General features: G+C 59.1%; 56 protein-coding genes and 2 pseudogenes (2 of these 58 only partly in view). 30 read left to right on the forward strand and 28 right to left on the reverse strand.

Annotated features, from left to right (window positions below):
- The 6 genes from Q1M04_RS03965 to Q1M04_RS03990 form a co-directional block, all read left to right on the forward strand.
- A protein-coding gene (locus tag Q1M04_RS03965; RefSeq protein ID WP_300346029.1) for a hypothetical protein crosses the window boundary here: on the forward strand, nt 1-355 show its 3' portion. 302 nt of this gene lie to the left of the window's left edge; only the last 355 of its 657 coding nucleotides appear in the window; its start codon lies beyond the left edge, outside the window; it ends in the stop codon at nt 353-355.
- 54 nt (nt 356-409) lie between these two features.
- Nucleotides 410-799, forward strand: a complete 390-nt coding sequence (locus tag Q1M04_RS03970) for a hypothetical protein (protein WP_300346028.1) — start codon at nt 410-412, stop codon at nt 797-799.
- A 283-nt stretch (nt 800-1,082) separates the two neighbouring features.
- Nucleotides 1,083-1,982 (forward strand): hypothetical protein, encoded by a 900-nt coding sequence (locus Q1M04_RS03975; protein WP_300346026.1) that lies wholly within the window; start codon nt 1,083-1,085, stop codon nt 1,980-1,982.
- Between the two features lie 224 nt (nt 1,983-2,206).
- Complete coding sequence (locus tag Q1M04_RS03980) at nt 2,207-3,442, forward strand: hypothetical protein (protein WP_300346025.1); 1,236 nt, start codon at nt 2,207-2,209, stop codon at nt 3,440-3,442.
- A 265-nt stretch (nt 3,443-3,707) separates the two neighbouring features.
- On the forward strand, nt 3,708-4,295 hold the full coding sequence (locus Q1M04_RS03985; protein WP_300346023.1) for a hypothetical protein: 588 nt from the start codon (nt 3,708-3,710) through the stop codon (nt 4,293-4,295).
- Nucleotides 4,267-6,354 carry a hypothetical protein gene (locus Q1M04_RS03990; protein ID WP_300346022.1) on the forward strand — a complete coding sequence of 696 codons (2,088 nt, stop codon included), beginning with the start codon at nt 4,267-4,269 and terminating at the stop codon, nt 6,352-6,354. Before Q1M04_RS03985 ends, Q1M04_RS03990 begins: the two co-directional genes overlap by 29 nt.
- Nucleotides 6,355-6,833: 479 nt before the next feature.
- Here Q1M04_RS03990 and Q1M04_RS03995 read toward each other — a convergent pair whose 3' ends face one another.
- The 5 genes from Q1M04_RS03995 to Q1M04_RS04015 all read right to left on the reverse strand — a co-directional run bounded on the left by Q1M04_RS03995 (nt 6,834) and on the right by Q1M04_RS04015 (nt 9,367).
- Nucleotides 6,834-7,058: a hypothetical protein gene (locus Q1M04_RS03995; RefSeq protein ID WP_300346021.1), complete on the reverse strand. Its 225-nt coding sequence runs from the start codon at nt 7,056-7,058 to the stop codon at nt 6,834-6,836.
- A 258-nt stretch (nt 7,059-7,316) separates the two neighbouring features.
- Nucleotides 7,317-7,502, reverse strand: coding sequence for a hypothetical protein (locus Q1M04_RS04000; protein WP_300346020.1), 186 nt, complete (start codon nt 7,500-7,502; stop codon nt 7,317-7,319).
- A 150-nt stretch (nt 7,503-7,652) separates the two neighbouring features.
- Nucleotides 7,653-8,489 carry a tyrosine-type recombinase/integrase gene (locus Q1M04_RS04005; protein WP_300346019.1) on the reverse strand — a complete coding sequence of 279 codons (837 nt, stop codon included), beginning with the start codon at nt 8,487-8,489 and terminating at the stop codon, nt 7,653-7,655.
- Nucleotides 8,490-8,684: 195 nt separating this feature from the next.
- On the reverse strand, nt 8,685-8,927 hold the full coding sequence (locus Q1M04_RS04010) for a helix-turn-helix domain-containing protein (protein ID WP_300346017.1): 243 nt from the start codon (nt 8,925-8,927) through the stop codon (nt 8,685-8,687).
- A 5-nt stretch (nt 8,928-8,932) separates the two neighbouring features.
- Nucleotides 8,933-9,367 carry a hypothetical protein gene (locus Q1M04_RS04015; RefSeq protein WP_300346015.1) on the reverse strand — a complete coding sequence of 145 codons (435 nt, stop codon included), beginning with the start codon at nt 9,365-9,367 and terminating at the stop codon, nt 8,933-8,935.
- Nucleotides 9,368-9,430: 63 nt separating this feature from the next.
- Between Q1M04_RS04015 and Q1M04_RS04020 the strand changes: the two genes are divergently transcribed.
- A complete protein-coding gene (locus Q1M04_RS04020) occupies nt 9,431-9,787 on the forward strand; it encodes a hypothetical protein (RefSeq protein ID WP_300346013.1) in 357 nt (118 codons plus the stop codon).
- A gap of 243 nt (nt 9,788-10,030) precedes the next feature.
- On the opposite strand, the gene Q1M04_RS04025 is transcribed toward Q1M04_RS04020, so the two are convergent.
- From Q1M04_RS04025 to Q1M04_RS04045, 5 genes are all read right to left on the reverse strand, one after another.
- Nucleotides 10,031-10,300: a hypothetical protein gene (locus Q1M04_RS04025; protein WP_300346011.1), complete on the reverse strand. Its 270-nt coding sequence runs from the start codon at nt 10,298-10,300 to the stop codon at nt 10,031-10,033.
- A 23-nt stretch (nt 10,301-10,323) separates the two neighbouring features.
- Nucleotides 10,324-10,860, reverse strand: coding sequence for a S9 family peptidase (locus Q1M04_RS04030; protein ID WP_300346009.1), 537 nt, complete (start codon nt 10,858-10,860; stop codon nt 10,324-10,326).
- 11 nt (nt 10,861-10,871) lie between these two features.
- Nucleotides 10,872-12,110 carry a dicarboxylate/amino acid:cation symporter gene (locus Q1M04_RS04035; protein ID WP_300346007.1) on the reverse strand — a complete coding sequence of 413 codons (1,239 nt, stop codon included), beginning with the start codon at nt 12,108-12,110 and terminating at the stop codon, nt 10,872-10,874.
- Between the two features lie 97 nt (nt 12,111-12,207).
- The gene (locus tag Q1M04_RS04040) at nt 12,208-13,407 is read right to left on the reverse strand and encodes a PLP-dependent aspartate aminotransferase family protein (protein WP_300346006.1); all 1,200 of its coding nucleotides are present in this window, start codon (nt 13,405-13,407) and stop codon (nt 12,208-12,210) included.
- A 42-nt stretch (nt 13,408-13,449) separates the two neighbouring features.
- Nucleotides 13,450-14,745, reverse strand: a complete 1,296-nt coding sequence (locus Q1M04_RS04045) for a branched-chain amino acid transport system II carrier protein (protein ID WP_300346005.1) — start codon at nt 14,743-14,745, stop codon at nt 13,450-13,452.
- A 301-nt stretch (nt 14,746-15,046) separates the two neighbouring features.
- Between Q1M04_RS04045 and Q1M04_RS04050 the strand changes: the two genes are divergently transcribed.
- The 6 genes from Q1M04_RS04050 (at nt 15,047) to Q1M04_RS04075 (ending at nt 20,338) form a co-directional block, all read left to right on the forward strand.
- A complete protein-coding gene (locus tag Q1M04_RS04050) occupies nt 15,047-15,961 on the forward strand; it encodes a LysR family transcriptional regulator (RefSeq protein ID WP_300346003.1) in 915 nt (304 codons plus the stop codon).
- A gap of 121 nt (nt 15,962-16,082) precedes the next feature.
- Entirely contained in the window at nt 16,083-17,294 is a 1,212-nt protein-coding gene (locus tag Q1M04_RS04055; protein ID WP_300346002.1) for a PLP-dependent aspartate aminotransferase family protein, read from the forward strand.
- Between the two features lie 15 nt (nt 17,295-17,309).
- The gene (locus Q1M04_RS04060) at nt 17,310-17,888 is read left to right on the forward strand and encodes a 2-oxoacid:acceptor oxidoreductase family protein (RefSeq protein WP_300346001.1); all 579 of its coding nucleotides are present in this window, start codon (nt 17,310-17,312) and stop codon (nt 17,886-17,888) included.
- Complete coding sequence (locus Q1M04_RS04065) at nt 17,885-18,193, forward strand: 4Fe-4S binding protein (protein ID WP_300446619.1); 309 nt, start codon at nt 17,885-17,887, stop codon at nt 18,191-18,193. The genes Q1M04_RS04060 and Q1M04_RS04065 overlap by 4 nt, the downstream gene beginning before the upstream one ends.
- Nucleotides 18,194-18,210: 17 nt before the next feature.
- On the forward strand, nt 18,211-19,389 hold the full coding sequence (gene porA / locus Q1M04_RS04070; protein WP_300346276.1) for a pyruvate ferredoxin oxidoreductase: 1,179 nt from the start codon (nt 18,211-18,213) through the stop codon (nt 19,387-19,389).
- Between the two features lie 16 nt (nt 19,390-19,405).
- Entirely contained in the window at nt 19,406-20,338 is a 933-nt protein-coding gene (locus tag Q1M04_RS04075) for a thiamine pyrophosphate-dependent enzyme (protein ID WP_300346274.1), read from the forward strand.
- A 230-nt stretch (nt 20,339-20,568) separates the two neighbouring features.
- Here Q1M04_RS04075 and Q1M04_RS04080 read toward each other — a convergent pair whose 3' ends face one another.
- Nucleotides 20,569-21,480 carry a CorA family divalent cation transporter gene (locus Q1M04_RS04080; RefSeq protein ID WP_300346273.1) on the reverse strand — a complete coding sequence of 304 codons (912 nt, stop codon included), beginning with the start codon at nt 21,478-21,480 and terminating at the stop codon, nt 20,569-20,571.
- Nucleotides 21,481-21,714: 234 nt separating this feature from the next.
- On the opposite strand from Q1M04_RS04080, the gene Q1M04_RS04085 reads away from it, so the two are divergent.
- Nucleotides 21,715-22,161: an Hsp20/alpha crystallin family protein gene (locus Q1M04_RS04085; RefSeq protein ID WP_300346271.1), complete on the forward strand. Its 447-nt coding sequence runs from the start codon at nt 21,715-21,717 to the stop codon at nt 22,159-22,161.
- A gap of 64 nt (nt 22,162-22,225) precedes the next feature.
- On the opposite strand, the gene asnB is transcribed toward Q1M04_RS04085, so the two are convergent.
- Together asnB and purF are read right to left on the reverse strand one after the other, a co-directional pair.
- Nucleotides 22,226-24,055, reverse strand: coding sequence for an asparagine synthase (glutamine-hydrolyzing) (gene asnB, locus Q1M04_RS04090; RefSeq protein WP_300346270.1), 1,830 nt, complete (start codon nt 24,053-24,055; stop codon nt 22,226-22,228).
- Between the two features lie 105 nt (nt 24,056-24,160).
- Complete coding sequence (gene purF / locus Q1M04_RS04095; protein WP_300346269.1) at nt 24,161-25,588, reverse strand: amidophosphoribosyltransferase; 1,428 nt, start codon at nt 25,586-25,588, stop codon at nt 24,161-24,163.
- A gap of 367 nt (nt 25,589-25,955) precedes the next feature.
- Between purF and Q1M04_RS04100 the strand changes: the two genes are divergently transcribed.
- The 11 genes from Q1M04_RS04100 (at nt 25,956) to Q1M04_RS04150 (ending at nt 37,393) form a co-directional block, all read left to right on the forward strand.
- Nucleotides 25,956-27,200 carry an ABC transporter substrate-binding protein gene (locus tag Q1M04_RS04100; protein WP_300346268.1) on the forward strand — a complete coding sequence of 415 codons (1,245 nt, stop codon included), beginning with the start codon at nt 25,956-25,958 and terminating at the stop codon, nt 27,198-27,200.
- Between the two features lie 58 nt (nt 27,201-27,258).
- A complete protein-coding gene (locus Q1M04_RS04105) occupies nt 27,259-28,152 on the forward strand; it encodes a branched-chain amino acid ABC transporter permease (RefSeq protein ID WP_300346267.1) in 894 nt (297 codons plus the stop codon).
- Nucleotides 28,149-29,297, forward strand: coding sequence for a branched-chain amino acid ABC transporter permease (locus Q1M04_RS04110; RefSeq protein WP_300346266.1), 1,149 nt, complete (start codon nt 28,149-28,151; stop codon nt 29,295-29,297). Before Q1M04_RS04105 ends, Q1M04_RS04110 begins: the two co-directional genes overlap by 4 nt.
- Nucleotides 29,290-30,063, forward strand: coding sequence for an ABC transporter ATP-binding protein (locus tag Q1M04_RS04115; protein ID WP_300346265.1), 774 nt, complete (start codon nt 29,290-29,292; stop codon nt 30,061-30,063). The genes Q1M04_RS04110 and Q1M04_RS04115 overlap by 8 nt, the downstream gene beginning before the upstream one ends.
- A 13-nt stretch (nt 30,064-30,076) precedes the next feature.
- The gene (locus tag Q1M04_RS04120; RefSeq protein ID WP_300346264.1) at nt 30,077-30,781 is read left to right on the forward strand and encodes an ABC transporter ATP-binding protein; all 705 of its coding nucleotides are present in this window, start codon (nt 30,077-30,079) and stop codon (nt 30,779-30,781) included.
- Between the two features lie 13 nt (nt 30,782-30,794).
- Entirely contained in the window at nt 30,795-31,418 is a 624-nt protein-coding gene (locus Q1M04_RS04125) for an AAA family ATPase (protein WP_300346262.1), read from the forward strand.
- Nucleotides 31,419-31,434: 16 nt separating this feature from the next.
- A complete protein-coding gene (locus tag Q1M04_RS04130; protein WP_300346261.1) occupies nt 31,435-32,610 on the forward strand; it encodes a PLP-dependent aminotransferase family protein in 1,176 nt (391 codons plus the stop codon).
- Between the two features lie 11 nt (nt 32,611-32,621).
- On the forward strand, nt 32,622-33,509 hold the full coding sequence (locus Q1M04_RS04135; protein ID WP_300346260.1) for a S9 family peptidase: 888 nt from the start codon (nt 32,622-32,624) through the stop codon (nt 33,507-33,509).
- A 122-nt stretch (nt 33,510-33,631) separates the two neighbouring features.
- The gene (glnA, locus tag Q1M04_RS04140; protein WP_300346259.1) at nt 33,632-34,951 is read left to right on the forward strand and encodes a type I glutamate--ammonia ligase; all 1,320 of its coding nucleotides are present in this window, start codon (nt 33,632-33,634) and stop codon (nt 34,949-34,951) included.
- Complete coding sequence (locus tag Q1M04_RS04145) at nt 34,951-35,481, forward strand: ANTAR domain-containing response regulator (protein WP_300346258.1); 531 nt, start codon at nt 34,951-34,953, stop codon at nt 35,479-35,481. Before glnA ends, Q1M04_RS04145 begins: the two co-directional genes overlap by 1 nt.
- A gap of 196 nt (nt 35,482-35,677) precedes the next feature.
- A complete protein-coding gene (locus Q1M04_RS04150; protein WP_300346257.1) occupies nt 35,678-37,393 on the forward strand; it encodes an ammonium transporter in 1,716 nt (571 codons plus the stop codon).
- 65 nt (nt 37,394-37,458) lie between these two features.
- Here the strand turns inward: Q1M04_RS04150 and Q1M04_RS04155 are convergent, their stop codons facing one another.
- The gene (locus tag Q1M04_RS04155; protein WP_300346255.1) at nt 37,459-37,995 is read right to left on the reverse strand and encodes an SLOG family protein; all 537 of its coding nucleotides are present in this window, start codon (nt 37,993-37,995) and stop codon (nt 37,459-37,461) included.
- A gap of 116 nt (nt 37,996-38,111) precedes the next feature.
- Here Q1M04_RS04155 and Q1M04_RS04160 point away from each other — a divergent pair, with 116 nt between their 5' ends.
- Nucleotides 38,112-38,459 carry a helix-turn-helix domain-containing protein gene (locus tag Q1M04_RS04160; RefSeq protein WP_300346254.1) on the forward strand — a complete coding sequence of 116 codons (348 nt, stop codon included), beginning with the start codon at nt 38,112-38,114 and terminating at the stop codon, nt 38,457-38,459.
- A 106-nt stretch (nt 38,460-38,565) separates the two neighbouring features.
- On the opposite strand, the pseudogene Q1M04_RS04165 reads toward Q1M04_RS04160, so the two are convergent.
- From Q1M04_RS04165 to cysK, 9 genes and pseudogenes are all read right to left on the reverse strand, one after another.
- Nucleotides 38,566-39,177: pseudogene (locus tag Q1M04_RS04165) on the reverse strand (peptidase dimerization domain-containing protein); the annotation flags it as partial.
- Nucleotides 39,150-39,641, reverse strand: a pseudogene (locus Q1M04_RS16105) (M20/M25/M40 family metallo-hydrolase); the annotation flags it as partial. The pseudogenes Q1M04_RS04165 and Q1M04_RS16105, both read right to left, overlap by 28 nt.
- A gap of 74 nt (nt 39,642-39,715) precedes the next feature.
- Complete coding sequence (locus Q1M04_RS04170) at nt 39,716-40,897, reverse strand: pyridoxal phosphate-dependent aminotransferase (RefSeq protein WP_300346253.1); 1,182 nt, start codon at nt 40,895-40,897, stop codon at nt 39,716-39,718.
- On the reverse strand, nt 40,881-42,281 hold the full coding sequence (locus tag Q1M04_RS04175; RefSeq protein ID WP_300346252.1) for an FAD-binding oxidoreductase: 1,401 nt from the start codon (nt 42,279-42,281) through the stop codon (nt 40,881-40,883). The genes Q1M04_RS04170 and Q1M04_RS04175 overlap by 17 nt, the downstream gene beginning before the upstream one ends.
- 63 nt (nt 42,282-42,344) lie before the next feature.
- Nucleotides 42,345-43,208, reverse strand: coding sequence for a MetQ/NlpA family ABC transporter substrate-binding protein (locus Q1M04_RS04180; protein WP_300346251.1), 864 nt, complete (start codon nt 43,206-43,208; stop codon nt 42,345-42,347).
- 38 nt (nt 43,209-43,246) lie between these two features.
- Nucleotides 43,247-44,206, reverse strand: coding sequence for an L-lactate dehydrogenase (locus tag Q1M04_RS04185; RefSeq protein WP_300346250.1), 960 nt, complete (start codon nt 44,204-44,206; stop codon nt 43,247-43,249).
- Between the two features lie 12 nt (nt 44,207-44,218).
- Entirely contained in the window at nt 44,219-44,899 is a 681-nt protein-coding gene (locus tag Q1M04_RS04190; RefSeq protein ID WP_300346248.1) for a methionine ABC transporter permease, read from the reverse strand.
- Nucleotides 44,880-45,926 carry a methionine ABC transporter ATP-binding protein gene (locus tag Q1M04_RS04195; protein ID WP_300346247.1) on the reverse strand — a complete coding sequence of 349 codons (1,047 nt, stop codon included), beginning with the start codon at nt 45,924-45,926 and terminating at the stop codon, nt 44,880-44,882. The genes Q1M04_RS04190 and Q1M04_RS04195 overlap by 20 nt, the downstream gene beginning before the upstream one ends.
- 348 nt (nt 45,927-46,274) lie before the next feature.
- Nucleotides 46,275-47,207: a cysteine synthase A gene (gene cysK / locus Q1M04_RS04200; protein WP_300346246.1), complete on the reverse strand. Its 933-nt coding sequence runs from the start codon at nt 47,205-47,207 to the stop codon at nt 46,275-46,277.
- A 227-nt stretch (nt 47,208-47,434) separates the two neighbouring features.
- On the opposite strand from cysK, the gene Q1M04_RS04205 reads away from it, so the two are divergent.
- Entirely contained in the window at nt 47,435-47,866 is a 432-nt protein-coding gene (locus Q1M04_RS04205; RefSeq protein WP_300346245.1) for an Rrf2 family transcriptional regulator, read from the forward strand.
- A 46-nt stretch (nt 47,867-47,912) separates the two neighbouring features.
- On the opposite strand, the gene Q1M04_RS04210 is transcribed toward Q1M04_RS04205, so the two are convergent.
- From Q1M04_RS04210 to trpB, 5 genes are all read right to left on the reverse strand, one after another.
- On the reverse strand, nt 47,913-48,752 hold the full coding sequence (locus Q1M04_RS04210; protein WP_300346243.1) for a S9 family peptidase: 840 nt from the start codon (nt 48,750-48,752) through the stop codon (nt 47,913-47,915).
- 27 nt (nt 48,753-48,779) lie between these two features.
- Nucleotides 48,780-50,039, reverse strand: coding sequence for a dicarboxylate/amino acid:cation symporter (locus Q1M04_RS04215; protein WP_300346242.1), 1,260 nt, complete (start codon nt 50,037-50,039; stop codon nt 48,780-48,782).
- A 30-nt stretch (nt 50,040-50,069) separates the two neighbouring features.
- Nucleotides 50,070-50,684 (reverse strand): peptidase C39, encoded by a 615-nt coding sequence (locus Q1M04_RS04220; RefSeq protein WP_300346241.1) that lies wholly within the window; start codon nt 50,682-50,684, stop codon nt 50,070-50,072.
- 228 nt (nt 50,685-50,912) lie between these two features.
- Entirely contained in the window at nt 50,913-51,683 is a 771-nt protein-coding gene (trpA, locus tag Q1M04_RS04225) for a tryptophan synthase subunit alpha (protein WP_300346240.1), read from the reverse strand.
- Nucleotides 51,676-52,866 (reverse strand): tryptophan synthase subunit beta, encoded by a 1,191-nt coding sequence (gene trpB, locus Q1M04_RS04230; protein ID WP_300346238.1) that lies wholly within the window; start codon nt 52,864-52,866, stop codon nt 51,676-51,678. The genes trpA and trpB overlap by 8 nt, the downstream gene beginning before the upstream one ends.
- A 456-nt stretch (nt 52,867-53,322) precedes the next feature.
- On the opposite strand from trpB, the gene nifS reads away from it, so the two are divergent.
- The 3 genes in view from nifS to mnmA are tightly spaced (at most 14 nt apart) and all read left to right on the forward strand, a layout consistent with a single transcriptional unit that may run on beyond the window.
- Nucleotides 53,323-54,510 carry a cysteine desulfurase NifS gene (gene nifS, locus Q1M04_RS04235; RefSeq protein WP_300346236.1) on the forward strand — a complete coding sequence of 396 codons (1,188 nt, stop codon included), beginning with the start codon at nt 53,323-53,325 and terminating at the stop codon, nt 54,508-54,510.
- A 14-nt stretch (nt 54,511-54,524) separates the two neighbouring features.
- Nucleotides 54,525-54,956, forward strand: a complete 432-nt coding sequence (gene nifU, locus Q1M04_RS04240; protein ID WP_300346234.1) for a Fe-S cluster assembly scaffold protein NifU — start codon at nt 54,525-54,527, stop codon at nt 54,954-54,956.
- Nucleotides 54,946-56,018 carry the 5' portion of a tRNA 2-thiouridine(34) synthase MnmA gene (gene mnmA / locus Q1M04_RS04245; RefSeq protein ID WP_300446642.1) on the forward strand. 4 nt of this gene lie beyond the right edge of the window, so the window shows 1,073 of its 1,077 coding nt (coding positions 1-1,073); the start codon lies at nt 54,946-54,948; its stop codon lies off the right edge, out of view. Before nifU ends, mnmA begins: the two co-directional genes overlap by 11 nt.

The following is a 56,018-nucleotide window of genomic DNA, read 5'->3' on the forward strand; positions in this document are numbered from 1 at the left end:
AGAGGCCAAATTGCCCATCGACTATATGACCTTGGCCGGCCTGATGGCGGAGCATTTCACTGGCCGCCGGATGAACATATGCAGGGCGGAACGACTCGCTGATTCCATAGTGAAGGGGCAGGATACTCCGAATCCGTTTTGCATCAGCCGGCCCTTTGCCGGCCAAAGCGTGACAATCCCCCTGACCAGCGCCGAGGTTGACGCCATATACTCGGCCAGAGCCAGTCAGATCCAGATGGATGAGCTGTGTGATGAGATCCGTGACCTCGATAAGGATGATCCCTGCTTTGAAGGGCACGCTCAGGAGGAACTGCTCAACAACAGCCGCTTTATCGACGCTGTACAGGCCCGATAGGACCGGTATAACGGGAACGGCGGAGATGAAGCGGAAAATCTGCGGGAGGCCATTATGGTTACTATCCATGAGCTTTTCCAGAATGATGGCCAAAAGAGCAGAATTGGTACAACATACAATAAGATTTTATATGTGCCTGAGTCCGTGCTGCAGACGATTAGAGAATACCTTGACGCGCAGTCGGAATCCGAGTATCAGGGCGAGGACAACACCATTATTTACACAGCTAAATTTCCAGATGGGAGAGAGATGGATATCAAATGTTGTGGGTGTCAAGAGGAGTCCTCTTGGACTGAAGCTGTTCTCTTCGACGAAAAGGGTTATCAGTTGACCTATACTGATGTCGGAGAGAAGTTTGAAGGTCTTTGGGAATTAGAATATGATGGCATACATTACTGTGTCGATGTAAAGCCAGAACGGAATAATTCCAAAATGGAAGACTAATCATATTTGCCAACTAAAATAGGTGCAGAGAGTCTTTACCTAGTGTTTAGTGAAAAAGGAACGTACCAATGTGTGAAATCCTGTTTGACATCACCCAAATTGTGCCAGCAATGATACGGAATGGCAGGGGTGAGGCAGAGGATTCCAGAGAGCTGTTCGGGACCTGTCTGACGCTTGCCCGGCAATTTGAGACGGAGCAGTTGAAGATTGAGGGCAATTGTATGCCCGCAATAGAGGGCTTTGCTGCTGGGAGACGGACCGAACACTATGGGAGGGCCAGCTAATGAACGAAAAAAACTACTCCATCCCCTGGGAACAGTACGCCGGCGAGGCGGAGCACTACAGCTATGTCCGCTGCTTGGATTTGGGGCAAATCTATGAAGTGGTTCGCGTTACCCATGAAAAACATGGGCTGCGAGCGGAATTTGTCCATCAGGTTATCTTCATGGATGAGTATGATGAACAGGCCTTGACAGAAATCCTGGGCGGATTTGGATACAAGAGTCTGGACGCCTTCGTCTGCGAGGCAAACCACGCTGACGTGGACCCCGCTGGATTTGTCACCCGCCAGGACGGCAGTATCGACCGCGAGGCAAGTCCGTCATGGTGGATCGACTATATGCTGCTGTCCAGCCTGATGGCAGAACATTTCGATGGTCTGGATCTGCCTGTTCGGACTGCGGACGCTCTTGCGGATTCCATTGTGTGCAAAGCGCCAGATACCGTCATAGGCCCTTACCGTATCAGGCGCACGATTGCGGATCAGCGGACAACAATCCCTCCGACGGAGGAAGAGGCCCGCGAAACCTACGTTGTAACCGTGATCCGCCAGCGGTTTGAAGGGCAGAATATGGAGCTGTACCGCTCTTCCTATCGGATTGATCGGGACCGGCTTTCGAACCCAAGCGAAGAGGCCTGCGAAACGTATCTGCGGAAAATTGTCTCTGACTTCCTCCGGACTGAGGACGGAAAACGGGCCTACGAGTCCACTTGCCGGGACTTCAACTGGGGCGATGTGGAAACGGAGATTCCAAGCAGCTTCTTTTCCGCTTACGGCGTGGCCCCTTTCGACGGCAGACCTAATGACAGCAAGTTCCTTTGCTGCGGAGGGTTTGCCATCCTTGTGAACCAGGATGAGCTTTTGGGACAAGGCGTCTATGATGACGGAGAGGCGGAGCCATGAGGTTTTCCAGTATTATTATGAAGCTCCGTCAGGTCGGATTCGACAGCTTCTACCAAGCGGGATTCAGAAGCAGGTTCCATCCTATGAATATTGTGGCGGAGAATTGCCCGTGCCGTGCAGGAAAACGGAGAACCCACGGAGGGCCGACTCCAAAGGAAGAGGAAGATAAAGTTCCGCATCACTAAAGTACATCTTAACCTGTTAGAAAAGCGAGGAGACTGTAGATGAAAGAGATCAAAAGCAACCAGCTGCGATACTATTGCAACAGCACAGGTGAAATCCACGAGTATGGGAAGCGTATGCTGGACAATGTGGACGAATTGCCGCCTCCGCTTCGGAGGCCCTATCGGGAGCTTTGGACGGACGAGTGGAACCTCTGCTGCTATATCGTGTTTTTGGACCGGCAGCCTGGCATCCTCCTGTGTGCTGAGTATGACGCCGACTACTGCCGGCGGCGGGGCATCCCCATGGAATATGACGCACAATATGCCGTGCTGTTCAGCTACGGTGAGCGGCTGGAAAAGCTGGCCCGCGAAATCAATCCGCATGTTACGGTTGGGCTGAGCTATGACGGCGCCGTCGATCCGCTGATCATGCTGTTCATCCCGACGGAGCATGTTTCGTATCAGGATACCCTCAAGCTGTACTATCTGATGGATCAATACGGCTTTCAGAGAGCGCCGGGCCATGTGCGCTGGCGCGTGCAGGAGCTGGCCGAGTTTGCCAAGCGGCTGCGCCTCACCCCTGAGATTGAGCGGAAGATGTTGACCGGCCTGGAGAAGGATGTGGAGTTAAGTGTGACTGCCGGTCACGCAGATTACGTCCTTCAATACATGGGCATGGAAATTGAGCAGAACAAGCTGTACGGCATGGATGAACTGCTGGATACGCTGGGCAGATACGGAGGTGTTGATTCGACCTTGGACAAGGTGCGCAGCGCCTATACTGAGCGGTTTGGGAATTCGCTAATCTGGAAATATCCCTTTTCTGACAGTATGCAGGGCGGCGGCACAATCGTCCCCGTGCGTGAGGGGTTCCTGTTCCTCCCGTACAGCAGCGTGTTTGAGCATGGAGGCGCGCGATACCAACTGAGCGGAGCCGGGCTTTTGAGCACCGAGGATATCTATGCGCTCCAAAAGGAGTGCAGTGCCTATATGGAAGGGCTGCTGAACGCGCTGGGCGATATGGAACATGCGATGCGGGCCTACCCTATCAAGCGGTATACAGATGCACAGGGTAATCTTTACTTCGTACGGGCCGGACTGGGCGACGTTTACAAGGGCTTCCGGCGGTATGCCGAACCGAAGCCCGGGCAGCGGCGTGAGTCCGGCATCCGGTCTTTGAACTATGTGAAAGATTTTGGACGGGCTCAGTTGGATCTGGACCAGTATGCAAAAAAGCACGGCCTGAAGCAAGTGGAGGACAGAAAAGTGAAACAGGAGCGTGAGCGGGATGATTGACTACACGAGATATTTGATACCCATTTCCAGTGGAGGCTATAGTTGTAACGGCTGCGGGCAGCCCTTGGAAGAAGGGGATTTGTTCTGCGCCTGCCCGGATTGCGGTGCGATCTATTGTGAGGAATGCGTAAAAAACGGAACATTTGAAGCGCATTCCTGCAATAACGAATAACATCTGTGCGCCGGGGTACCGGCAAATAACCATCGGGGGAGACTGGGCTATGTGCCTGGCCTTCCCCGATAATCTTTTTAGAGGAGTGAAATCATGGCATCTACAATGGAAATGAAGGCGTTTGAAGAGCAGATCAATTTGTCACTGCTGAGCGATATCATCGCCTTTGTAGTGGATACTATAAAGGCAGATTACACACAGAAGGAGAATCTGCGCCGGCGGTGTATCCTATTGAATTACGATGTCAAAAGCGAAGATTTTCAGAAAAAGTATGGGTTTCTGTATCTGGGCGAGCTGTTGGAGCGCTATGAAGAACGGTTCGGTATGTCTGTACAGGACCGGCGCGCCATTGCGCTGGCGTTGGGGTATACCAGGGACGTTACAACGAAAGAAATGTTTGTAGGCAATCAGCGAAACGCCTTTTTGCAGGAAGTACGGCGGCACGCGGATCACAGTACGGATGAGGAGCGTTCCCTTACATATCAGGTCGTGTATGAGAAGCTGCCGCAACTGCTCGCAGAAAAACAGTTCATATTGGAGCGTGGCGAAGCGGACCATTTGCTGTATATCTGCGCGGAGCTGGCCAGCAAGAAAATAATGCGTTTTACCGAGGCGCAAGCGCATATTTCAAAAATTAAGGAGGTAGCCGCATATGACGCGGGAAATGACACAAGCAAATGACCTGATTGCGAAAATGCTGGAACGCACGGCTGTTCTTATACGGATGAAGTCGCTGAATCTTGATTTCCAGTGGCTCCAGGAGTTTGACCTTCAGCAGATCATGGACAGCTGCGGCAGAATCTCTGCCTGCCTTGCCGGCAGTTCCATCACCATGACAAACTTTCAGCGGGAAGCGATTCAAAACCCGGCGTTCGCCGCCTATTATGCGGCGCTGCTCCCCATGTTTCCGGAGGAGCCGTCCGAGGATCCGAAGCCAACGCCGTCCCATATTGGCAGGTATGGATATGTAAATTATCATCATCCTGTACCTGCGCGCCCGAAGGCGCCCAGCCACAGGTCTGTGTTGATGGACAGGCTTTCTAAGCTGCTGGAATTATACTGGGATAATGGGCTGGATATTACGGCCAGTCCCAGGGACGATCTCATGGAAGTTCTTGGGCGGGACCAGCTAGATGCCAGAGCGCGTCTGGTCTATCTGCTGAATTTCGCAGTTGCCGAACAGTCCGAGGAGGAAAAGCAAGCTGCGATTCTCGGGTTGGAGTCCTGTGTTGATCCACCAATCAGGTTGGACGAATGGCAGAAGGAACTGCTGAAAAAGCCCTTCACGGCTACCCGAAGTCTGTTTCAAACTGCTGAATTTGAGGAGGTCTGCACATTGCTCCGGTCATGCCCAGAGCTGGTGGACATCATCAAGCTGCTGCACAAGAAGGAGATTACCGAAAACCTGTCTCTGAACGATTACCTCTCTTTTGCAGGAGACGCCGCAGAATGCTGTGCGCTTTTGAGCGCCGTGGCTGGCCAGCTGGGTTCTGAAGATACTGCTGAGTTCATCTCCTTCTGGAAAAAAAACAAGTGTGCTATGGATGAGCTTCGGCGTATGGAGCACCGGATCGCAGCGTACCCGACTCAGGATTGGGATTCTGTATTCTCCACATACAGCGGCTATGTCAATTTGCTTTATGGAACCCGTTTCAAGACGATTGATTTGTCTAGTGTTCGGAACTATCAAGAGGACATCCTGACCTATGCGATCATCCACAATAAGAAGCAATTTATCAAGCTGGTGGATGAACACGCTGAGCAATTCCTCAGCCTGCCGCGTGACTCACTCTTGCTGCAAGAGGAGTTGTATAGGAATCGTTTCAATCTGAACGAATTGACAGAAGCGGACCTGGGCGCCTGTATGTGGATGCGCAGCTCCGGCCTCGACGTGGAGAAACTCACGCAGGGGCGAAACTATACTTTCCCGGAACTGTCAGCGCTGTACGAAGCCTCCGCCCTCTACATTACCCTCTATCAGCTGCTGCAATCAGGGAGCCAGGACTACCGGCTCCGCGTTCTCAGGCAGCTGCGTAAACGCGATGTGCTCAAGCCCTATATGGAGCCGGAGCTGCCTCAGTTGGCGGAGAAACTGGATATCAAACCTTTATATTCGTGGAAAGAGCAGGAGTTTGGGCATATCACGGGACTTACCGCGGAGGATGCGGCACAGATGCTGATTCACTTCGATTCTATCAGCCGCCTGCTGCCCGGTATGCGGTGCAGGACCGATGCCATACTGGTGCTGAAGAACCTGGCCGCGCTGGAGCAGGTTGACTCTCTTGATGCCCTGAAGGAAAATATTATCTGCTTTGATGCGGAGTGGCACGCCCTCTCGGAAGAAATGGGGCTGAGCGAAGAGTTTCTGACCCTGCACAGGGATACCATCATCGCCTTTTTGTGTAAGAATGGCGCCTATATTACCCGGACCTATCGGGAATGTCTTGACAAGACCCAACGTGAGTCGTTCTACCGCGTGGTGAAAGCGGAGCTGATGGGTCAACTCCGCGCCCTGAAATATTTTGAGGGTGATCTCCAGCGTGAACTGGATGCACCTTTGACGGAACGGGTAAAGGAAGGCTGGAGTAAAAATATCTCGATTGCGAAGTCGGATATGGAGGTGCGGGAGTGTGATGACTTCTTTTCAACCATGCTGTTGGGCGTACAGCCCCAGGAGGAGAGAAGCTATAAAGCCAACCGTTTCCTGGTCAGGGAATATATCCCCTTACGCGCCAAGTAACGGCAGCGGTCGGTATTCGCGTGAGGGGAAGTCCCGTTGTTTGTCGGCTGAGTGCAAGACCGTCATCCAGGCACTCAAATTCAGACCTGAAAACGACGCCCCGTGTTGCGCTGTTGCCAAACGGTATCAGATCCATTTTGATATTGATGACTAATGCGTTTATGCAGGGCAGCGCGGAACTTCCGCCAGGTTCCCGGCAACAATTAAGGTCAGGGCGTACAAAAGCCGGGTATGAAGTTTTGAGATTTATATCCGGTTTCCATGCAGGCCTTATTGAGCTAAAAATAAACAATAGCCCCTGGATAGAGTTGCAAAGGCAATTCCATCCAGGGGCTTTCGTGATATTATTTGGGCCTGTTCCGCAACAGGGCCCGGTTCTATTATTCAGGCAGAAATCAATTCAGCGTCTGCGGACATATCCCCCGATACCGGAAAGAGGCTCATAAAGCAGACTGTCGGCGATCCAGGTCAGCCCAGTCTCAGCCCTCCGGTTTCCTAGCCTCGCGCTCACTATAGCGCCCCCGCTTCATCGCCTGGCCCACAATGGTTCTGCTGCCATCGCCATGTTCCATGTAAACCTCTCCGGTCTTCACGTTAAATCTGGCAATTGGCTGCCGCATTGCACGTTTTTTCTGCAACTCTATTTTGACCGCAAGTTTTGCGTTTTGAGCAACAATACTGTCAGATGGAATCCTGTCTGCCATATCGCAGCTCCCTTCTTGTAAAACAACCCACAACAAGAATACTTTATCATATTCAGTATACCCATAATACGCCCTTCTGTCCAGCAAAAATTATCCGCCGTCGGCAGAACCGTCAATTCGTCCTTCGGTTTAGAATCTTTTACTATTCTCGGCTTCACTACAGAGTTCCTCATAAAATGCCATAGAACAGATGCTACTAGGAGTAACGCGGGCGCCGTTTGCGGTTTTGGGGGAATAGGGAGCTTGGGCAGAAGAAAATCATTCCCTCACTGGGCGATACCCTTTACGCCTGCATTCTGCTTCACATTCCTCTCTTGTTCTCCCACTTGCTATAAAGTTTTCAAAAGTATCTGTTGCTATCCAAACTTTAGCCCTTTCAAACATAAAATATCCATTATAATATTGCTTCAGGTACGCTTTTGGCTTTCTGTGATGCTTTCCCATGATGAAACCTCCTCGTCGTGGATATCGCAGATTGTTGGGCGTAGGCCAATTACCTTTCTGACGCAGCTTCCAATCATGTTCTGCGTGAGCAGTTCATGCGGCAGGTGCTCTTATCGAACTGCCGCACAAATAGCATGCCTTAATGGATCATCATAGCAAGTTCGCCTTTTCCTTCATCTTTTCCCGAGTCGGGTTTGTATAGAGCAGCGTAGTATGGATATTGGAGTGGCCGGCCTGGTTGGCTACCTCGCTGATGCTGAATCCGGCCTCAATGGCGGAGGAGCAGTAAAAGTGCCGGAGGGCGTGAGGCGTGATGATATCGGAGTAGTCGTTGCAGATTCGGTTGACCTGCTCGCGGCTCAGCGGCCCTCCCCGCCGGCTGACAAACAGATAGGGCCTGCCATCATTAGGGCATTCCGTCAGATACTCCTTTACCGCGTTCACCACTTTGTCTCCAATGAACACGACCCGCGTCTTTCCTCCCTTCCCGCTGCGGACGGTGATCTCTCTCGCGGGCAGGGACACATCCTCCGGACTGAGGGCCAGGCACTCGCTGATCCGCAGGCCCGCGTAGGCCATGACCGTGACGATGGCATAGTTCCGCTTCCCGCTCCCCTCCAGCACACGCTGGCGGAAAGCCTCCACCTGATCACGGTTTATGGTGCTGGGGCTGGCGTAGGAGGTCTGAACCTTCAGGTAGTCCTGCTTTGACAGAACCTTCTCCGTCTGGGCGCCGCTCTCGATCAAATAGTCATTCAAATTCTGGAGCGCGGCCAGCTTTGTGTTCACCGAGCGGTTGACCAGCTTCCGCACGGTCCGCAGGTAGGAGATGTAGTCCAGAACGTTGGCGCGATACAGCCTTTGAAGCGGTTCCCCAAATGTCTCCTGATACCACTCCATATATCCCTCCACCGCTTGGCCATAGGTTTCAATGGTCCTCTCGGCGCAGCCCTTCGCCGCAAGGTAATCGCGGAATCTCTCTTTCAAAATGAATTCCTCCTTGTAAATTATGTTGCATTGGAAAATGGGCAAAGACGAATAAGTTATGTTGCGTTCACCGCCCTTATTACACGGTTCAAGGGGAGGTTTTACAACATAAATTACCTTATGTTGAGTGGGGGAGGCGTGCCCGGGAAAACCCGGACACACCCTCCCTTTGTGCGGTCCCCTGCCGTTGGGCGGTCAGATCTTAAACTTCAGAATGATCTGGGCCATCAGGCGGCATTCGATGCGCTGCTTCAGGTCGTAGTCGACGCAGCGGTGGGATTGGCCGAACTCGTCATAGAAAATGCGGGTGGACATCTGGGTGATGTCCTTCTCAAAATGCTTCAGGACGCTGGCCAGGGCCTCGGGATCGCCTTGGGTCGCCGACCGAATGACCTCGAAGGGCACCAGGCTTTCCTCCGGCTGTTTGCTATAGCGCATATGCTTCACTCCTTCATCTTTTCCCGAAGCGCCGAGAGCAGCTTCGATTTCATGCGCCAGACCCGGGACCGGGAGAGCTTCAGCAGCTCGCCCACGGCTCTGTCGCTCAGCTTGATGGAATAGGACAAGAGCAGGATGCCGCGCTCCATGTCATCGAACTCCAGGAGCGCGGAAGCCAGGCGGTCATCCTGGATGGGGATGGAGTAGCCGCATACATTAAATATGTATGGACACTCCACGTTGCTCTCTACCCGGTCAACGCTGTTGAGGCAGCCCTCGGGCAGAGCGGAGAAGTTCGTCTCATATTCCATGTGGCGCAGCATCCGGCGGAGGTAATCGCAGCGCTCGCTGTGGATCACCTTCCGGCAAAAGGATTCAAATTGGTAGCGGACCTGCCGCTGGTACTCGGGAGAGTACGTTTCCTCGTGTTTCGCTTCCACGAGATTGTTCCTCCATTTCGGCTGAATTTGGTGAGATTCAGACGATGGAGGCGGATCGCGGCAGTGAAAGGGGCACTTAAAAAAGAAAAGGCAGCAGATTTTGTGATAGGATACAAAATCTGCTGCTTGCTTTGGTACATTGAGCGGCGTGTTGGGGTTCTGCTGGGTACGAAGAGGCTCGCTTTTTTGAAAAGGGATCTTGAACCTCTGGTGGATAAGGTACAATCCTGCGGAATCCCGCGGCTGAAAGGCCGTGTGTTGCCGGGTCAAGGCGCACTTGACCAGCTCAATGCCACGGATTTTGAAGTCCATAACATTGCTCCCAGCCCGCAATCATACGGGCGGCACACAAGGCAGCAAGAGCTACATTTCAATATCATTGTGAAAACAGCGGTTTGTTGCCTTTGCCATAAATATTGATTTGTAATTCTGGGTCGGTCGATTTTTGCCGTAAACCTACGGTTTATCCACCACGACATCCTCATCAAGCGGAACGGGGACATCCACGGGGACTGGGCCGCCAGCCCCTGGGCGTGGCGGCTATGTAATGGTGGTCTTCGAGTCTTATAACTTGAAGTGGCGGGGATAAATCATCACCTGGGAATTAATATAAGAAGGCTGCCGCGGGAAACTGCGGCAGCCCTCTTATACTGACTCTATACATTACCTATCTCCATGCGCCATGAGAAAGTTTGCCGCCGCTTCAGCTATTGTCATCCGGCTGTCGGAAAAAAAGTGATCTGTCGGATATTCTATGCTTTGGAAGTTCTCCCCGCCGGCGTCTTTGACCGCCTGTTCCAGTGGAAGGCAGTGCAGCGCTCTTGGCGTATAGCAGTCCATTGTCCCGGAAACGCACAAAACCGCTTTCCTTGACAGCGCTTCCGCACAGCTCTCCAGCCGGTATTCCTCGCAGTTGATGACTGCCTCTCTCATCAGCGCTTCACCTGACGTGCCATTCAGCCATTGAGCGCTCTCCTCAAAACCGTTCGTATTGTTTGGAATTGCTCTGGTGCCTCCGCCGCAATCTTGGGAATCCGTCCGATATCACAGGGCATCAGCAGCACGGCGGCTCGTATCTCCGGCCTCCTGGCGCTCAACTGGGCGCACACAAAACCTCCCAGACTGTGACCCGCCGCATAGATCTGCGTTTTGTCGATTCCATAGAGCGTGTCGTTCAAAAGATAGTCCAGCGCCCAATCCGCATCCTCTAAATCATGGGAAAGGGAGTAGTCTCCATCGCTGCCCCAGCTTCCGCTGTAATGAAAGATCAGCACGTGGAAGCCCATCCGGCGAAGATACTGCGCCAGATCCATATTTTTTTCGCATCCTGGAATGCCGTGCAAAAGCAAAACCGTGGGATGGAGGCCCCTTCCCCCGGCTGTATAAAGCACGGAGAGCAGCCTCCCCCGGCGTCCTGGAATCAGAATACCATGACAGTCCGGCCTGCGGTCGTCTGTGTTATTAAATGCTTCTGCGCAATGAATGTCATCCATAAAAAACCTCCTTAGCCGCGTTTAGTCGCTTTGTACCAGTCCTTTCCATAGAGCGCCCGCGTCACCAGCATGGAAGCGACCGTGTCCCCGCAGGAGTTGATGAGCGTGCAGCCCGCGTCAAAAAGCTGCGTCATCATCAGCAGCACCGGCAATACCACCGGAGGAAAGCCAAAGCCGGAGATTACCATGGTTTCCATAGCCGCGCCGCCCCCAGGGACGGAGGATACCGCGACAGAGCCCGCGACAGCGATCACCACGGCGAAGGCGTAGTCGCCAAGCCCTCTTAACGGCCGGTTGAACAGGGCGCAGCAGAGCGCGATCTCATAAATCGTGGCGACACAGGCGCCGTCCATATGGCAGGTCGCACCTATAGGAACCACAACCGAACTGATCTCCCGGGGGACTCCCAGCTTGTCGCAAGCGTCCAGCTGGAGAGGTAGGGCGGCCGCAGAGGACCGGGTGCCGAGGGCGGTAAGCGCCGGCGTGAGGATGTTTTTGAAGTAGTTTTTCACTCCCCAGGTCCCCGCCGCCAGGAACGCATACAGCGCCATGAAAACGAAGAAATAGAAGAATGCCGCAGGGTAGTAGATCAGGAGTCCCCGCGCATAGCTGGCCAAAAGCTCCGGTCCGTAAGTGCCCGTGAGATTGGCGAAGTAAGCCATCAGCCCGATGGGAGCCAGCTTCATTAGCAACTCCACCATCTTATAGAACACGAGAGATAGATTGCTCAGCCACTCGGCCACGGGGCGGCCCTTCTCCCCCAGCAGGGAAACCGTGATTCCAAAGAAGACCGTGAAGACGATCAGGGCCAGAATGTGGGACCGGGATATCACCAGCGGGAAATCACCGACGGTAAAGGTGTTGACGATCTGCTCGCCGACACTTGAGGACGCCGCGGATTCCTCCAGGACAGCCTCTCCCATCTGGATGGACGTGTCCACGCCGAAGATTCCGGTGACCGTGAACATATAGATTCCCGCAATGGCGGCGGTGACGGCGAAAATCAGGATCGTCAAGGTCAGCAGCTTCCCAACCCGCTTGGTGTCGGTGACCGTCGCGATGGAGCTGGAAATGGAGAAGAAAATCAGGGGCACCAGCAGGACGAACAGCAGGTTCAGCCACATCTGCCCGATGGGATAGAGGAACGCAGCCCGTTCCCCCATCAAAATCCCCAGGAGAGCGCCCAGAATCACGAACCCGATCAAGATCAGAGGCTCCCGATAGGACGAGGTTTTTTGAACCGTACGCATTCATACGCTCCTTTCTAATCAAAAGTCATGGAGCCATGGGAAGAGGGGCCGGAGGCGATCCGCTCCGGCCCCTCTTCAATTCCCACGTGGCGGGAGCTCAGAGCTTTTCCAGCGCCTGCTCAAAGTCCGCCAGGAGGTCGACCGCTTCCTCCAGCCCGGCGGAAAGCCGGATCTGCCCCATGGTAATGCCGATCTCCGCCAGCTCCTGGGGGCTGAGGTCCCGATGGGAGGCCCGGGGCGGATACGTGAGAGTCGTGCCCACGCCCGCCAGGGTGGGGACGAAGCGCACGATCTGCAGGTTCTTGATCAGGCGGTCCACCTCCGCCTGTCCGCCCTTGAAGTTCACGCACAGCATCCCGCCATAGCCGTTCCCCTCAAACTGGCTGTCCGCCCAGTCCTTGCAGGGCGAAGAGTCCAGGCCTGGATAGTAAACCTTCTCCACCTTGGGATGCTTCTCGAAAAACTTCGCCAGAGCCAGAGCATTCTCGGACATCTTCCGCACCCGCAGGGGCAGGGTCCGAAGGCTCCGGGCCAGCAGCCAGGACTCCGTGGCTCCCAGATTGGAGCCGTAAAGGCCCAGATAGAAATTGATCTTCTTGATTAGCTTCTCGCTGCCCAGCACGGCGCCGCCCACGATGTCGTCGTGGCCCCCCAGATACTTGGTGGCGCTGTAGAGCACCAGGTCCGCCCCGAACTTCAGGGGCTTTGCGATGATGGAGGTGGCAAAGGTATTATCGATGAACAGCAGGGCGCCGTTGGCGTGGGCCACATCCGCCAGGTACCGCATGTCCGGCACGGACATCAAGGGGTTTGCGATGGTTTCCCCGTAGATCAGGGTGGTGTTGGGCCGGATATAGTTGGCGGCATCCTGGGTGTTGAAATCGATGAAGGTTGTCTCCACCCCCCAGCGCTTCAGCTCATACTTGAGGAAGTAAAAGCTCTCGCCGTAAATGATGGGAGAGGCCACAATGTGGTCGCCGGGTTTCACCACCGCCAGAATGGAGGTCGTGATGGCCGCCATGCCGGAGGCAAAGACCAGGCCCTTCTCCGCGCCGTCGCCGGCGGCCAGGATCATGGAGGCCGCGTCGGCGTTGGGGTTGCCCAGGCGGAAGTAGGCGTAGCCGGGGGCGCCCTCGTCGCAGATTTTATCGATGGGGTCGATGGAGTCGAAAATATACGCCGAGGAGAGATAGACCGGGAAGGTCTCGGGAACCGTCAGCGCCTTGTTCAGCTCATAGCAGAGCTCCCCGTTGCCGGTATGGATGTACTTGGTCGTGTCAGACTTTTGAAGCGTCATCACAATTCCTCCTATATTTTTAATCGCTGCCGCAAAGCATCCTCACGCATTTTTTCCCTTGGAATTTCCAATGAGCAGTCCCGCGACAAAGCCCACCGCCGCCGGGATAATCCAGCCAAAGCCATACCCGTACAGGGGGATCTTGTTCAAAACCGCGTCCAGCGCCCCGATGTGGACCCCGTACTCGGCGGGCAGGTCCAAAAAGGCGTAAGCCACCGTGCACCAGACCGCGCCCTTGAAGGCTCCGTCGTTGGGGATCTTCGTCTCAAAAATGCCCAGAATCATCAGCACCAGGGCGATGGGATAGGTGAAGGAAAACCAGGCCCCCGTGAGCTTGACGATGGTATCCAGGCCGAAGCTGGCCACGATGGTGGTGACCACCGGGACGATGATGACCAAGACCTTATAGGGCACCTTCCCGTGGAACGCCTCGGTGAAGAAGTCCGCCACGGCGGTGATCTGGCCAATGGCCGTGGTCAGGCAGGCCAGGATCACGGAGAGGCACAGGCCGTATATGGCGATCTGTCCGCCGCTGGAGCGGATGACATTCAGCAGCAGATCGGCGTTGCCGATGGAGTCCGCGCTGTACTCCCCGCTGACGCAGGCCCCCATAAAGAACAGTCCGCCGTAAACCACCGCCAAACAGACGGTGGCAATGATGCCCGCGCCAAAGTTGACCTTCTTGAGAGAGGCGCCGTCATACCCTTTTTCGCGAATCGTGCAGAAGAACAGCGAGGCCATCAGGAAGGACACCAGCACGTCGCCGGTGCTGTAGCCGCCCAGGAAGCTGTTCAAAAACGCATTGTCCACCGTGGGGCTGCTGGGGGTCCCGATAGGACTCACAAAGCCCTTGATCACGAGAATGAACAGGATCACGGTCATGACCGGGGTCAGGATCTTGCCCACCTTTTCCAGGGCGGTCCCGCAGTCCTTCGCGAAGAAAAACGCGATCAGGAAGTAAATCACCACCGAGGCTAGGTAGGGCGCGCCGCTCCACAGGCCCTGGAGTCCCATCTCAATGCCCACGGCGGCGGTTCGGGGGATGGAGACACAACAGCAGAGGATCATGATCATCCCGATGAAGATGTTGTAGAAATTCTTATGTACGTGGTCCGAGATCCTCTGCACCGAGCCGCAGTGCCCCAGAATGATGATGGCTAGGACCGGCAGGCCCACGCCGGAGGCAATCATTCCGATCATGCCGCCGCTCCATGCGGCGCCGCTCTGCAGGCCCAGCATGGGCGGAAAGATCAGGTTCCCCGCCCCGAAGTAGGTGGCAAACAGTGCCAGGCCGATGAAGAGCACGTCTGTCGCTTTGATCTGTTTCTGATTCTCCATGTCCATTCCCTCCGTTGTTCAAAATTTCCTTGCTCATGCAAATTCCTATAAAAATGATTGGTTTATGCCTTTATTATAAGCGCATTCTGTTAAAACTGTCCAATATCCGGTTTTTATGTCCTGTCATATTTTTTATTTATGGATACCCGCAAAGTACGGGAACCATCCGGCACTTTCACTAAAATTCCGTCTAATTCCTATGTAAAAAGTAGGTTTTCAGAAAATCATTGAAAAACGCTGTAAATCCAATAGTAACCGATGTATATTGGAGACAGAAATTCATTGAGAGAGGACGATGACGATGACACTGCTGCAGCTTCGCTATATCTCCGAGGTGGCAAAACAGGGCTCCTTTTGCAAGGCCGCCCAAAACCTCTACGTCTCCCAGCCCGGCGTCAGCAAAATGGTGGCCGCTCTGGAAAAGGAGCTGGGCATCACGATTTTCGTCCGCTCGGCCTCCGGCATCACACTGACGGCGGAGGGAAAGCGCCTACTGGACGCCGGAAACCGTCTTTTGCGGGACGCGGACCACATTGCCAATCAGTTCAGCCAGATCTCTCCTGTCCGCCCGGAGTCCTTCTGCGTCAGCAGCCTGCATTACAGCTTCGTGGTGGACGCGTTCACAGAGCTGCTGCGCCGCGCCGAAAGTCCAAGTCAGCACTATAAAATAAAAATATGCCAGAGCTCCGACGTGCTCCAGCATGTCATGGACCTGGAAAGCGAGGTCGGCGTGCTCTCCGCCGGGGAGCACAACCGGGATTACCTCACCCGGGTGCTGGAGCGGAGCGGCCTGGAGTTTCACCGCCTGATCCGCTCCAACATCTGCGCCTTTCTCCATGAGAGCCACCCGCTGGCGGAAAAAGCCGCCCTGACCTTCTCGGATCTGGCTCCCTATCCCTGCATCATGTATGAGTTGGATATGGATTCCCCTTCGATTCTGCATGAGCAGTTCTCGATTTCCACCTTTTATCCCAAGCGCGTCGTGGTCGTCACGGGGCTGTATCAGTCCCTGGAGGTGATGGTCCGCTGCCAGGGCTATGACCTGGGGAATGGGATCATCTCCCCCGGGAACAAGCGGCAGGGTGTGGTCAAGCGTCCGGTGGAAGGGCTGGACGCACCCGTTTCCATCGGCTGGGTCAGCCGCCGGGGTCAGGCCCTCAGCGCTCCGGCGCTGGAATTTGTAAAGGAGCTGGATATCTATTGCCGGGATATATAAAATCTTTTGGTTATGACCTGCCATAACCACTTCGTATTTCCTCCCCATCAAAACCGTGTGCTATTCTGTTCCCGAAGGATCAAATCACCCAGGCACACATTTTTATAAGGAGGACGGCATTATGAGCCAAATGGTCATGAAGCATCCGGGGCTGAAGACCGCCGGACTGGGCTTCGACACGGCGGAGGTGCATGCGGGAGAACCGAGGGATCAATATGGCGCCCTGATCCCCCCGATCTACCAAACATCCACCTTCTACTTCGATTCTACCGACGACGCGGTGAAGGCCTGCGACGACTACGCCGAGAGCTTTGCCTACAGCCGCATCACCAACCCCTCCCAGGATTACCTGGAGCAGAAGCTGGCCGCCCTGGAGCACGGCAGGGGCGCGGTGGCCTATGCCTCCGGCATGGGAGCGGTGGCCGGCGCCCTGTTTGCCCTGCTGAAAACCGGGGACCACGCCATTTTCACCCGTGCGAAATATTCCGGGACCGAGGACATTACCACGGACTATCTGCCTCGTTTCGGCATTGAGCACGACTGCTTCGACGCGGCGGACCTGGCCCAGCTGGAGCCCCTGATCAAGCCCAATACCAAGGTCCTGTACCTGGAGTCTCCCGCCAACCCCACCATGGTGCTGGTGGATATCGCGGCGGCGGCTGAAATCGCTCACCGGCACGGCGTCAAGGTGGTGGTGGACAACACCTTCGCTACGCCGTATAACACAAACCCGCTGGACCTTGGGGCGGATGTGGTTGTCCACAGCCTGACGAAGTACATCGGCGGCCACGGAGACCTGCTGGCAGGCGCCGTGATCTCCAACGACGAGGCGTTCCTCCGGGAGTGCCGCCTGGGGACTCTGATGCACCTGGGCGCGGTCATTGCGCCCTTCACGGCGTTTCTGGTGTGCAGGGGCATGAAAACTCTGGGCGTTCGGATGCGGCAGTACAACGAGAACGCGCTGAAAATCGCCCGGTGGCTGGACGCCAACCCGAAAATTGAGATCGTCCGCTATCCTATGCTGGAGAGCAATCCCCAATATGACATTGCGAAAAAGCAAATGCGGGGCGGCAGCGGAATGATCAGCTTCGACGTGGCCGGAGGTCTGGAGGCCGGGAAGAAATTCATCAACAGCCTGAAGCTCTGCACCCTGGCGGTTTCCCTGGGTGATACGGAGACACTGGTGGAGCAGGCCGCCGCCATGACCCACACGATGATTCCCAAGGAGACTCGGGAGGCCGCCGGAATCACGGACGGCATGATCCGCATGTCTGTGGGCTTGGAGGACGCGGACGACATCATCGCCGACATGAAGCAGGCGCTGGGAGACTGAAAGGAGAGCGATCTTATGAGTGACAAAGTAGAAATCCGCTGGCACGGTCGCGGGGGCCAGGGCGCGAAGACCGCGTCCTTGCTGCTGGCGGACGCAGCGTTCAACACCGGCAAGTACGTGCAGGGGTTCCCGGAGTACGGCCCGGAGCGGATGGGCGCGCCTATCACGGCGTACAACCGCATCAGCTCGGAGCGGTCCACCGTCCACTCCAACATCTATGAGCCGGACTACGTCGTCGTGGTGGACGAGACCCTGCTCTCTGCCGTGGACGTGACGGCGGGATTGAAGAAGGAGGGCGCCATCGTCATCAACTCCGGCAAGAAGCCGGAGGAGCTCCGCCCCCTGCTGAAGGGCTACGAGGGCCGGGTCTGCACCATCGACGCGGGCAAGATCAGTGAAGAAGAGCTGGGCAAAAACTTCCCCAACACCCCCATGCTGGCCGCCATTGTGAAGGTCTCCGGCGTGGTGGACGCCGAGGAGTTCGTCAAGGACATGGAGGCGTCCTTTAAGCACAAGTTCGCCACGAAACCCCAGGTCATCGAGGGCAACATGCGGGCCCTGAAACGCTCTATGGAGGAGGTCAAGGAAGGATGAGCCATTTAGCGAAGGATATGACCCCTCAGGTCACATGGAAAGACATCACCCCCGGCGGCGCCATCTTCGAGGGCGGCACCTCCCAGGTGGTGGAGACCGGCGACTGGCGGACCATGAAGCCGGTTTTGGACTTCGACAAGTGCAAGCAGTGCCTGCTATGCGCCCCGGTGTGCCCGGATATGTCCATCCCGGTTAACAGCGAAGGCAAGCGGAAGGACTTCAACTACTTCTTCTGCAAGGGCTGCGGCATCTGCGCCAATGTCTGCCCCTTCGGGGCCATCACCATGGTCAAGGACGAAAAGTAAGGAGGGGCTAGGATAAAATGAGTATCAGAGAAAGACTGTCCGGCAACGAGGCCGTTGCCTATGCGATGAAGCAAATCAACCCCGACGTCATGGGCGCGTACCCCATCACGCCGAGCACCGAGATTCCTCAGTACTTCTCCGCCTATGTGGACAACGGCGAGGTGGATACCGACTTCATCGCCGTGGAGTCCGAGCACTCCGCCATGTCCACCTGCATCGGCGCCGAAGCCGCCGGCTGCCGCGCGATTTCCGCGACTTCCTCCTGCGGCCTGATCTACATGGCCGAGATGCTGTACGTGGCGGCCTCCGACCGCCTGCCCATCACCCTGGCCGTCTCCTGCCGCGCCCTCAGCGGCCCTATCAACATCAACAACGACCACTCCGACGCCATGGCGGTCCGGGACGCGGGCTGGCTGATGCTGTTTGCTGAGACGAACCAGGAGGCGTACGACAACTATCTCCAGGCCATGCGCATCGGCGAGGCCGTGTCCCTGCCGATTATGATCTGCCAGGACGGCTTCATTACCTCCCACGCCATTGAGAACATCGAGCTGGAGGACACGGCGGAAGTGCGGAAGTTCGTGGGCGAGTATAAGCCGCAGCATTACCTGCTGAACAAAGACGAGCCCATCGCCGTCGGTCCCTACAGCACGCCGGTTTATTACATGGAAACCAAGCGTTCCCAGGCTCAGGCCATGATGGACGCCAAGAAGGTCATCCAGGACGTGGCCAATGAGTTCGCCGCCTGGACGGGTCGGCAGTATGGGCTCATCGAGAAGTACGAGATGGACGACGCCGAGGAGGCGATTCTCATCATCGGCTCCTCCGCCGGCACCGCCCGGGAGGCCATCAAGCAGCTCCGGGCCCAGGGCAAGAAGGTGGGCATGATCAAGATCCGCTCCTTCCGCCCCTTCCCCGCCGAGGAGATCGCGGACGCGCTGAAAAACGTGAAAGCCTTCGCCGCCATGGACAAGGACGACAGCTTCAACGCCCACTGCGGCCCCATCTTCGCGGAAACCGCCGCCAGCCTCTATGCCAACGGGGTCTTCGGTCCCAAGGGCATCAGCTACATCTACGGCCTGGGCGGCCGGGACGTCCGTGTCGAGAGCATCCAGCACGTGTTCGCGGACCTGGAAAAGATCGTGGAGACCGGCGACGTGGGCGAGACCTACCGGTACCTGGACGTGCGCGAGTAAGGAGGGAACAGTCAAAATGGCCTATAATCTGAAAGAAAACGTCATGAAGGAAGACCGCTTCGCCGGCGGTCACAGAATGTGCGCGGGCTGCGGCTGCCCCATTGCCGTCCGCACGGTGCTGCGGGCCCTGGAACCGGAGGACCACGCGGTGGTCTGCTCCGCCACCTGCTGCCTGGAGGTCTCCTCCTTCATGTACCCCTATACGTCCTATAAGGACAGCTTCATTCACAACGCCTTTGAGAACGCCGCCGCCACCCTGAGCGGTGTGGAGACCGCCTATCACGCCATGAAGAAGCGGGGCAAGATCGACTCGACATACAAGTTCATCGCCTTCGGCGGCGACGGCGGTACCTATGACATCGGGTTCCAGAGCCTCAGCGGCGCGATGGAGCGTGGGCACGACATGGTGTATGTCTGCTACGACAACGAGGCGTACATGAACACCGGCATTCAGCGGAGTTCTTCTACTCCCCATTTTGCCGACACCACCACGACCCCCGTTGGCAAGGTAGTTCCCGGCAAGCCCCAGCAGAAGAAGAACCTGACGAAGATCATGGTGGCGCATGGGATTCCCTATGTGGCCCAGACCACCTTCATCGGGAACTTCAAGGACATCACGGAGAAGGCTCACAAGGCGATCTACACCCCCGGCGCGGCCTTCATGAACGTGATGGCTCCCTGCCCGAGAGGCTGGCGGTATCCCAGCGAGAAGCTGATGGAGATCACGAAGCTGGCGGTGGAGACCTGCGTATGGCCCCTCTATGAGGTCATCGAGGGCAAGTACATCCTCAGCTACAAGCCCAAGAACAAGCTGCCCGTCACCGAGTACCTGAAGGCTCAGGGCCGCTTTGCTCACATGTTCAAGCCCGGCAACGAGTGGATGATCGAGGAAGTCCAGAAGGAAGTCGACAAGAACTGGGAGGACCTCCTGAAGCTCTGCGAGCTGTAGGACTTTCGCTTACCTGCCATAACTCTCCAACGTCAAGGGAGGCCGTCATTGGACGGCCTCCCTTGACGTTCTTTTTGTCTCAACATGGACCCTCGCGCAGAAGCTGAATGTTCCCTATCTTCATTCGGAAATAATACATTTGATTTGAGCCGTTTTGCTCACCGCCGCAAACGGCGGCAACCGCAAAACATGGCACCTATTACTTCCGACCTTTTCGTTCGGAAGTAATATTACCAAAATCGTTTCTTCTTCATAATCCACAAGCAGAGGAACACGATCAGCGCACTGCCAATGATGACTGCCGGGTATCCATATTTCCATGTCAGCTCCGGCATTCCGGTGAAATTCATCCCGTACCACCCGGCTACCAGGGACAGGGGAAGGAAAATCGTAGTCACGATGGTGAGAATCTTCATGATCCGATTCTGGCGGATGTCGATTTCCGCCTGGAACAGCTCCCGCAGCTGCAGGCCGTATTCCCGGAGCAGCTGGGCCTCGCTGTTCAGGCGCCCGATCCGCTTCTCCGCCATGTGGAACATGCGAAGTTCGCTTTCACTGAAGTACCCGTTTTCATTTTCCTGAAACTCGCAGATCATGTCGTCCAGCTGGGTGTAATATCGTATCCAGCCGGTGATCTCCTTCCGCAGGGCCGTCATCTTTGGATTGAACTCTGTCATCTCGCCGGACAGGACCTGATCCTCCAGCTGCTCCAGACGGTCTCCGATACCTTGGAGATGGTGCAGATCCTTGGCGATCAGCAGCTCTATAAATTCATAAAAAAATCCGCCGATCCCGTTTTTCCGATGGGCGTTCTCTTTCCGGAGGTGCTGCACGGCGGAGCGGGCCGTCCCGGTATCGTCGCACAGCACCACCCATCCGGGGGTCAGAAGATAGCCGAAGGCGATGGGAGCGCCGTCCCTCGTGTACCTGGGGGTTACAATCGTCCCGCACAGGCAGTTGTGCCGGGCTTCCGCTTTGCATACATGAGCGTCCCGCGCGGAGGGCGTGTGGCAAAGAACACGCTCCAGACCGGGGATGGAGACGCCACGCTCCAGCTCCTCTGACGTCAGCAGAACGAGAACGTCCCCCTCCGTTTCCCTCTCCAGCGGAGCCAAGGCCGCGCTGATATTGTACCGATTCATAAGACCGCCTCCTGTATCATGATACCGCCATTGTATCGCGTCCATCTGAAAAAGTACACTAAAATATAAAATCGCATATTTTGTGAACAAAAATCCGATAGTTTGTTAACGTTAGCACTCTCCTATTGACAGCGCTAATTCGGTGGAGTATAACAGAGTCGTTCAAAAGAGGAACGCCCAAAGGGCCTCCTCAACAGGGCATTTGAATGAGGTATATGAATGGAGGAATGACTTATGATGCCCAGTATTTTTGGTGAGAACCTGTTCGACGATTTCTTTGGCCGTGACTTCAACCTGTTCCCGGTGCTGGCGGGCCACGATCCCCTGTATGGGAAGCACGCCAAGAACCTGATGAAGACCGACGTGCGGGAGACGGACAACTCCTATGAGCTGGACATCGACCTGCCCGGCTTCAAGAAGGACGAGGTCAGCGTGGATTTGAAGGACGGCTATCTGACCATCAGCGCCGCCAAGGGCCTGGATAAGGACGAATCGGACAAGGCGGGCCGGTATATCCGTCAGGAGCGGTACGCCGGCACCTGCAGCCGCAGCTTCTATGTGGGCGAGGGTGTGGAGCCCAAGGATGTGTCCGCCAAGTTTGAAGACGGTATCTTGAAGCTCTCTCTGCCGAAGATGGAGCAGAAGCAGCTGCCCGAGTCCACCTCGATCGCCATCGAATGACAAAACCGCGCAAAGGCGCCCCGGAATCAGAAGGTTCCGGGGCGCCTTTTGTCAATGCGACCGGTTACAGCAGCCGGACCTGATAGGCCCGCAGCCAGTGATCCATCTGCAAAAAGTAAGCGATCGTCTGAGGCCGCCTCATCAGCTGGCCGTACCAGGGCCAGGGGCTCTCGCAGGTCAAAAGATTCTCCAGCGCCTCCCGGCGGACCACGGCGAAAAGAGGCGAATTTCCGTCGTCCAGCAGCCGGCGCAGCCTCTGGGCGACTGTCTCCAGATAGATGGGATGAACGGTTTTTGGATAGGGGCTCTTTTTCCGGCGGAGCACGGATTCCGGCAGCCAGCCCGCCGCCGCGGACCGGAGCAGGCCCTTCTCCTGTCCTCCAAGCTCCCGAAGCGCGGGCGGCACATTGTACAAATACTCCGCAATCCGCCAGTCGCAGAACGGCACGCGGACCTCCAGTGCGCTCCACATGCTCATGCGGTCCTTCCGGTCCAGAAGCGTCTGCATAAACCAGCCCATGTTCAGCCGCGTGAGCCGCCGGACTCGCTTCTGCTCCGGCGTATCGTCATCCAGGCAGTCCGTCTCCGCCAGCGTCTTCTGCCAGTGCTGCCGGACAAACTCATCGACGTCCATTTTTTTCGCATACTCCGGCGTCAGGAAGGACGCCCGCCAGGCCGTGGACTGCGCCCAGGGGAAGCCGTTCTCCGCCCGGACCGCCGGGTCCCGGAACCAGGGATAGCCTCCGAAAATCTCGTCGGCGCACTCTCCGGAGAGGGCTACCGTCACATTCCCGCGCACCTCTCGACAGAACAGTAGCAGCGACGAATCCACATCCGCCATTCCCGGCAGGTCCCGGGCCTCTGCGGCGTCATCCAGGGCCGCGGCCACCTGGACGGGATCCAGCACTACATTGGTATGCAGAGTGTCTAAATCGTCCGCCATGGCTTTGATGTAAGGCCCATCGGCGGAGGGCTGGAATTTTCCAGCGGTGAAATAGCGGTCATTTTCCCGGTAATCCACCGAAAAGGTCCTCAGCCGCTCCCCGCGCTCTCCCAGGGTCTCCGCCGCCACGGCGGAAATGACGCTGGAATCCAATCCGCCGGAGAGGAAGGTCCCGACAGGCACATCACTGACCAGCTGCCTCCGAATGGCGTCCCGGACCAGGTCCCGAACATGGGCCACGGTGTCCGCCTCGCTTTCCAGATGAGGCCGGGCGGTGAGCCTCCAATAGCTCCACAGCCGCAGGCCCTCCCGGCCAAAGACGCCGCACTGTCCCGGCAGCAATTCCCGCACATTCCGGAAAACACCCTGCCCCGGCGTCCGGCCCGGGCCAATCAGCAGAAGCTCCGCCACACCCTCCGCATCCACCTTCGGCGGAATATCCGGGTGCCGAAGAAGGGCTTTGATCTCCGAAGCGAACACCAAGGTCCCCTCCGCCGTCAGCGAGTAGAACAGAGGCTTTACCCCCATCCGATCCCGAGCCAAAAACAATGTTTCCCCGTCCCATGCCGCAAAGGCGAAAATGCCGTTCAAGCGGTCCACGCACGCAGGCCCCCACTCCATGTAGGCTTTCAGCAGCACCTCCGTGTCCGAGTGGCCGGTGAAGTCCCAGCCGACGGCGGAGAGCTCCCGCCGCAGCTCTGGCGTGTTGTACAGCTCCCCGTTGTAAACCAGCGTGCAGGTCCGGCCCGCCCGGCGGACGGTCATGGGCTGGCGGCCGTTCTCCGGGTCTACCACGCATAGCCGGGTATGGGCCAGGGCCGCCTGCGGGCTCAAGTAGATCCCATCTTCATCCGGCCCCCGTCTCCGCAGGGCGGACTGCATTTCCAGCAATATTTTCTCCCGCTCCCGCAGGTCCTTTTCAAAGTCGATCATTCCAGCGATTCCGCACATATGTTGTCCCTCCTGAAAAAATGGGGGCCCGCGAACCATCGCGAGCCCCTTTGCTCTGTACAATCTATGCGGAGAGACAGCGAAACGTTCCCAGAATCGCTTTCCTCAGGATTCCCCTCCCCGCTCCGAGAGCTTCCGCTCAAACCGGTCCTTCCTGGTATCGGTGGGAACGGCGGTGGGATAGCGCCCGGTAAAACAGGCGTCACAGCAGCAGGCCCGTCCCGTAAGCCGCTCCAGAGCGGAAACAGGCAGATAGCCCAGCGTATCCACGCCGATCATCCCGGCGATTTCCTCCGCGCTGTGCCGGCAGGCGATCAGATTTTCCCGGGAGTCGATGTCCGTCCCATAGTAGCAGGGGTTCAGAAAGGGCGGCGCGGAGACGCGCAGGTGGATTTCGCGTGCCCCTGCCTCCCGGAGAAGGGCGGCAATCCGCCCGCTGGTGGTCCCCCGGACGATGGAGTCGTCCACCAGCACCACCCGCTTCCCTGAGACCGTCTCCCTTATGGCGCTGAGCTTCAGCCGCACCTGGTCCAGGCGGTGCTCCTGACCGGGGGCGATGAAGGTCCGGCCGATATACTTGTTCTTAATCAGTCCGATGCCGTAAGGGATGCCGGACGCCTGGCTGTAACCCAGGGCGGCGTCCAGGCCGGAGTCCGGCACGCCTGCCACCACGTCTGCCTCCATCGGATGTTCCTTTGCCAGGATCGCCCCCGCCCGCAGCCGGGCGGCATGAACGGATATGCCGTCTATGATCGAATCTGGACGGGCGAAATAGATGTACTCAAAAATGCAGGGCGCGGGCCGGCATCTGCCGCAGTGCTCCCGGCGGGAGGTCAGACGGCCATCCTGGAAAATCAGGATTTCTCCCGGCTCCAGGTCCCGGACAAACGCCGCTCCCACGGCGGACAGGGCGCAGCTCTCCGAGGCGGCCACATAGGTTCCGTCCGGCATTTGACCATAGCACAGGGGGCGGAAGCCGTGGGGGTCCCGGGCGCAGATCAGCTTCTGAGGGGACATGAGCACCAGGGAATAGGCTCCCTCCAGGCGGTTCATGGCCCGGCTGAGAGCCTCCTCGATGGAAGGCGCGGACAGGCGCTCCTTGGTGACAATATAGGCAATCGTCTCCGTGTCGCTGGTGGTGTGGAAGATGGCGCCGGACAGCTCCAGCTCATCCCGGAGGGCGGCGGCGTTGCTGAGATTGCCGTTATGGGCAATGGCCATGTGGCCTTTTTGGTGATTGACCTCGATGGGCTGGCAGTTTTGCCGGTTGGAGGCCCCGGTGGTGCCGTAACGGGTGTGCCCCACCGCCATGGTCCCCCGGGGAAACCGGTCCAGGGTGTCCTGGCTGAACACATCCCCCACCAGACCCAGGTCCTTATAGGAGGCGAAAACGCCGTCGTCATTGACCACAATGCCGCAGCTCTCCTGGCCCCGGTGCTGGAGGGCGTAAAGCCCGTAGTAGGTCAGCCGCCCCACGTCGGCGGGCTGTGGAGCGAGAACGCCGAATACGCCGCACTCTTCATGAATTCCCATAAAATTTCCTCTCCAGTCGCATTTGTAAACTGAAAAAAGGCAGGAGCGTCCTTGAAAAGACGCCCTTGCCTTTTTCCGTATTCTAGCGCCTCCGGCGACAACTGTCAACGTGTTTCCGCACAAAAATTCTGTATGAAAAATCTATGCTTTGCGTCACGATGTCTGTTCTCTGTGAATGTTGTATGATTTTACAGAATTTTTTTGTTCTCTTTGCCCAATATCTTGTAAACCCCTCCATTGACGGCGCCGCCTTTGTTGTAGTAAAGTGAAAACATCCCAAGGGCAAAGGCGTCCTGAGAGCGTGACTCTCGGACGCCTTTGCCCTTTTCATTTGGGAAAGGGTACATCACGATTGGAGGATAAGAAAATGAAATTGAAAAACCTGCTGACCCTGTTTCTTGCCGTCTGTCTGACGCTCAGCCTCGCCGCCTGCGGGGCCAAGACCGACTCTCCCAAGCCGGATGCTTCCGGAGCATCCAATGGGGACGCGAGCGGCGGAAGTGAAGGGGACGCCATCACCTTGGGGATGATCGGCCCCCTGACCGGAAGCCTCGCCGTATACGGAACCCACATTGAAAAAGGCGTGCAGCTTGCCATTAAAGAGATCAACACTTCCGGCGGAGTCTCTCTCAGCGACGGCGTGCATCCGCTGGCCGTGGAAACCAAGGACGATCAGGGCGACTCCACCGAATGCGTCAACGCCATGAACGCTCTGATCTCCGACGGTATCCAATTGGTGGTGGGCTCCGCCACCTCCGGCTGTACCAGCGCCATCACCTCCGTCGCCAACTCCGAGGGCACCGTCATGATCACCCCCTCCGGCACGGCGGACTCCCTGACGACCGCGATGGATTATGTGTTCCGCACCTGCTTCCGGGATTCCTTCCAGGGTGAGCTGGCGGCCCAGTACGCCAAGGACGAGGGCTACACGAAGGTAGGCATCGTCTACTGCTCCGCCGATACCTACTCCGCCGGCCTGCGGGACGCCTTCACCGCCGCCTGCGGCAGCAAGGGGCTGGAGATTGTCGCGGAGGAATCCGTCGCCTCCATGGCCGAGGTGGACTACACCAACCAGTTCAATAAAATGGTATCCGCCGGGGCGGAGCTGGTGTTCACCCCCTTCTACTACGACGTCATGGGCCCCTATCTGGTGCCCCAGGCCCGCAGCGTCGGTTTCAACGGCGTCCTTCTGGGGGCCGACGGCGTAGACAATACCGAGACCACCATCCCCGACGGAGCGGACCTGTCCGTCTACAACAACGTCTACTTTGTGAACCACTACTCCACGGAGCTGGCCTCCAGCGGCATCTCCGCCGACTTTGTCGCAAGCTATGAGGCCGAATATGGAGAGACGCCCAACAACTTCGACGCCCTGGCCTACGATGCCGTCTACGTCTACAAGGCCGCCATGGAAGCCTGCGGCGCCTCCGACGCCACCAGCGTCCAGGCCGCCCTGGCGGACACCAGCGCCGTCTATGACACCACCTGCGGCACCTTCTCCTTCGACGAAACCGGAACTCCCATCAAGGACGGCGTACTGATGGGCTACACTTATCAGGACGGGGACGCCGGCGTCACCAAAATCACCGTCAAGGCTGTGAGCCTGAGCTGACCGAACCATCCCGCCTCCCCCCATTCGGTTCTCCATCCAGAAAAGGAGAAGATACTTCATGAATACATTCATTCAGTTTTTAATTACCGGTCTGCGGCTTGGCAGTGTCTACGCCTTGATCGCCTTGGGCTATACCATGGTCTACGGCATTATCAAGCTCATCAACTTTGCTCACGGAGACTTCATCATGGTGGGCGGCTATTCTCTGTTCTTTACGATCCCCGTCATGCTGAGTCTGGGCCTCCCCGGCTGGCTGGCGGTGGTTCCCGCCATTGTCATCTGCGCCCTTGTGGGCATGCTGGTGGAGCTGCTGGCCTACCGGCCCGTGCGAAAGACCGGAAATAGCCTGACCTGCCTGATTACAGCCATCGCCATGAGCTTTGTGCTGGAGAATCTGGCCCAGGCCATCCCGGCCATCGGGCCGGACCCCAAGGTGCCTTACACGCTCTTCGCCGAGACGGTCTCCATCGGCGGAGTCTCCGTCAGCTACGCCACCATCATCACGGTGGCGGTTTCCGCCGTCATTATGGCGGCGCTGTACGGCTTCACGCAGAAAACCCGGATCGGCTGCGCAATGCGCTGCGTAGCGGAGGATAAGGCGGCGGCGACCCTGATGGGCATCAACGTCAACCACACCATCCTCCTCACCTTCGGCATCGGCGCGGGGCTGGCGGCAGTGGCGGCCCTGATGTACGTGGCCCAGTATCCCAAGGTATTCACCACCATGGGAGCGACGCTGGGCATCTACGCCTTTGTGGCGGCGGTGCTGGGGGGCATCGGCTCCCTCCCCGGGGCGGTGCTGGGCGGGCTGGTCATCGGCGTCGTCCAGTCCGGAGCCAATACCTATATCAGCTCTTCGATGTCCGATACCTTTGTCTATCTGATTTTGATTGTGGTCCTGATGATCCGTCCCGCCGGAATCCTCGGAAAGAATGTGGGGGAGAAGGTATGAAACAAAACACGTACAAGCTGCGCTGCCTCATCAATTTCGCGGCGCTGCTGGCGCTGTTCGCCGCCGCCGTGATCATCGGCATGACCGGGGGCAGCACGGTAAAGCTCAAGCTCACGCCGTCCATCTGGCAGTGCAGCTATCTCATCATCATGGCGGCGTCCCTGAACCTGGTATTGGGCTTTCTGGGGCAGCTCTCCCTGGGGCACTGCGGCTTTATGGCTGTGGGAGCCTACGCGGCAGCGCTGTTCTCCCTGGCGCTCCAGCGGGCGGGCTTCTATACGGAGAAGGCCGGACCGGCGTTCTTCCTGGTGTTGGTTGGGAGTATCCTGATCGCCGGGCTGGCGGCGGCGCTGCTGGGGCTGCTGGTGGGCGTCCCCGCCCTGCGGCTGAAGGGGGATTATCTGGCGATCATCACCCTGGGCTTCGGAATGATCATTGTGAACATCATCAACAACCTGCCCTTCTGCGGCCAGCAGGGCCTGGGCCAGGGCTCCGCCTCCTCGGCGCTGTACGCCACGGGGCTGGGCTTTTCCAACGACGAAAAAATGCGGTATCTGTGGGTGGTCGTCCTGGTGGTGATCCTCTGCATGACCGTCATGTTCATGTTTGTCCGCTCGAAATACGGCCGCTGTATCCGGGCCATCCGGGATAATGAGATCGCCGCTTCCGCCTCCGGCATCCATGTCAGCTATTACAAGGTTTTGACCTTTACCCTCTCCGCCTTCTTCGCCGGGATCACCGGGGCGCTCTACGCCTGCTGCAACGGGGCGCTGTCCACCTCCTCCTTCGCCTTTACCAACGGCTCTATTTTGAACTCGGTGTTTATCGTGGTGATGGTGGTGGTAGGGGGCATGGGCTCTCTCACCGGCTCGGTCATTGCCGCCGTACTGCTGTTCCTCCTGAACTACACCATTAAAAACGGCGCGTGGGTCGCGGCGCTGCCCGCCTTTTTGCAAAATATCTTTACATATCCCATGCTGGTCTACTCCATCGCCCTGATCATTGTGATCCTGTTCCGGCCCCGGGGCATTATGGGCAGCCGGGAATTTGCCCTCTGCGACGTTCCCAAGTGGCCCGGGTGGATTCGCGCGTACTTCACCTCTCGGGCAGGTTCCGCTGAAAAGGAGGCCGACGTCCATGTCTGAGAAAAACGTCCCGATTCTGGAAACCAGGAAGCTAGGCGTCTCTTTTGGCGGCCTTCACGCGGTGCAGGATTTCAACCTTCAAATCTACCCGGGCGAGCTGGTGGGCCTGATCGGACCCAACGGCGCGGGGAAAACCACCGTGTTCAACCTCCTCACCGGCGTGTACGTTCCTACGGAGGGCACCGTTCTCCTGGACGGCGTGCCGCTGAACGGGAAAAAGACCTATCAGTTCGTGGAGGCCGGCGTGGCGCGGACCTTCCAGAACATCCGGCTGTTCCACGATATGACGGTGATCGAGAATGTCAAAGCCGCCTGCGGAAGGGACACCCGCTACAACCTGCTGGACGCCGTCTTCCGCACGCCCCGCTTCTGGAGCGCCGAGCGGGCGGTCACAGAGAAAGCCATGGAGCTCCTGGCTATCTGCGGCCTGGAGGACAGCGCGGACGTCCTGGCCTCCAGCCTGCCTTATGGCCGGCAGAGGAAGCTGGAGATCGCCCGGGCCCTGGCCACGGATATGAAGGTGCTCCTTCTGGACGAGCCGGCCGCGGGCATGAATCCCACGGAGACGGCGGAGCTCCTCTCCTGTATCAACGCCATCCGGAACCGCTTCGGCGTGGCGATTCTGCTGATTGAGCACGACATGTCCCTGGTCATGAACATCTGTCAGCGCATCCAGGTCATCGACTACGGGCAGACCATCGCGGCGGGGCTGCCGGAGGAGATCGCCAGAGATCCCAAGGTCATCGCCGCGTACCTTGGCGAGTAAGGAGGGAAGAGCTATGCTGGAAATCAAAGACCTGCATGTCCACTACGGCGCCATTCACGCCCTGAAGGGAATCTCCCTCACGGTGGGCGATGGGGAGCTGGTGTCCCTCATCGGCGCCAACGGCGCGGGAAAGACCACCACGCTCCACACGGTCTCCGGCCTGCTGGCAGCGTCCTCCGGCTCAGTGACGCTGGATGGGCAGGACCTGCAAAGGGTCCCCGCCAACACCATCATCGGCCTGGGCCTTGCCCATGTGCCGGAGGGCCGGCACGTATTCGCCCGCATGAGCGTGGAGGAAAACCTCCGCATGGGCGCTTACATCCTGCGGGATCAGAAAAAGCTGTCTGAACATCTGGAAACCGTCTACGGCCACTTCCCCCGTCTCAAGGAGCGCCGCCGCCAGCTGGCGGGCACCCTCTCCGGCGGCGAACAGCAAATGCTGGCCACCGGCCGGGCCCTGATGACGGGGCCGAACATGCTGTTGATGGACGAACCCTCCATGGGCCTGTCTCCTTTGCTGGTGAAGGAGATCTTCTCCATCATAGAGGAGCTGCACAAAAGCGGCATCACGATCCTGCTGGTGGAGCAGAACGCGAAAATGGCCCTGGCGATCAGTGACCGGGCCTATGTGCTGGAAACCGGAACAATTTCCATGGAGGGCCCCGCCGCCGCCCTGGCTGCGGACGACCGGGTCCGCAAGGCGTATTTGGGTGCGTAAGGAGGCAACGACGATGGAACAGTTTATCATTACCGTAGCCCGGGAGACCGGAAGCGGCGGACACAATATCACCCGAAAGCTCTCCGCCGCCCTGGGCGTTCCCTATTACGACCGGGACCTTCTGCGCAAGGCCTCGGAGGTCAGCGGTATCCATGAGCGTTTGTTCGGCGCGGCGGACGAGCGCATCGGCCTTCGGGAGATGCTCTCCGCCGCCGAGAAGGTTTACAGAGGGGAGATTCTGCCACCAGACAGCGACGATTACATCTCCACCCGGAACCTCTTCAGTTTCCAGGCCAAGGTGATCCGGGAGCTGGCGGAGACGGAATCCTGCATCATCCTGGGCCGCTGCGCCAATTACCTGCTGGCGGACCGGCCTCATGTGCTGCGGCTGTTCATCCACGCTCCGCTGGAGGCGCGCATGAGCCGGGTGGCCTCCTATTCCCTGGCCTGGAGCCAGCGGGAGGTGGCAAAGCATATCCGGGTGGAGGACAAGCGCCGGGCCGCCTACTACCGTTACTACACCGGCGAGGAGTGGCGGGATATCGCGGGCTATGATCTCTCCCTGGACTCCGAAGTTCTGGGAGAGGACGGCTGTGTGGAGTTTGTCCAACAGGTCCTGTCCGCCTTTTTAAAGTGAAAAGGAGGATTCCCCTATGCGTTTTTCCAATCGCATCCAACAGATGGACACCACAGTCCTGCGGGAGCTGTTGGCCCTGACCGCGAAGCCGGACATCATCTCCTTTGCCGGAGGACTGCCCGCACCGGAGTCCTTTCCGGTAGAGGCTCTGCGGCAGGCGTCAGACCTGGTTTATCGTTTGCGCGGCCGCATTGCGCTTCAGTACAGTCCCTCCTCCGGACTGCCGTCTCTGCGGGAGAAGCTGGCCCGGAGGCATCAAAGTCAAGGCATCAATTGTACGGCGGAAAACTTCCTCATCATCAGCGGCTCCCAGCAGGGATTGGACCTGGCGGGCAAGGTGTTCTTAGAGCCTGGAGATTTGGTGCTGTGCGAAAATCCCACTTATATGGCGGCCCTGAGCGTCTTTCGCTCTTACGAGTGCAGTGTGATGCCTGTTGAGACGGACGATGAGGGCATGATTCCTTCGGACTTGGAGGAAAAGCTGACGCAGAATCCTGATGCGAAGCTGTTGTACGTGATCCCCACCTTCCAGAACCCTACCGGCCGGCAGTGGTCTCTGCCCAGGCGAAGGGCCGTGCTGGACATCGCCCAGCGGTACGGCCTTCCGATTCTGGAGGACGATCCCTACGGCGCTCTGCGCTATGAGGGGGAGCCTCTTCTATCTCTCAAATCCATGGATTCCGGCGGACTCGTCACCTACATGGGTTCCTTCTCCAAGGTTTTGAGTCCCGGTATCCGGCTCGGCTGGCTGCTGGCCTCCCGGGAGCTGATCGAAAAGTACACAAGCGCCAAGGAGTGTTCCGATCTCCAGTCCAGCACAATAGCCCAGATGACCGTGGACGCATATCTGGAAAGCAACGATCTGGACGCCCATGTCAGTGAGATCACGGCGCTCTACAGCCAGCGCCGGGACCGGATGTTGAGCGCCCTGTCGGACCTGTTTCCGGCGGGGACCTCGTGGACCCATCCCCAGGGCGGGTTGTTCCTCTGGGTGACCCTGCCGGACTGGATGGACACCGCCTCCCTGCTCCCGGAAATGGTCTCCCGCGGAGTGGCGTATATCCCTGGGCGGGACTTCTTCGCCAACCGGGACGAACGCAGCTGCCTGCGGCTGAACTTTTCCAGCTCGACGGAAGATCAAATCGTGGAAGGACTGCGCATCATGGCTCAGACGCTTCGGCGCGTTATGTGAAAGGAACCGATATGGAAAAACGTCTGGCATTGGAATATCTCTTTCAAGACCGCCCTTCAGCTGCGGCTCCCGCAGACTATGATATGCTGTGCGTAAAAGTCGGAGACGCGGAGCTGTATGGCGAACTCATGTGGCCGGATGGAGGGTATAAGGGGAACCGCCCTTGCGTCATTCTCTGCCACGGCTATCCCGGCGTTGCCAGAAACGATGACCTTGCGTTTGCCCTCCGGCGGATCGGCTGCGTGGTGCTGACGCCGCACCACCGGGGCGCATGGGGGAGCCAGGGAACTTACCTGATTTCCAACTGCGTCGAGGATGTCGTTCATCTTTACAACTATGTCCGGAGCGGCAGCTTCTGCGAGAAATACCATGTCGATCCCGGCGCCGTATTTCTGATCGGACACAGCATGGGTGGAAACAGCGTCCTGCAGGCCGCTAGGAAGGTCAAAGATTTACGGGGCCTGGTGCTGCTGGCTCCCTACGACCCCACCCGTTTCCTGCGGGACGGGAATGAGACGGCCTTGCGCACGCTGCTGGAGACGGGCTATATCCTCCGCAGCGGCGGCATAGAAGCGATCCTGGAGGACATCAGGCGGCACCTGGAGGACTATGCCTTTGAAAATGTGTACCCTGATGTCAAGGACTTGAATATCTGCTGTTTTACCGGCACACTGGATACCATCGCCCCGCCTTGGATGATAACCCCGCTTTGGACCCGCGTAGCAGCCCATAAAACAGAAGCGGTTCAACGGCTTGTGGAGCTTTCTTCCGCTCACGGCTTTTGTGACAGCCGGATTGCGGTCATTCGGGAAATCGCCTCATTTCTTGACACGATATTAAGCCGTCCCGTGGCAGATGCCAAAGGCGTCCTTTCTCAAGAAACTTTCACAACCTATTGACAGCGAACCGCTCATTCCCTATAATCAACCCAGAGAGAGCAAGGGCGCCCCCTCCGGGGCTGTCCGCGCTCTCTTTACCTTTTACAAAACAAATCCGGCCTCCGGGCCAAAAGGAGCGTATTATGGGAACCTACAGCCGGGAGGACATCCTCCGCCTCATCAGGGATGAAGACGTCCAGTTCATCCGTATGCAGTTCACGGACCTTTTTGGACAGATGAAAAACGTGGCCGTCACCGCCTCCCAGGCGGAGCGGGCCCTGGACGGGGAGATCATGATCGACGGCAGCTCCATCCAGGGCTTCGTCCGGGTGGAGGAGTCGGACCAGTACCTCCGGCCGGACCTGGATACCTTCGCCATTCTGCCCTGGCGGCCCCAGCTGGGCAAGGTGGCCCGGCTCATCTGCGGCGTGTATGAGTCCGACGGGACCTCTTTCGCCGGGGACCCCCGGAACGTGCTGAAAAGCGTTCTGGCCCGGGCGGGAGATCAGGTCTTTCAGGTGGGGGCGGAGCTGGAGTTCTTCCTCTTCCAGGCAGATGAAAACGGCAAGCCTACCACCCGGACTTCCGACGAGGCGGGCTACTTCGACCTGGGCCCCCTGGACCACGGGGAGGGCGTCCGGCGGGAGGTGACCCTGGCCCTGGAGAAGATGGGCGTCGAGGTGGAGGCCAGCCACCACGAGGCCGCCGCCGGACAGCACGAGATCGACCTGAAATACACGGACGCCCTGGCCGCTGCGGACAACATCATGACCTGCAAGCTAGCGGTGAAGACCCTGGCCCAGCGGAGCGGCCTCCACGCCACCTTCATGCCCAAGCCCCTCCCCGGTGTCCCGGGCAGCGGGATGCACGTCAACATGTCCCTCTCCCGGGATGGACAGAACCTCTTTTCCGGCGAGTGCGGCCCAGCGGAGGGGCTATCCCTTCAGACGGGACAATTCCTGGCGGGGCTGCTGGACCATGCCCGGGGCTTCTGCGCTGTGACGAACCCCCTGGTGAACTCCTACAAGCGGCTGGTGCCGGGCTATGAGGCCCCCTGCCATGTCACCTGGTCTGCCGCCAACCGCTCGGCCCTGGTCCGGGTGCCGTCTCATCGGGACCGGGGCGCAAGGCTGGAGCTGCAGAGCCCGGACCCGGCCTGTAATCCCTATCTGGCCTTCGCCGCATGCCTGGCCGCCGGGCTGGACGGCGTGGAACGGAAGCTGGACCCGCCTCCGGCGGTGACGGAGAACCTCTCCACCGCCTCCCCGGAAGCGCTGGCGGGCATCCCGCGCCTGCCCGCCTCTCTGGATGAGGCCCTGGAGGCCCTGGAGGCGGACCCGGTGGTGCGGGGAGCCTTGGGGGCCTGCGCGGCGCAGTACCTGGACGGCAAGCGGCGGGAGTGGGAGGCCTACCGGATCCAGGTGACCCAGTGGGAGCTGGACCGGTACCTCATGACGTATTGATGGGCCGGATCATCGTGGCCTTCAACGGCGAGGAGGCCCGAAAAAAGATCTTGCGGCTTCTCACCCTGGAGGGCCTGGAGGGCGTCCCCTGCGCCGGCGGCGCGGAGGTCCTGCGTACCGTCCGCCGCCTGGGCAGCGCCGTGGTGGTCTGCGGGTTTTACCTCAGCGACATGACGGCGGACGCCCTGGCGGAGGACCTCCGGGGCCTTGCGGTGGTCCTGGTGGTCGCCAAGGCCGCCTATCTGGAGCTCTGCGGGGGGGAAAACCTCTACAAGCTGGCGGCGCCCCTCTCCCCGTCGGAGTTCTCCGCCACCCTGCGCTTGCTGCTGGACCGCGCCCCCGCTCCCCGCCCCGCCTCCAGGCGGGACGAGGATGCCCAGCGCCTCATCCGGAGGGCCAAGGAGCTCCTCATGGACGTGAACCGCATGAGCGAGGAGGAGGCCCACCGCTTCCTCCGCCGCCGGGCCATGGACGCCGGGATCAAGCTGGAGGAGGCCGCCCGGCGGATCATCGGGAGCTATGACGCGTAACACAATGTCTGCCCTCTGTACATGTTGTATGATTTTACAGAATTTTTTTGGCGAACTCGCCCAATATCTTGGCAGTCCCTCCATTGACGATCTTGCCGCCGCCGTGGTAAAGTGAGACCATCGCAAGGGCAAAGGCGTCCTGAGAGCGTAAGGCTCCCGGATGCCTTTGTTCTTTTTTATTCAAGGAGGGAAACATATGTATTCATCTGTCAGCACCATCTGGGTCCTGCTGGGAGCGGCCCTGGTCTTCCTGATGCAGGCGGGCTTCGCCATGTGCGAGGCGGGCTTCACCCGGGCCAAGAACACGGGCAACATCCTCATGAAGAACCTGATGGACTTCTGCATCGGCACGCCTACGTACTGGATTCTGGGCTTCGGGCTGATGTTCGCCGGGTCCGGGGCCATCATCGGGGGGCTGGACCCCTTCGTCCGAGGGGACTACGCCGCCATCCTCCCCGCCGGGGTGCCCCTGTTCGCGTACCTGATTTTCCAGACGGTTTTCTGCGCCACCTCGGCCACCATCGTCTCCGGGTCCATGGCGGAGCGGACCAAGTTCATCTCCTACTGCCTGTACTCCTTCTGCATCTCCGCTTTCATCTACCCCATCTCCGGCCACTGGATCTGGGGCGGCGGCTGGCTGAGCCAGATGGGCTTCCACGACTTCGCCGGGTCCACGGCGGTCCACATGGTGGGGGGTGTCTGCGCCTGCATCGGCGCGGCCATCCTGGGTCCCCGGATCGGCAAGTACGACGATGAGGGCAAGCCCCGGGCCATCCTGGGCCACAGCCTGTCCCTGGGGGCCCTGGGGGTGTTCATCCTCTGGTTCTGCTGGTTCGGTTTCAACGGCTGCTCCACCGTCAGCATGGAGGGAGACGACGTGATCGCCAGCGCGGGGCTGATTTTCGTCACCACCAACATGGCCCCGGCGGTGGCCAGCGTGGTCACCATGATCTACACCTGGATCCGCTACAAGAAGCCCGACGTGGGCATGACCCTCAACGCCGCCCTGGCCGGGCTGGTGGCCATCACCGCCGGGTGCGACATGGTCTCTCCTGCGGGGGCCGCCGCCATCGGCGTCATCGCCGGGCTACTGCTGCCCATCTCCGTGAACTTCTTTGACTCCGTGTTAAAGATCGACGACCCGGTGGGCGCCATCTCCGTCCACGGCGTCTGCGGCGCGGCGGGAACCATTCTCACCGGCCTCTTCTCCACCAGCGACGGCCTCTTCTACGGCCACGGGGCCCATTTCCTTCTCATCCAGTGTCTGGGCGTGGCCGTTACGGCCCTCTGGGCGGCGGTGATGATCACCATCGTCTTCCAGGTCATCAAGCACACCATCGGCCTCCGGGTCTCCCAGGAGGAGGAGCTGAAGGGCCTGGACATCACCGAGCACGGCCTGCCCTCCGCCTACGGCGGCTTCGCCTTCGTCTACGACGACACGCCGGACGGCCTGCCCATCCCCATGGCCCCCGCCGCCGTGCCCGTCCGGGAGGCGGTGCCCGTGGAGGCGGTGCCCGCCCCCGCCGTCGAGATTCCCCAGGGCGGCGTGAAGATGACCCGGGTGGACATCCTGTGCAAGATGGAGCGCTTCGACGCCCTGAAACGGGCCATGTTCAACATCGGGATCACGGGCATGACGGCCACCAACGTCATGGGCTGCGGCGAGCAGCGGGGGAAGACCGAGGGCTACTTCCGGGGGGCCAAGGTGGAGGCCACCATGCTGCCCAGCATCCAGGTCTCCATCGTGGTCAGCAAGGTGCCGGTGAGCCTGGTGGTGGACACCGCCCGGCAGGTACTCTACACCGGGGCCTACGGCGACGGGAAGATCTTCGTCTACAACGTGGAAAACGTGGTGAAGGTCCGCACCGGCGAACAGGGCTACGATGCCTTGCAGGATGAGGAGTACCGGTAACATACATACAAAGAAGCCGCTTTGCGTTCCCGCAAAGCGGTTTCTTTTTGCTCGCGTAAAAGCCTCTAAAAGGCTCCCTTCACCTCGACCGTATCGGGATGGATGAAGATCATACCCAGACTCTTTTGGTAGGCGTATGCCTCCATTTGTGTCATATCCGAAGGTAAATCACCCGCATGCTCGCTTACCGCAATTAAAAACTGTGCATGATCTACCAAATAGCGGTTGGCCAGAACATAATTTCCTTGACTGACCGACTTTCCTATTATAATGCATTCCGTACTGTTGCGGATCAAGAACTCCATCCGCTTTCTGCTTTTAACGTCCCACTGTCTGTCATATTCTGGAAATGGCTGCACAACGATCAGCTCCAAATCCTCAAATCCTGTTTGTGATTTCAGCTGAAGCGCCAGCTCCCCGGCCCAGAGATGTACGCCGATGGCGCCGGCAATATAAAATCTACGGACGCCTTTTTCACTATATAGGCGTTTCATCTGAAGCAGCATAGCCTTTTTAATTTTTTTGCATAACGTGTAGTCTTCGTTGTACTTGAACTTAAACCGGGTGGGCTTTGGCCCAGTAAAAGTACACGCGTTTTTCAAGGTTTGTCCCTCCTCGTTTTTTCTCCATTATATACGCTCTAAATAATAATTTCTATCTATAGACTGTTAAATTTCTACGCCATAGCGGATAGAATGTTATTATTAGGAGGAGTACAATGGACGAGTTGCTTCAAAGTATGGGAGAGCGCCTGATGCGGCGTCGGAAACAGCTCCGCCTGACCCAGGAGGAGCTTGCCGAGCGAGCCGATATGACGACGCAGACGATCTCAACGGCAGAGACTGGACTGAAGGCTTTGCGGCCTCATAATATCGTCAAGCTATGCCGCACCCTGGAGATTAGTGCGGATTACCTCTTGTTCGGCGAAATATCCGGCGGCGATACTTTGCCCCTCTCCGCTAAGTTTTCTCAATTGACTCCAGATCAATACCATTATCTGGGAGATATCATAAACAGTTTTATCGCGGCAGTCAATACAAACAAGGAAAAAGAAAGTGAGACTTGACAGATTCTCAAGAAGAACGTCAAGCCTCACTTTTTATTTTAAGCAAATGGGGACCTGTTTCGATGGCCGTGCAGGGCATCCGTTTCACCGTGATATTCCTTGCCCACTACGGTTTTAATAGGAACTGTTCCACGCACGCGGAGAAAAAACGGGAAATATGGGCCAGGGCGGCTTCGTCAAAGTCGAAATTTGGAGCGTGGTGGACACTGCTGCCGCCCTTCCGGGCGGAACGGCAGCCAACGAAGCAGAAGAACCCCGGAAACGCCCGGAGGAACTCCGAAAAATTATCCGATATGGCGGCGGGCGGCGTATGAAGCAGCGTCAGTCCGCAGGCGGAGGACGCGGCCTGACCAAGGGCCGCCGCGCCGGGATCGTTGATGATGGGATACGCCGCAAAGCTGGATTCGACCCGCGCCGCCCCGCCGTGGATTCCGGCAATCCCCCCGGCAGTGCTTCGGATCAGGTTCATCAGCGTCTCCCCGTCCTCCGGGTTGGAGAAACGGATGGTCCCCTCCAGCCAGGCGCTCTCGGGCAGGATGTTCCAGCTCTGCCCGGCCTGGAGGGCGCATGGGGCGACGACACAGGCCCGGGACGCCTCAAAGCGGTTGGAGGGAATCGAAACCAGGTGCTGGTAGATATCGCAGGCCATGGCCAGCGCGTTGGGCACGAGATCGGGACGGGAGCCGTGTCCGCCCTTGCCGGTGATGTCAATGTGAAAAAACCGGCGCCCTTGGCCCGCAGACCCGGGTCAACGTCAATGGTCCCGGTTTCGAAGGCGGGAAACAGATGCGCGCCTATGGCCATATCCACTCCGCCGCTCCGTTTTAGATACTCCACGCATTCCTGGGTGCCCTCTCCCACCTCCTCGCCCTGCTGGAAGCAGAGGTAGACGGTCCCGCGCAGCCGCTCTCCGGCGGACCGCAGAAGCCTGGCCGCCCCCAGCAGCGCCGCGGTGTGCCCGTCGTGCCCGCAGGCGTGCATCGCATCCTCTTGTTGGCTTTTCCAGGGTACGTCCAGGGTCTCTCCCACCGGCAGCGCGTCAAAATCCGCCCGGAAGGCTATGCGCCGCCCCTCGCCGAATTCCAGACGGCCAATTACATTTTTATCGCCGACGATTTCACAGGGGATTCCAAGGGCGGGCAGCTCCTGGCAGATTCTCGCACAGGTCCACTCCTCCTCCATGGATATCTCCGGGTGCCGGTGAAACTCCCGCCGCAGAGAAATAACATAATCCGACAACTCATTAACGCTCAAACTCACGCTCTCACGCCGCCTTTCACCGGTATTTTCTCCCGCAGCCCCTCCAGGCGATTCAGGGCGTCCAGCAGGGTCTCGTCCCGTTTGGCGAAGTGGAAGCGGATCAGGTGGTTCACCGGCTCCCGGAAGAAGCTGGACCCGGGGACCGCCCCCACGCCCACCTTCTCCGCCAGGTCCTCACAGAATTTGAGGTCGCTGTCATAGCCGAACTCCGAGATGTCCAGCAGGATGTAATAGGCCCCCTCCGGAACAGTGTGGCGGAGCTTCAGGTCGTCCAGACCCTTCAAGAACAGGTCCCGCTTGTGGGTATACTCCGCCAGGAGGCCGTCGTAGTAGTCCTGGCCGAATTTCAGACCGGGGATGACCGCCTCCTGGAGGGGTGCCGCCGCGCCCACGGTGAGGAAGTCGTGGACCTTCTTGATCCGGTCCGTAATCTCTGGCGGGGCGATGGTGTACCCCAGCCGCCAGCCGGTGATGGAGTAGGTCTTGGACAGGGAGGAGCAGGAGATGGTCCTCTGCCGCATGCCGGGCAGGGCGGCGAAGTAGGTGTGCTTGTGGGGGGCGTAGACGATGTGCTCATAGACCTCGTCAGTGACGATGTAGGCGTCGTATTTTTCCGCCAGGGCGCCGATGGTCTCCAGCTCCTCCCGGGTGAAAACCCGGCCGCAGGGGTTGGAGGGGTTGCAGAGAATCAGCGCCTTGGGCCGGAGGCGGAAGGCGTCCTCCAGGACCTCCGGGTCAAAGCGGAAGTCCGGCGGCGTCAGGGGCACGTAGATGGGCTCCGCCCCGCAGAGGATGGTGTCCGCCCCGTAGTTCTCATAGAAGGGGGAGAAGACGATGACTTTATCCCCAGGGTTCGCCACGGTCATCATGGCGGCCATCATGGCCTCAGTGCTTCCGCAGGTGACGGTGATCTCCCCGTTGGGATCGATGGGGAAGCCCATGTAATGGGACTGCTTTGCCGCCAGGGCCTCCCGGAGGTTCTGGGCTCCCCAGGTGATGGAGTACTGGTGGAAATCCTCCCGGCTGACCTCCGCCAACCGGTCCAGGATGGCCTGGGGCGGGTTGAAGTCCGGGAAGCCCTGGGAGAGGTTCACCGCGCCGTATTGATTGGAAATGCGGGTCATGCGGCGGATCACCGAGTCCGTAAAGGTATTGGTGCGCTCAGACAGGCTCTGCATGGTCGTACCCTCCAATGTAGGATTTATGGTCGTTCAAAATGTGCAGGGGATCCAGAGCGTCCTTGATCCGGTTCATGATGGCCAGGTTCTCCCGGCCGGACTCCCGGAGGAAGTAGCGCCGCTTGGAAACGCCGATGCCGTGCTCCCCGGACGCAACGCCCCCCAGCCTGTAAGCCTCGTGATAGGCCCGGTCCATGACGGCGTGGAGCTCCCGTTCCCAGGTCGGCCCGTCCCGGTCCCCCCGGACCACACACAGGTGGACGTTGCCGTCCCCGGCGTGGCCGAAGCTGACCATCTGGACGCCGGAGGAGGCCTCCAGTCCGTTGATGAAGGCGATGAAGTCTGCCGTGCGGCTGATGGGCACCACAATGTCCACGGGCTCCTGCTCGCTGACGGCTTCCACGGCCTTCACCAGGGCCCCCCGGACCTTCCAGATGTCTGCCGCCCGGGCGGGATCTTCCAATAAGATACAATCCAGCGCCCCGTTTTTCAACACCAAATCCCGGACCCGCTCCAGGTTGGCCTCCACCTCGGCCTTATGGCCGTCAAAGGTCAGGAGGATATAGCTCCCCGCCTCGGGGCAGGGGTATTCCACGCCGGAAAACTTCTCTCCCAGAGCCACCACCTTCCGCTCCATGAATTCCACCGCCGTGGGGTTCGCGTCGGCCCGGAGAATGGCCAGGACACTGCGGATGCCGGTTTCCAGGTCCCGGTAGGGCACCAGGACGCTGACAGAGGCCTCGGGCTTGGGCACAAGCCGGAGAACGCACTTCGTAATCACCGCCAGGGTCCCCTCGGAGCCCACCAGCAGGTGCTTGAGACTCAGGCCGCTGGCGTCCTTCACCTGCTTGCCGCCCACGGTAAGAATGGTCCCGTCCGCCAGGACGGCCTCCAGCCCTCGGACATAGTCCCGGGTGACGCCGTACTTCACCGCCCGCATTCCTCCGGCGTTGGTGCTGATGTTGCCCCCCAGACTGGAGGCCTTCTCGCCGGGGTCCGGCGGGTAGAAGAAGCCCTGGCTCTCCACATAGGCCTGGAGGTTCTGGAGCAGGATACCCGGCTCCACGGTGACGGTCAGGGTGTCCCGGTCCAGCTCCAGAACGCGGTTCATGCGGCTGAAATCCAGGATGATACCTCCCTGGAGAGGCACGGTGGACCCCACCAGGTTCGTCCCCGCCCCCCGGGGGGTCACGGGGACCCGGTGCTCATGGGCATAGCGCAGAATACCGCTGACCTCCTGGGCGGAGAGAGGGAATACCAGTGCCTCCGCCGCGCCGCAGAGGCGGCCCAGGGCGTCGGTGAGGTACTCCGGGGGGATGCTGTCAAAGATGAACCGGGACTCGTCTCCCACGATGTCCCAGATCGCCTGCCGGTCAATCCGCATCGGTCATTCCTCCTGTTCAAGGGGAGCCCCTCCCTCTGAGGAAGGGACTCCGCCGGTGTTTTCTTACTGGGGCAGCAGATCCCGGTCCCAGCCCACTTTGATGAAGTACCCGCCGTAGTCCTCGTTGAAGACCTTCTCCGTGGCCTCGCTCTGGAAGGCCTGGACCACTTTCCGGTAAGTCTCCACCTTGGCAGGGTCGCTCAGGTCGGCCGTCCGGGCGGCGATCAGGTTCCAGTACTCCTCCACATCCAGAACGGAGTCCTTATAGATGGCCTCCTCCGTTTTCAGGCCGAAGTCCAGGGCATAGTTTCCGTTTACCACGGCGGCGGCCACGTCGGGCAGGGCGGAGGGGATGACGTTGGCTTTCAGCTCCTCAATGGTGATTCCTACATTGTAGGTCTCAATGTCCTCCAGTGTGGGGTTAAAGCCCGCCGCGTCGCTGATTTTGATAAGCCCTGCCGCCTCCAGGACCTTCAGGGCCCGGCCGCCATTGGTCAGATCGTCGGGGATGGCCACCACGTCGCCGTCCTTCAGCTCCTCCACGGAGGATATTTTCTGGGAGTAGATGTTCAAGGGGATGATGAAGGTGTTGCCGATGGTTTCGATCTCGTAGCCGGCGCTTTCAATTTCACTCTGGAGATAGATGCGGTGCTGGAAGGCGTTCAGGTCGATTTCGTTGTTTGCCAGGGCGTTATTTGGCGTCACGTAGTCGGAGAACTGCACCAGCTCCAGGTCGATGTTCTCCGCCTTCAGGGCCTCCTGGGCAGGCTTCCACAGGTCCTCGTAAATGGCCCCCACCACGCCCAGCTTGACGGTGACGGGCTCGGAAGCGGCGGAGTCTCCGGCGGGCTTGGAGCCGCAGGCGGTCAGGGACAGGGTGAGCAAAACTGCGGTAAGGACAAGGGTAACTGTATTCTTGAATTTCATGATCGTTTCCTCCTAATTGGTCGTTTAAAATGTCGGACTTACAGGGTCAGGGACAGCTTGAAATTTTCGTCCATGGTCGCGCAGGAGGCGGCAAACCGGGCCTGCTCCTCCGGCGCGAGCTTCAGTTCTATGATATCCGCCACGCCATGGCGGTTCAGCCGGGCGGGAACGCTGGCGTAGACGCCGTTCTGGCCGTACTGGCCCTCCAGCAAGACGGAGACCGGAAGGATCCGGTCCTCATCGTGGAAGATGGCCCGGACCACCTCGGCAATGCTGGCGCCGATTCCAAACTCGGTGGATCCCTTCCCGCCCAGGATGGTCCAGCCGCCGGCTCTCCCCGCCGCGGCAATGGCGTCCAGGTCCAGCTTGCCGTAGGTATCCGGCCGCTCCTCCCGGAGCTGAGCCAGGGGCTTTCCGGCAATGCTCACCACGGACCAGGGGACCATCTGACTCTCCCCGTGCTCTCCCAGGGCGTAGGCGGTAATGGACTTCTGATCCACGCCGATGGCCTCGGCCAGAGCCCGGCGAAGGCGGGCGGAGTCCAGGGTGGTGCTGGTGGAGAGAATGCGCCGGGGGTCCCAGTTCAGCTTGTGCTGAATGTAATGGGCCACCACGTCGGCGGGATTTGAAATACTTAAAATGATTCCGGCAAAGCCGGACATTCGGATGGCCTCCGTCACGTCCTTCATAATCTCGATGGTCTGGCGCAAGGTGTCCATGCGGGTCTGCCCCCTGCTCATATCCGGCAGAGGGCCCGCCGCCACAATCAGCAGCTGGGCGTCCGCCGCGTCGCCGTAGTCCCCCGCCCTGACAACCGCCCGGCTGGGTAAGTAAGCCGTGGCGTCGAACAAATCCAGCGCCTGCGCCTCCGCCTTTTTCCGGTCCACGTCGATGAATACGATTTCCTCGGCGAGTCCCTGGGAAATCAGGGCATAGCCCGCGTGGGAACCCACATGCCCCGCGCCGATGACAACAATTTTCCGCTTTTGCAGTTCCATGTTCCTCTCTCCTTAATGACGGGTCCTGTTCACAACCCGATTTCCAATAAACTCAATCACGCAGACGATGACCACCAGCAGCACCACCGTCACGTTGGTCACGTCGGCCCAATTCCGGTCGTGGCCGTAACGGACGGCAAAGTCCCCAAGGCCCCCGGCTCCCACCACGCCGGCCATGGCCGTCAAGTTCAAAAGGCTTACCAGGGTGATGGTGGTCCCCCGGGCGATGGCGGCGACGCTCTCCCGGAGGTAGACCCGGAAGATGATCTCCAGAGGGCTGGAGCCCATGGAAAGGGCCGCCTCCACAAGTCCGTAGTCCAGTTCCGCCAGGGCGCTTTCCACCTGCCGGGAGAAAAAGGGCACAGAGCCAAAGACCAGGGGCACGATGGCCCCCCGTACGTACAGCGTGGTTCCCATCAGGGCCCGGGACAGAGGCATCACCCAGGTCAGCAGGATGATGAAGGGGATGGACCGGAAGAGGCTTACCACCTTGTCCACGATCTGGTACAAGGGACGGTTCTCCAGGATGGCCCCCGGCTTCGTCACCGTCAGCAGCACCCCCAGAAGCATCCCCAGCAGGAAGGACACCGCCCCGGACCACAGAACCATCAGCAGCGTGTCCGCCACCGCCTCCCAGAGATCAGGAAGCCGCTCCATCACATGGGGCATCCAATTAACCAGCGTCTTGCGCATCCTTCAGCACCTCCACTCCCACGTTCTTCTCGATCATGTACTCCACTGCCGCCGTGACCTGGGCCCGCTCTCCGCCGATGATGGCCACCGTACCGCCGATGGGCGCGCCCTGGACGATCTCGATGTCGGCGAAGATGATGTTCAGCACCACGCCGAAGCGCAGGGACGCCTCGGAGATGACAGGCTCTGAAGGGCTCCGCTCCACATAGCTCAGCCGGACGATCAGCTCCCCGGGCCCCAGGCGGACGATGGGGGAGTCCTGGGCGATCAGCTCCTCGATCTTCTGGAGGTTGGACGTGGTACGGACAAAGCTCCGGGTAATGGGAGCCTTGGGGTCCGCGAAGATGGAGAAGATCTCCCCCTGCTCCACCACGCAGCCCTGCTCCATCACCGCCACCCGGCCGCAGATTTCCTTCACCACCGCCATCTCGTGGGTGATGACCACCACGGTGATGCCCAGAGTCTCATTCAGCCGCTGGATGAGGCGGAGGATGGACTTGGTGGTCTGGGGGTCCAGGGCGGAGGTAGCCTCGTCGCAGAGCAGGACGCTGGGGTCGTTGGCCAGGGCACGGGCGATGGCCACTCGCTGCTTCTGTCCGCCGGAGAGCTGCCGGGGATAGGCGTCCGCCTTGTCCCCGATTTCCACCAGGTCCAAAAGCCCCCGGACCTTTTCCTCGATCTCCCGTTTGCTCAGGCCGCTGCCCCGGAGGGGGTAGGCCACGTTGCCGAACACCGTCCGGGAGGGCATGAGGTGGAACTGCTGGAAGATCATGCCGATTTTCTTCCGGGCCTGGCGGAGCTCCCTGGCCGGGAGGGCCGTCAGCTCCTGCCCGTCCACCGTCACCGTTCCGGCGGTGGGCCGCTCCAGCAGGTTGATACATCGGACCAGAGTGGACTTTCCAGCCCCGGAGAAACCAATGATCCCGAAGATTTCTCCCTTTTCAATCGTGAGGGAGACGTCCCGGACAGCATGGACCTGCTGGGGGCCGCTGTCAAAGTCCTTGGAAATGTGATTGAGCTCTATCAAAAAGAATCCCTCCTTTTAGGCGCAAAAAAGCGGGGAGCTCACAGCTCCCCGCTTTGGTCGGCAGTCGTTGAAACGGCGCGGCGCGTCAGGTCAAACGATCCCCAAATGGTTCGGGCAGGCGGCAAGTGAGCGCAAGGAAGCCTGGACATTCATCATGCCCATGCACATGCCGCCCTGCATTCGGAAACCCTGGTAAAACATTGCACGCCCTTCTTTCATTAACGAACTATGATAGTAGGTATATTAGCATGTCTGGTCATCACTGTCAATGGGAAACTGAGAAAAAGGGAAAGTCTGTCGGATGCGCCAAAGGTTTACCGCGCTGCGGCGGAATTTTTGGATGCTCGCTTAGTCCGCGAACAGCGGCGTGGAGAGGTAGCGGTCCCCGGTGTCCGGCAGCAGGGCCACGATGGTCTTTCCCTTGTTCTCAGGCCGCTTGGCAAGCTCCATGGCCGCCCAGACCGCCGCGCCGGAGGAGATACCCACCAGCACGCCCTCCTTCTTCCCCACCAGCTTCCCGGCGGCGAAGGCATCGTCATTTTCCACCGGGATGACCTCATCATAGATCCTGGTGTCCAACACGTCGGGGACAAAGCCCGCGCCGATGCCCTGAATCTTGTGGGCCCCGGCGGTGCCCTTGCTCAGCACCGGGGAGGACGCGGGCTCCACGGCCACAACCTTGATGGCGGAATTTTGTTCCTTGAGGTACGCTCCCACGCCGGTGAGGGTTCCGCCGGTGCCCACGCCCGCCACGAAGATATCCACCTTGCCCTCGGTGTCCTCCCAGATCTCCGGGCCGGTGGCGGCCCTGTGGGCGGCAGGGTTGGCGGGGTTCACGAACTGTCCGGGAATGAAGCTGTTCGGGATCTCCTTGGCCAGCTCGTCGGCCTTGGCGATGGCGCCCTTCATGCCCTTGGCCCCTTCGGTCAAAACCAGCTCCGCGCCATAGGCCTTCATGATCTGGCGGCGCTCCACGCTCATGGTCTCCGGCATGACGATGATGATGCGGTACCCCCGGGCGGCGGCCACGGAGGCCAGCCCAATTCCCGTGTTGCCGGAGGTGGACTCAATGATGACGGAGCCGGGCTTCAAAAGGCCCTTGGCCTCGGCGTCGTCGATCATGGCCTTGGCGATCCGGTCCTTGACAGACCCGGCGGGGTTGAAGTACTCCAGCTTCGCCAGGACCCGGGCCTCCAGGCCCTCTTCCTTTTCAATGTGGACCAGCTCCAAAAGGGGCGTTTTGCCGATCAGCTGGTCGGCGGATGTGTAAATCTTGCTCATGATAAAAATCCTCCTCAATCTATGTTGTTATCGTGTCACCATGCGGAATGGGACCGGCGACATCGAAAGGAGGCGCGGTATAGCTTCATAAATACCAACCTTTCTAGTGGGTTAATCTGGATTATATGCCTACCGCTTCCTTTTGTCAAGCGTTATTTAAAAAGATTTCTATTGATTCCCTATTAACCCTGCTTTATAATGGGTTTATCTCTGGAAGGAGGAATACCATGCTGATTTCGACAAAGGGCCGCTATGCCCTGCGGGTTATGGCTGACCTGGCTGAGCATCCATCGGAGGGGTACGTTCCCCTGAAAGCAATCGCACAGCGGCAAGAAATTTCAGAAAAATATTTGGAAGCCATTATCAAGACGCTGGTCAAAGCCAGGCTGCTCACCGGCGTGCGGGGCAAGGGAGGCGGTTACAAGCTGACGCGCAGACCGGAGCAATACACGGTAGGAGAGGTCTTACGGCTGACGGAGGAAACGCTGGCGCCCGTTACCTGTCTGGAGGAGACCGCAGACGTCTGTCCAAGGGCTTCGGATTGCCGTACTTTGCCGGTCTGGAAAGGGCTGAACCGGGTTATCAATGAGTATCTGGATCACATTACAATAGCGGATCTCACCCATTCATGTGACGCCGGAAACAATTATGTAATATAAGGAAGGCCGCCGGTTTCCACGATTCTGTGGGACTCGGCGGCCTTTGTCAGCTTTTTTCGACGGAAAGTTGTTCCAGGGGAAAGGTCTTAACCGTCTGGGCGACTGTTTCCCGGCAGTCGGAAAAGAAGTGGTCTGTCGGGTAGCTGACCAGACGGAACAGGACGCCGTTTTGCTTTTGGACAGCACGTTCCAGAGGGACACAGTGATGTTCCGGCGGCGTATAAACATCCAGACTTCCGGCGACGCACAAGACCGGTTTTTTTGACAGCGGCTCCGCCAGCCCCTCCAAACGGAACTCCTGGCTGTGAGCAACCGTTTCCTCCAGCAGAGCCTTTCCACTGGTGCCGTTCAGCCATGGAGCGCTGTCTTCCAGCACCTGGCGGATGGTTTCGGCAGCGGCGGCGTCACTGGCGGCAATCTGCGGAAAGCGCCCAATATCACAGGGCATCATAAGGACTCCGGCTCTGATTTCCGCCCGGTGAGCCGTCAGATGCGCACAGACGAAGCCTCCCATGCTGTGGCCGACCGCGTAGATTCGTTCTTTGTCAATACCATGCGCGGTATCTTCCACAAGATAGTCCAGAACGGTGTCGGCGTCCTCCAGATCATGGGTCAAGGAGTAATCCCCATCACTGCCCCAGCTGCCGCTGTAGTGAAACACCAGCACATGAAAGCCTGCCCGGCGGAGCGCCTGCGCCAGGTCAAAATTTCGCTCGCAGCCGGGAATCCCATGGAGCAGCAGGACGGTGGGATGCGGACCCGGTTCTCCGGCGGTATAGAGTACGGACAGCAGCCTGCCCCGCTTGCCGGGAATCAGAATCCCGTGGATATCCGGGCGGCAGTCGCCGCCGTACCGCGTTCCCTTACATCGCGCAAACACGCTCACTCGCAGTAGCCTCCCCTTTCCCGCCGTTTAGTTTCCGGAAACGGCTTTCTCTGTTTTTTCGTTTAAGTTTTGTTTGTACCAATCCCTTCCGTACAGCGCTCGTGTCACCAGCATGGAGGCCGCTGTGTCGCCGCAGGAGTTGATCAGGGTACAGCCGGCGTCAAAGAGTTGAGTCATCATCAGAAGCACCGGCAAGGCCGCGGCAGGAAAGCCAAAGGCGGAAATCACCATGGTTTCCATCGCCGCGCCGCCGCCGGGAACAGAGGACACGGCCACAGAACCGGCTACCGCAATGACCAGAGCAAAGGCAAAATCGCCAATGCTGTTCAACGGACGACTAAACAGGGCGCAGCAGAGGACAATTTCATAAATGGTAGCGATACAGGCCCCATCCATGTGACAGGTTGCTCCCACCGGCACGACCACAGAGCTGACCTCCCGGGGAACCCCCAGCTTGTCGCAGGCATCCAACTGCAAAGGCAGAGCGGCAGCGGAGGAACGGGTGCCAAGAGCAGTCAGGGCAGGTGTGAGGATATTTTTGAAGTAGTTCTTCACGCCCCAAGGTCCCGCCGTCAGGAATGCGTAGAGGGCCAGAAATACGAAGAAATAAATGATGGCGGCGGGATAGTAGATCAGCAGTCCCCGGACGTAGCTTTTCAGCAGATCCGCTCCATAGGTTCCGGTCAGATTTGCAAAATAGGCCAGAAGGCCCAAAGGGGCCAGCTTCATCAGCAACGCCACCATTTTGTAAAACACCAGAGACAAATTGCTCAGCCATTCCGCCACCGGGCGGCCCTTCTCACCCAGAACGGACACTGTAATTCCAAAGAACACTGTGAAGACGATCAGAGCCAGGATGTGCCCCCTGGAAATCACCAGAGGGAAGTCACTGACGGTAAACGCGTTGACAATCTGTTCACCGATTCCGGCCGCTGCCCGCTCTCCAGCCGCCTCTCCCGCCTCAATCTGAATGGAGGTATCCACGCCAAAGATTCCGGTGACCAAAAACATATAGATCCCGGCAGCGGCGGCTGTAAGGACAAAGATACCGATGGTCAGCGCCAGCATCTTCCCCACCCGGCGGGTGTCGGTAATTCCCGCAATGGAGCTGGAGATAGAGAAGAAAATCAACGGCACCAGCAGAACGAACAGCATATTCAGCCAGATCTGTCCGATGGGGTAAAGGAACGCGGCCTTTTCTCCCAGGACAATTCCAAGGACCGCTCCCAGGGCCACGAACGCAATCAGAATCAAGGGTTCCCGATAGGAGGATGTTTTTGATGTCATGGTCAATGCGCTCCCTTCATTTTGTGAAAATCAGATGATATATTCCACAGTCGTTTCCGCAGTCAGCTTTGTGTTCTCATTGAACAGCAAGACAGCTTCCCGTTTTTCCGGGGGCGGCAGGGCGTATACGCTGTTTCCCTCAAAACAGTGGATTGGCGCGATGCGATTATAGGCGTCCGGGCAAGCAGTTTCAACCCGAAGATCGAGGTCATCGAAAGGCTCCGTTCTGTAATAGGGGTCGAAGAAGTATACCATGTCCTTCTGAATACCTGTCAACAGCACATAGTGCCAGCCCTCCAGGTCCACCCGGACAACGGCGGCCCCCTTGCGGCGCAGGGCATCTGACAGCCCTCCGTTTTGCGAAAAATTCACCTCCCGTCCGGAGAGATATTGGCTTGAAACCGGCAGATGACCCGCTTGGCCAAAACCACTCAGCCAATTGCCGAGGAACATCATGGCCATGCAGGAGGTTCCGCACTTTCCGCTGGCGCCGTCCGGGCCGAAGCAGTCCAGACAGTACAGCATGATATTCCGGACGATTTCCGGAGGGATCTCCTCCCGGTGAAACAGGTAGCTGATTGCGTTGAGCATGGAAGTGGGTCCACAGTCATATTCTGTCATTTGATAGTGCAAAGGGTTTTTCATTTTACTCTCCTTGTATTCCAGGCACATGACTCTGACCGGCGGGCAAGATTCATCAAATCATAACGACATTATACACCTATTAACCAACTTTATAAATAGGTATATTGCCTATTTTTCCACGTACTGCCTTTTCATATTTCGGCAGGCGTATGATGGTTCCTTGGAATCAGCGCTAAAAGCAGAGGAAAACCCCAGACGCTGTGCATCTGGGGTTTCGATGAAGAATCTCTACAGCAGAGCGGTCTTCATGGACCGCACGTAGTCCCCCACATAGGGCGCGGCCTCCCGGCCATAACGGGCGATGAGCTTGACGATGGCGCTGCCCACGATGGCCCCGTCGGAGAGGCCCGCCATGTTTCTCGCCTGCTCCGGCGTGGAGATGCCAAAGCCCACGGCGCAGGGCAGGTCCGTATTGGCCCGGATGAGCCGCACCATGGCGCCGATGTCCGTGGTGATCTCGCTGCGTACCCCCGTGACCCCCAGGCTGGAGACCACGTAGACGAACCCGGCGGCCTCCCGGCAGATGGCGGCGATCCGGTCCTCCGAGGTGGGGGCCACCAGGGAGATGAGGTCCAGGCCGTACCGTTTGCAGAGGGGGTCGAACTCCTCCTTTTCCTCAAAAGGCACATCCGGCAGGATGAGGCCGTCGACGCCGGTCTCCGCGCAGGTGGAGATGAACCTCTCCGAGCCGTAGGAAAACACCACGTTGGCGTAGGTCATGAAGACCATGGGGACCGCCACGTCCCGCCGGAGGTCCCGGACCAGGTCGAAGATCTTGTCCGTGGTGGTCCCGGAGGCCAGGGCGCGGACGTTGGCCTCCTGGATGACGGGGCCCTCGGCGGTGGGGTCGGAAAAGGGGATACCCAGCTCGATGAGGTCCGCCCCGGCCTCCGCCATGGCCCGGACGGCCCTGGCGGTGGTCTCCAGATCCGGGTCGCCGCAGGTGATGAACGGGATGAACGCCTTGCCCTTGGCAAAGGCTCTGGCAATGTTACTCATGGAGATCCTCCCCTCTGTAGCGGGCGATGGCGGCGCAGTCCTTATCGCCCCGGCCCGAGATGTTGACAACGATGATTTGATTCTTCCCCATCGTGGGGGCCAGCTTCATGGCGTGGGCCAGGGCGTGGGCGGACTCGATGGCGGGGATGATCCCCTCCGTTCGGCTCAGGTACTCGAAGGCCTGGACGGCCTCCTCGTCGGTGACGGGCACATACTCCGCCCGGCCCGTGTCGTGGAGCATGGCGTGCTCCGGGCCGATGCCGGGGTAGTCCAGACCGGCGGAGATGGAGTACACCGGGGCGATCTGGCCGTATGCGTCCTGGCAGAAGTAGCTCTTCATGCCGTGGAAGATGCCCTCCCGGCCTGTGGCAATGGTGGCGGCGGTCTCGGGGGTGTCCACGCCCCGCCCGGCGGCCTCGCAGCCGATGAGCCGGACAGAGGGGTCGCCGAGAAAATGGTAGAAGGCCCCGATGGCGTTGGACCCGCCGCCCACGCAGGCGACCACCGCGTCGGGGAGCCGCCCCTCCTTTTCCAGGAGTTGCTCCTTGATCTCCTTGGAAATCACCGCCTGGAAGTCCCGGACGATGGTGGGAAACGGGTGGGGGCCCATGACGGAGCCCAGGCAGTAGTGGGTATCGGAAATGCGGTTGATCCACTCCCGGAAAGCGGCGGAGCAGGCGTCCTTCAGCGTCCCGGTGCCGGTGGTGACGGGGACCACCTCCGCCCCCAGGAGCCGCATTTTGTAGACGTTCAGCGCCTGGCGCTTCGTGTCCTCCTCCCCCATGAAGACCACGCAGGCCATGCCCATCAGGGCGGCGGCGGTGGCGGTGGCCACGCCGTGCTGCCCCGCCCCGGTCTCGGCGATGAGCCGGGTCTTGCCCATCTTCTTGGCCAGCAGGGCCTGGCCTAAGACGTTGTTGATCTTGTGGGCCCCGGTGTGGTTCAGGTCCTCCCGCTTCAAATAGACCTTGGCCCCGCCCAGATCCCTTGTCAGCTTCTCCGCGTAATAGAGCCGGCTGGGCCGCCCGGCGTACTCGTTCAAAAGCTCCGTCAGCTCCGCCTGGAAAGCCGGGTCGGCCTTGCAGCGGCCATAGGCCGCCTCCAGCTCCAGCACGGCGTTCATCAGCGTCTCGGGGATGTACTGCCCCCCGTGGACGCCGAACCGTCCCTTTTGATTTGTCATAGAAAATTCCTCCTCAATTTTGGCAGCAAAAAACCGCCCTCGATGAAATCACATTTCATCAAGGACGGTCAAAAAACCGCGGTGCCACCTTGTTTCACGGCAAAAGCCGTGCCCTCAGCAGGGTACTATCATACCCCCGGCAAGATAACGCCTGCCTCCAGCGTCGCGAGCTACTGACGGGGGGAAAATCCCCGCTTTTGCCGCGCCCTCCGTGACCCATTGTGGCCGTCCACCTCTCGGCCCGGATTCCACCATCCCGGACTCTCTGCGCGCGCGTAAGCGGCCTTTACCTTCACTTCAACGGTTTACTTTGTTAGATTGCGGCCATTATAGCGCGGCCGCCGCCAGTTGTCAAGAGAAAGTTTCAAAGCGTTAAATTGCCTATTGACAAAACAGGCTTTTCGTGCCATACTCCAATTACCAATAAAAACAGTAGGTAATAAAACGGAGGTTCTTATGAAAATATACGCGGACAATGCGGCTACGACGAAAATGAGCCGGGCCGCTATCGACGCCATGCTGCCCTATATGGACGGGCTCTACGGCAACCCCTCCAGCCTCTACGCCTTCGGCCAGCGGGCCAAGGAGGCTCTGGAGGACGCCCGGGCCAGGATTGCCGCCTGCCTGGGCTGCGAGGCAAAGGAGCTCACCTTCACCTCCGGCGGAAGCGAGGCGGACAACCAGGCTATCCGCTCCGCCGCCGCCCTGGGGGCCCGGAGAAATAAGCGCCACATTCTCTCCACCGCCTTCGAGCACCACGCCGTGCTCCACACCCTGAAAAGGCTGGAACAGGAGGGGTTCCAGGTCACCCTGCTGGACGTCCACGAAAACGGCCTGGTAACGCCGGAACAGGTCCGGGAGGCCCTCCGGCCGGACACCTGCCTGGTGACGGTCATGTACGCCAACAACGAAATCGGCACCGTCCAGCCCGTCTCGGAAATCGGGGCGGTCTGCCGGGAGGCGGGGGTGCTGTTCCACACCGACGCGGTCCAGGCGGCGGGGCACCTGCCCATTGACGTGAGGCGGCAGAATATGGACCTCCTCTCCCTCTCCGCCCACAAGTTCCACGGGCCCAAGGGCGTGGGCGTCCTGTACGCCCGCCGGGGCGTGGCGCTGACGAATCTCATCGAGGGCGGCGCCCAGGAGCGGGGCAAGCGGGCCGGGACGGAAAACCTTCCGGGCATCATGGGCATGGCGGCGGCGCTGGAGGAGTCCTGCGCCCATCTGACGGAAAACGCCGCCACCGTCTCCGCCCTGCGGGACCGGCTGATCGCGGGACTCTCGGAGATTCCCCACAGCGTTCTGAACGGCGACCCGGCAAAGCGCCTCCCCGGCAACGTGAATTTCTGCTTCGAGGGCATTGAGGGCGAGTCCCTGCTGCTCCTGCTGGACGAAAAGGGAATCTGTGCCTCCTCCGGGTCCGCCTGCACCTCCGGGTCCCTGGACCCCAGCCATGTGCTGCTGGCCATCGGGCGGCCCCACGAAATCGCCCACGGCTCCCTGCGCCTGACCATCAGCGAGGAGACCACGGAGGAGGACGTGGAGTATCTGATCGAAGCCGTCCGGGACGTGGTGGCGTACCTGCGGAGCATGTCCCCGGTGTGGCGGGATTTAGAGAGCGGCAAGACACCGCATATCATCTGAGGAGGAGTGAAATCATGGCTTTATACAGTGAAAAAGTGATGGACCACTTCCGCAATCCCCGAAACGTGGGAGTTATTGAGGACGCCGACGGCGTGGGCGAGGTAGGCAACGCCAAGTGCGGGGATATCATGAAAATCTACCTGAAAATCCGGGACAGCGTCATTGAGGACGTGAAATTCGAGACCTTCGGCTGCGGCAGCGCCATCGCCTCCAGCTCCATGGCCACGGAGATGATCAAGGGAAAGCCGGTTTCTGAGGCCATGGCCCTGACGAACCAGGCGGTGGCCGAGGCCCTGGACGGCCTCCCGGCCCACAAGCTCCACTGTTCCGTCCTGGCGGAGGAGGCCATCAAGGCGGCGCTGAAGGACTACTATGACCGGCACGGCATCGCCTACGACCCGGCCCAGTTCCCGGACTGCGCCCACTGTGAAGGCTGTGGGCAGTAAGGTTTTGGTCGCCATGAGCGGCGGCGTGGATTCTTCCGTCGCCGCTCTTTTGCTGAAGAGGCAGGGGTATTACTGCGCCGGTTGTACTATGAGGCTTTACGACAATCAGGAGGCGGGGATCTCAAGCCATCGGACCTGCTGCTCCCTGGACGACGTGGAGGACGCCCGGGCGGCGGCCTTTCGGCTGGAGATCCCCTACTACGTGTTCAACTTCAAGGACGCATTCCGGACAGCGGTGATGGAGAAATTCGCCGCCGGTTACGAAAGCGGCCTGACGCCCAATCCCTGCATTGACTGCAACCGGCATCTGAAATTCGGGATACTTTTAGACCGGGCCAGGGTCTTGGGCTTTAACTATCTCGCTACCGGGCACTATGCGCGGATTGAACAGCGGGGCGGGCGGTATGTCTTGAAAAAGGCCTTGGACCCGGCCAAAGACCAGAGCTATTTCCTTTACAGCATGACCCAGGACCAGCTGGCCCACACCCTGTTCCCCCTGGGCGGGCTGCGAAAAGCCCAGGTCCGCCAAATCGCGCAGGACGAAGGGCTCCTCAATGCGGAAAAACCGGACAGCCAGGATATCTGCTTTGCCCCCGACGGGGACTACGCCGCCGCCGTGGAGCGTGTTTCAGGCAGGGCCTCTGTGCCCGGGAACTTTGTGGACGCCGACGGGAAGGTCCTGGGGACCCACCGGGGCGTCATCCACTACACCATTGGCCAGCGGCGGGGCCTGGGAGTCTCCGCCCCGGAGCGTCTCTATGTCCGCGCCATTTCCGCGAAGGACAACACGGTCACCCTCGGCACAAAGGACACGCTGCTCCGCGCCTGGATCGGCGTTGGGGCGTTCTACTGGATTTCCGGCGAGGTGCCAAATATCCCCTTCCGCTGCGGCGTCAAGCTGCGGAGCACACAAAAGGAGCTCCCCGTCATCGTCTTTCCCGCCGGTCTAAACCGGGTACGCGTGGTATTTGACGAGCCCCAGCCTGTCCCCGCGCCGGGGCAGGCAGCGGTTTTGTACGACGGAGACACGGTGCTGGGCGGCGGTGTCATCCTTCCATCGGA

This window comes from uncultured Oscillibacter sp. (genome assembly GCF_950073225.1).
GTDB lineage: Bacteria > Bacillota > Clostridia > Oscillospirales > Oscillospiraceae > Oscillibacter.

Coding starts and splice junctions, on each gene's coding strand:
- Q1M04_RS03970 (WP_300346028.1), top strand. CDS start 410: ATGGTTACTATCCATGAGCTTTTCCAGAATGATGGCCAAAAGAGCAGA.
- Q1M04_RS03975 (WP_300346026.1), top strand. CDS start 1,083: ATGAACGAAAAAAACTACTCCATCCCCTGGGAACAGTACGCCGGCGAG.
- Q1M04_RS03980 (WP_300346025.1), top strand. CDS start 2,207: ATGAAAGAGATCAAAAGCAACCAGCTGCGATACTATTGCAACAGCACA.
- Q1M04_RS03985 (WP_300346023.1), top strand. CDS start 3,708: ATGGCATCTACAATGGAAATGAAGGCGTTTGAAGAGCAGATCAATTTG.
- Q1M04_RS03990 (WP_300346022.1), top strand. CDS start 4,267: ATGACGCGGGAAATGACACAAGCAAATGACCTGATTGCGAAAATGCTG.
- Q1M04_RS03995 (WP_300346021.1), bottom strand. CDS start 7,058: ATGGCAGACAGGATTCCATCTGACAGTATTGTTGCTCAAAACGCAAAA.
- Q1M04_RS04000 (WP_300346020.1), bottom strand. CDS start 7,502: ATGGGAAAGCATCACAGAAAGCCAAAAGCGTACCTGAAGCAATATTAT.
- Q1M04_RS04010 (WP_300346017.1), bottom strand. CDS start 8,927: ATGCGCTATAGCAAACAGCCGGAGGAAAGCCTGGTGCCCTTCGAGGTC.
- Q1M04_RS04025 (WP_300346011.1), bottom strand. CDS start 10,300: ATGAGAGAGGCAGTCATCAACTGCGAGGAATACCGGCTGGAGAGCTGT.
- Q1M04_RS04030 (WP_300346009.1), bottom strand. CDS start 10,860: ATGGATGACATTCATTGCGCAGAAGCATTTAATAACACAGACGACCGC.
- Q1M04_RS04035 (WP_300346007.1), bottom strand. CDS start 12,110: ATGCGTACGGTTCAAAAAACCTCGTCCTATCGGGAGCCTCTGATCTTG.
- Q1M04_RS04040 (WP_300346006.1), bottom strand. CDS start 13,407: ATGACGCTTCAAAAGTCTGACACGACCAAGTACATCCATACCGGCAAC.
- Q1M04_RS04045 (WP_300346005.1), bottom strand. CDS start 14,745: ATGGAGAATCAGAAACAGATCAAAGCGACAGACGTGCTCTTCATCGGC.
- Q1M04_RS04050 (WP_300346003.1), top strand. CDS start 15,047: ATGACACTGCTGCAGCTTCGCTATATCTCCGAGGTGGCAAAACAGGGC.
- Q1M04_RS04055 (WP_300346002.1), top strand. CDS start 16,083: ATGAGCCAAATGGTCATGAAGCATCCGGGGCTGAAGACCGCCGGACTG.
- Q1M04_RS04060 (WP_300346001.1), top strand. CDS start 17,310: ATGAGTGACAAAGTAGAAATCCGCTGGCACGGTCGCGGGGGCCAGGGC.
- Q1M04_RS04065 (WP_300446619.1), top strand. CDS start 17,885: ATGAGCCATTTAGCGAAGGATATGACCCCTCAGGTCACATGGAAAGAC.
- porA (WP_300346276.1), top strand. CDS start 18,211: ATGAGTATCAGAGAAAGACTGTCCGGCAACGAGGCCGTTGCCTATGCG.
- Q1M04_RS04075 (WP_300346274.1), top strand. CDS start 19,406: ATGGCCTATAATCTGAAAGAAAACGTCATGAAGGAAGACCGCTTCGCC.
- Q1M04_RS04080 (WP_300346273.1), bottom strand. CDS start 21,480: ATGAATCGGTACAATATCAGCGCGGCCTTGGCTCCGCTGGAGAGGGAA.
- Q1M04_RS04085 (WP_300346271.1), top strand. CDS start 21,715: ATGATGCCCAGTATTTTTGGTGAGAACCTGTTCGACGATTTCTTTGGC.
- asnB (WP_300346270.1), bottom strand. CDS start 24,055: ATGTGCGGAATCGCTGGAATGATCGACTTTGAAAAGGACCTGCGGGAG.
- purF (WP_300346269.1), bottom strand. CDS start 25,588: ATGGGAATTCATGAAGAGTGCGGCGTATTCGGCGTTCTCGCTCCACAG.
- Q1M04_RS04100 (WP_300346268.1), top strand. CDS start 25,956: ATGAAATTGAAAAACCTGCTGACCCTGTTTCTTGCCGTCTGTCTGACG.
- Q1M04_RS04105 (WP_300346267.1), top strand. CDS start 27,259: ATGAATACATTCATTCAGTTTTTAATTACCGGTCTGCGGCTTGGCAGT.
- Q1M04_RS04110 (WP_300346266.1), top strand. CDS start 28,149: ATGAAACAAAACACGTACAAGCTGCGCTGCCTCATCAATTTCGCGGCG.
- Q1M04_RS04115 (WP_300346265.1), top strand. CDS start 29,290: ATGTCTGAGAAAAACGTCCCGATTCTGGAAACCAGGAAGCTAGGCGTC.
- Q1M04_RS04120 (WP_300346264.1), top strand. CDS start 30,077: ATGCTGGAAATCAAAGACCTGCATGTCCACTACGGCGCCATTCACGCC.
- Q1M04_RS04125 (WP_300346262.1), top strand. CDS start 30,795: ATGGAACAGTTTATCATTACCGTAGCCCGGGAGACCGGAAGCGGCGGA.
- Q1M04_RS04130 (WP_300346261.1), top strand. CDS start 31,435: ATGCGTTTTTCCAATCGCATCCAACAGATGGACACCACAGTCCTGCGG.
- Q1M04_RS04135 (WP_300346260.1), top strand. CDS start 32,622: ATGGAAAAACGTCTGGCATTGGAATATCTCTTTCAAGACCGCCCTTCA.
- glnA (WP_300346259.1), top strand. CDS start 33,632: ATGGGAACCTACAGCCGGGAGGACATCCTCCGCCTCATCAGGGATGAA.
- Q1M04_RS04145 (WP_300346258.1), top strand. CDS start 34,951: ATGGGCCGGATCATCGTGGCCTTCAACGGCGAGGAGGCCCGAAAAAAG.
- Q1M04_RS04150 (WP_300346257.1), top strand. CDS start 35,678: ATGTATTCATCTGTCAGCACCATCTGGGTCCTGCTGGGAGCGGCCCTG.
- Q1M04_RS04160 (WP_300346254.1), top strand. CDS start 38,112: ATGGACGAGTTGCTTCAAAGTATGGGAGAGCGCCTGATGCGGCGTCGG.
- Q1M04_RS04170 (WP_300346253.1), bottom strand. CDS start 40,897: ATGCAGAGCCTGTCTGAGCGCACCAATACCTTTACGGACTCGGTGATC.
- Q1M04_RS04175 (WP_300346252.1), bottom strand. CDS start 42,281: ATGCGGATTGACCGGCAGGCGATCTGGGACATCGTGGGAGACGAGTCC.
- Q1M04_RS04180 (WP_300346251.1), bottom strand. CDS start 43,208: ATGAAATTCAAGAATACAGTTACCCTTGTCCTTACCGCAGTTTTGCTC.
- Q1M04_RS04185 (WP_300346250.1), bottom strand. CDS start 44,206: ATGGAACTGCAAAAGCGGAAAATTGTTGTCATCGGCGCGGGGCATGTG.
- Q1M04_RS04190 (WP_300346248.1), bottom strand. CDS start 44,899: ATGCGCAAGACGCTGGTTAATTGGATGCCCCATGTGATGGAGCGGCTT.
- cysK (WP_300346246.1), bottom strand. CDS start 47,207: ATGAGCAAGATTTACACATCCGCCGACCAGCTGATCGGCAAAACGCCC.
- Q1M04_RS04205 (WP_300346245.1), top strand. CDS start 47,435: ATGCTGATTTCGACAAAGGGCCGCTATGCCCTGCGGGTTATGGCTGAC.
- Q1M04_RS04215 (WP_300346242.1), bottom strand. CDS start 50,039: ATGACATCAAAAACATCCTCCTATCGGGAACCCTTGATTCTGATTGCG.
- Q1M04_RS04220 (WP_300346241.1), bottom strand. CDS start 50,684: ATGAAAAACCCTTTGCACTATCAAATGACAGAATATGACTGTGGACCC.
- trpA (WP_300346240.1), bottom strand. CDS start 51,683: ATGAGTAACATTGCCAGAGCCTTTGCCAAGGGCAAGGCGTTCATCCCG.
- trpB (WP_300346238.1), bottom strand. CDS start 52,866: ATGACAAATCAAAAGGGACGGTTCGGCGTCCACGGGGGGCAGTACATC.
- nifS (WP_300346236.1), top strand. CDS start 53,323: ATGAAAATATACGCGGACAATGCGGCTACGACGAAAATGAGCCGGGCC.
- nifU (WP_300346234.1), top strand. CDS start 54,525: ATGGCTTTATACAGTGAAAAAGTGATGGACCACTTCCGCAATCCCCGA.